We start from the raw sequence: 41951 nt of genomic DNA on the forward strand, positions 1-41951 counted from the left end.
GGGGGCTTTCGTCGTCCTGCAGTCGCGGGTCAGTCGCGACGGAAGAAGCTGAGCAGGCGCAGGATCTCGGTGTAGAGCCACACCATGGTGACCGTGATGCCGAATGCCGCGCGCCACGACTCGCTGGCCGGCGCACCGCCGGCGATACCGCGCTCGATGGAGTCGAAGTCGACCACGAGGTTGGACACGCCAAGGCCGACACCCAGCAGGGCGGCGACGAGGCCGAGGCCACCCATGCCACGCAGGCCGGTGTCGATGCCCATCAGGGCGAGCACGAAGTTCAACAGCATGACGCCCGCGAATGCGGCGGTGCCGATGAAGACCATCCGACGGAACCTCGGGGTGACGCGGATGTTGAAGTAACGGTAGGCGGCGAGCGTGGCACCGGCTGCGGCGAAGGTGCCGAGCACGGCCTGCTGGACGATGCCCTCGAACTGAACCTCGAACATCTTGCTGAAGGCGCCGATGAAGACGCCCTCGACGACCGCGTAGAACAGCACGGCGGCAGGGTTCACCACGCGGCGCATCGAGACGAGCAGGACGGTGATGAAGCCCACGATGGAACTGCCGATCAACGCCGTGCGGGCGGAGGTGTCAAAGGGGTTGACCACCGTGAAGGTGGCGGCAGCAGCGGCGACCAGCACGAGCATCGTGACGGCGGTCTTGCTGATCACGTCCTCGATGGTCATCCGGCCAACAGGCGTCTGGGCACGCGGGTCGGGCTGGAGGCCGGGCACCGGCTGCCACTGCGGCTGGGTGCGAGTGAACGCGTCCGGTCGGGACAGGATGGGATTGGCCATGAGTGGGTTGTTTCTCCTTGCGCCGTTCGCTGACGGCCTTGGCAGGTTGGGCTTGCTGCCCCCTCAACACGAGAAAGCACTGGCTTGTTCCGTGTGAGCTCAGGCCCAGTGTACGGGCGTGCCAGAATGTGAGCTCGGTCCCCGTGGCCCAACTGGCAGAGGCAGGCGGCTTAAACCCGCCCAAGTGTGGGTTCGAATCCCATCGGGGGCACCACCGGGCACCGCTCAGCTGGCGATCAGGCCCATCACGATGCCGTCCAGGATGTCGTTCTCGCTGACCACCATCGGACGTCCGACGCGCTGGGCGATCGCGTCGCAGACCAGCGCGCCACCGCAGATCACCTCGGCGCGCTTGGCGGGCAGGCAGGTGGTGGTGAGCACCTCCTGCACGGTCGATGCCAACAGCCGCTCGGCGAGGGCGTGCACCTGCTCCGGTGCCAGCATCGAGCCGTGCACCTTGCGCCGGTCGTAGGCCATCAGGTCCTGCTCGATGGCCGACAGCGAGGTCGTCGTCCCGGCGACCCCGATGAAGGTGTCGATGCCGTCCAGCGGCACCTTGGAGCCTTCCAGCAGGCCTTCGACGAAGGCACGCGCAGCACCCACCTCGGCGTCCGAGGGAGGGTCGGAGTGCAGGAAGCGCTCCCGCAACCGCACCGAACCCATGTCCAGGCTGACAGCTTTCTCGACCACTGCACCGGTGGGCTCCACGGAGCCGACGACCAGCTCGGTCGAGCCGCCCCCGATGTCGATCACGAGCACCCGCCCGCTGGCCTGCGTTACGCCCGAGAGCGCACCACGGAAGGACAGTTCGGCCTCTTCCGACCCGGAGATGATCTCTGCATCAACGCCCAGGCGCTCGCGCACGCCGCTGAAGAAGTCCTCGCGGTTGCGCGCATCGCGGGCGGCGGAGGTCGCAACGAAGCGCACCTTCTCCACGCCGAGCTCGCCCACCACGTCGGAGAACTGGTCGATGGCGGTCATGGTTCGCACCAGCGCATCCGGCGCGAAGGCTCCGGTGGCATCAACGCCCTGGCCGAGCCGGACCAGCTCGAGGCGGCGGTCCAGTTCGGTGACCTCGCCCCCGGGAACCTTCTCGACCACCAGCAGGCGGATGGAGTTGGTCCCACAGTCAATCGCTGCAACGCGCATCAGGTGGTCTCCTGTGTGATCTGGTCGGGGGTGGTCTGGTCTGGGGTGGTGCGCTCGGGGGTGGTCTGGTCGGGCGTGGTGCGCTCGGCAAGGCAAGGACGGGCCCAGAACTCGCCCAGGGTCGCCACCGCCTCGTCCCCGAGCGGGTTGACGCCCGGCCCGGCAGCCAGCGAATGCCCGACCAGCACGTGCAGGCACTTCACCCGGGTGGGCATGCCGCCAGCGCTGATGCCATCGATCTCGGGCACCTCGCCGAGGCGCCTCCGGTCAGCGAGGTAGGCCTCGTGGGCGCCCCGATAGGCGGCGGCCAGTTCCTCGTCGACGCCCAGACGTTCGGTCATCTCGGCCATCAGCCCACTGGCCTCCAGCGTCGAGACGGCTGAGGTCGCGCGCGGGCAGGTGAGGTAGAAGGTGGTCGGGAAGGGCGTCCCGTCCGGCAGGCGGGGCTCGGTGGCGACAACGCCGGGCTTGCCGCACGGGCAGCGCCAGGCCACGCCGGCGACGCCGCGCGGCATCCGTCCGAGCTGGTCGTGGATCGCCTGCTCGTCGACAGCCGTCATCGGCTCGAACGGGCTCATGGGTTCGAGGTCGGCCATGGGTCTCCTTCAGCGGGTGGGGCTGGACGTCGGGGTGGCGCTGGCAGAGCCCGCGCTGCTCGCGGCGGAGGGGCTGACGCTGGCCGAGGGGTCCGCCGAGGAGGGTGCAGTGATGGGGGTGGGATCCGCGGACTGGGCAGCGACCGGCTCATCAGCGGCCGAGAGGGACCCCTCCAACCGCTCCCACCAGGTGGTCGCGTGCTCGCCGCTGGGAAGGGTGCCGGCACCGGAGATGGTGGCTCCGCCGCCGAGTGGCTTGCCGTCGGCGCCGATCACGCGGAAACCGACCTCGCCGGGCATCACCCAGCCCAGTCGGTCGCGTGCCTGGGCCTTCACGTAGTCGTCGTCCTTCCAGCGCTCCACTTCGTCCTGCAGGGACGCGATCGCCGCGTCCCGCTCGGCGATCTGCTGGCGGGCGGTTGCGGCGTCCTGCTCCTGGCGCAGGTAGACCCGCAGGCTGGAGGCGTAGCTCAGCATCAGCATCGCCATGATCACGGCCAGCGCGATGGCGCGGCGGGTCAGGCCGAGGCCCCGGCGCAACAGCGGGGTCGCGGCCGTCGCTCCCCCGCCGGAGGTTGGGGCGGGGGCTTCGTTCGTGAGCCGGCTCGGACGAGCAGCTCGCTCGCCGGCGCGGCCCGGGGTCCTGGGGGTACGGGACGGCGGAACGGCCCGGGAACGCGAAGTGCCGCGTCCCGGGCCGTTCCCCGGAGATTTCCTGGACGGCATGTGCCCAGTCTGTCAGGTCAGCGAAGCCGTCCGTTCAGTGAAACACCCCTGCGCTGGCTCTCAGGCCTTGAAGCGCGGGAAGGCCGAGGCACCGGCGTACACCGCGGCGTCGTCCAGCTCCTCCTCGATGCGGAGCAGCTGGTTGTACTTCGCGACGCGCTCGGTGCGGGCGGGCGCACCGGTCTTGATCTGGCCGCAGGACAGCGCGACGGCCAGGTCGGCGATGGTGACGTCCTCGGTCTCACCGGAACGGTGCGACATCATCGAACGGAAGCCATTGCGGTGCGCGAGGTTCACGGCGTCGATGGTCTCGGTCAGCGAACCGATCTGGTTCACCTTCACGAGCAGGGCGTTCGCGGCGCCCTCATCGATGCCCTTCTGCAGGCGGGTGGTGTTGGTGACGAACAGGTCGTCGCCGACCAGCTGGACCTTCTCGCCCATCTGCTCGGTCATCTTCTTCCAGCCGTCCCAGTCCTCCTCGTTCAGCGGGTCCTCGATGGAGACCAGCGGGAAGTCCTCGACCAGCTGCGCGTAGTAGGCGACCAGCTCGTCGGACGACTTGGAGCCGCCCTCGAAGTTGTAGGTGCCGTCCTCGTTGTAGAACTCGCTGGCGGCGACGTCCAGGGCCAGGGCGACGTCCTTGCCGGGCTCGAAGCCAGCGATCTTGATGGCCTCGACGATGAGCTCGAGGGCCTCACGGTTGGAGCCCAGGTTGGGGGCGAAGCCGCCCTCGTCGCCCAGACCGGTCGACAGGCCCTTCTCCTTCAGGACCCCCTTGAGGGCGTGGTAGACCTGCGCACCCGTGCGGAGCGCCTCCTTGAAGCTCTCGGCGCCGATCGGGGCGATCATGAACTCCTGGATGTCGACATTGCTGTCGGCGTGCGAGCCACCGTTGAGGATGTTCATCATCGGGACGGGCAGCACATTGGCAACGGGGCCGCCGATGTAGCGGTACAGGGGCAGCTCGGCCGAGGCAGCGGCGGCCTGGGCCACGGCCAGCGAGACGCCCAGGATGGCGTTGGCGCCGAGCTTGGCCTTGTTGTCGGTGCCGTCGAGCTCGAGCATGGCCTGGTCCAGCAGGCGCTGCTCGGAGGCCTCGAAACCGAGGACCTCTTCGGCGATGGTCTCGTTGACGTTCTCGACGGCCTTCAGGACACCCTTGCCGCCGTAGCGGGCCTTGTCGTCGTCACGCAGCTCCACGGCCTCGAAGGCGCCGGTGGAGGCACCGGAAGGAACAGCAGCGCGGCCCTCGGTGCCGTCGTCCAGGACGACGTCCACCTCGATGGTGGGGTTGCCGCGGGAATCGAGGATCTCGCGAGCCTGGATGTATTCGATGGTTGCCATCGTTGTGCCTTTCCAAGACGTTTGGGTTGCAGGCTCAGCCTAGCCAAGCCCTCTGGGCCATGTGTCGTGGGCCCGGGTGAATTGTGGAAGACAGACCAGGGGACGTGCTTTTGGGCGCTGCCGGCCTCGGGAGGCCTCGACAGGCTCGCGGCCACGCACTGGGCGCTCGGGGAGCGCGATCAGCGACGGTGGGGCCAGTGCGGCAGGCGGTGGTGGCCGACCCTCGTGGCGGGGCCGGCCACCTCGGAGAGCACGGAAATGACTTCCACCGGGGTACGCGCGGAGCGCAACCGGTCCATCGTCCGCGCGTCGGAGATCAGGTGGGCCAGCTGGGAGATGGCCACCTGGTGCTGGGTGGAGTCATTGACGGCCATCGCCACCACCAGCTCGACGGGGTCGTTGTGCCGGTGCCCGAAGCGGACGGGCGTCGCCGGCCGCAGCCACGACAGGGCGGCGCGGTGCACGAACTCCGAGGGACGGGCATGCGCGAACGCGAAGCCGGGCTCGAGGACGATGTAGGGGCCATTGCGAAAGATGCTGTTGACCATCGCGTCCGTGTACTCGGAGTCGATGGCGCCGACAGCCTCCAACAGCCCGCCAGCCTGTCGCACGGCGTCCTCCCAACCACCGACCGCAACATCCAGTGCGATCGCCTCGGGGCGCAACCAGTCAACCAAGGATCCCACGTCGCGACCCTAACAACCGTCCTGCTCGGCAGACACGACCAGGGTCTCGAAGTGGCGCAGCGCGTCCCGGGTGGCCTGATCGGCGTCCACACCGCTGGCGTGCGCGCGCTGCACCAGGGCGAGCACCTGGCGCCCGACTTCGTCGGCGGTGATGGGCTGGTCGGCCAAGGGCACGTCGACGCCGTGGCTGCGCACCCGGGAGGTGACCTTCGTGGCGCGGGCCAGCGCGGACAGGTGGTCGGCGATGCCCTGCAGGGAAGACGTGCGGCCCTTCTCGGCGCGCTTGCGGGCCTCCCAAGAGGACATCAGGTCGTCCGGGACGCTGGAGTCGGCATAGACATAGGGATGGCGGCGGACGAGCTTGTCGGCAATCCCGCGGGCCACGTCGTCGAGGTCGAAGCGGCTCTCACGGGAGGCGATCTCGGAGTGGAAGAGCACCTGCAGCAGCAGGTCACCGAGCTCCTCGCGCAGGTCGGCGTCGTCGCCCGACTCGATCGCGTCCAGCACCTCGCCGGTCTCCTCGACCAGATAGGTCGACAGGCTGCGGTGGGTCTGTTCCGCGTCCCAGGGGCAGGCCTGGCGCAGGGTGGTCATCACCCCTGCCAGCCGTACCACCTGGTCGCAGCTGGGCTGCCCGTCCACGAGCTCGCCATCTGCGGGCCCGGTCACGTCAGCCGCCGAAGACCTGACCGTTGCCGAGCGCCTGGCTGGACAGCGAACCGGTGCTGGAGGTGAACGCCGCCTTCGATGCGTCCCACTGGCCGAAGCGCGGGTTGACCTTGACGTCCAGGGCGCTGATCTCCTTCTGCAGCTGCTCGGCGCCGAGGCGCTGCTGGGCCACGCTGAAGTCACCGAAGGAGCTGATCGCCGTCGCACAGTCGGCATTGGTCATCAAGTCGTCACCCTCGAGCTGGGTGATGGCGGCCGAGCGGGCGGCACCGTCGATCTCGAAGTCGTTCTCGGCGGCGACGGTGCGCGCCAGCTGGCCGACCAACAGCATTCGCGCGATCTGGCTCTTGATCGCGCTGGCCTGGATCTGGCCCTGGCCGACGGCCTCGCAACCCTTGGCCGCGCTGTCCACAGCGGACATGCCAATGCGCTCCCCGTTCACCTCGAACGCGGTCTGGCCCGAGGGCGTGCAACCGGCGAACAGGGCGATCGCGATGGCCGGGGCGGCCAGACGGACGATGGGCTTCATCGGAGGTCCTTCCGAGCGGGCCCGGCGTGGCCAGGCAGGTTCGAGCCCACGATAGCGGGTCGGGACGAGATCACTGGGCCGGGGTCGACGTGGTCGTCGGCGCTTCGGCCGGTGCGACATCGAACAGGTCGGTGACCACGCGGGTCGCCCATTCCAGCAGGTCGTTGCCGCCGACCGGCTGCCCCAGCACCGGCGCGGTCTTCGGCCGGGGGACGAGGATGAAGCCCGCCGTGTGCTTGACGACGCTGCCGGGGTAGAGGCGTTGCAGCCGCATCTGCTTGCTCTCGGGCAGGTTCGCCGGGGAGAACCGGATGTTGCTGCCCTGCGCGACCACCTCGGTGATCCCGGCACGACGGCACAGTAGCCGGAAGCCCGCCACACCCAACAGCAGCTCGGTCGGTGCCGGGAGCACGCCGTAGCGGTCGGTGAGCTCGGCGCGCACCTCGTCGATGTCGGCGACCGAGCGCACCTCGGCAAGGCGCTTGTACATCTCCAGACGCAGCCGCTCGGACTCCACATAGTCGGCGGGCAGGTTCGCGTCCACCGGCAGTTCGATGCGCATCTCCGGTTCGGGTTCGACGTCCTCTCCGCGGTAGTCGGCGACCGCCTCCCCCACCAGCCGGATGTACAGGTCGAAGCCGACGTCGGCGATGTGGCCGGACTGTTCACCACCCAGCAGGTTGCCGGCACCGCGGATCTCGAGGTCACGCATGGCGATCTGCATGCCCGCACCGAGGTCGGTGTGGGCGGCCATCGTCGCGAGCCGGTCGTGCGCGGTCTCGGTCAGCGGCTTCTCCGGTGGGTACAGGAAGTAGGCATAGCCGCGTTCACGGGAACGTCCGACGCGTCCACGCAACTGGTGCAGCTGGGACAGGCCCAGCAGGTCGGCGCGCTCGATCAACAGCGTGTTCGCCGACGGGATGTCCAGGCCCGCCTCGACGATCGTCGTGCACACCAGAACGTCCGCACGACGTTCCCAGAAGTCCTGCATGACCTGTTCCAGCTGATGTTCGTTCATCTGGCCGTGGGCGGTCGCGACACGCGCCTCGGGCACCAGCTCGCGGATCTTCTTGGCGGTCTTCTCGATCGAGTTCACCCGGTTGTGGATGTAGAAGACCTGGCCCTCACGGGCCAGTTCGCGGCGGATCGCTGCGGTGACCTGACCCTCGTCGTAGGGGCCGGCGAAGGTGAGCACCGGGTGGCGCTCCTCCGGCGGGGTGGCAATGACGCTCATCTCGCGGATGCCGGTGACAGCCATCTCGAGAGTGCGCGGGATCGGGGTCGCGCTCATCGCCAGCACGTCGACGTTCAGACGCAGCCGCTTGAGCGATTCCTTGTGCTCGACGCCGAAGCGCTGCTCCTCGTCGATGATCACCAAGCCCAGGTCCTTGAACTCCACCTCGCCGGAGAACAGGCGGTGGGTGCCGACGACGACGTCCACCTTGCCCGCCTTGACCGCCTCTCGGACGGCCTTCGCCTCCGAATCGGACTGGAAACGCGACAGCTGCGCGACGTTGACCGGGAAGCCTGCGTAGCGCTCGGCGAAAGTGTTGGCGTGCTGGGTAACCAGCAGGGTGGTGGGCACCAGGACCGCCACCTGCTTGCCGTCCTGGACGGCCTTGAAGGCGGCGCGGACGGCGATCTCGGTCTTGCCGTAACCGACGTCGCCACAGATCAGCCGGTCCATCGGGATGACCTGCTCCATGTCGTGCTTGACCTCGTTTATGCACGCCAGCTGGTCGGGGGTCTCGACGTAGGCGAAGGCGTCCTCGAGCTCCCGCTGCCAGGGGGTGTCGGGCCCGAAGGCGTGGCCGCGGGTGGCCTGGCGGGCGGCGTAGAGCTTGATCAACTCCGCGGCGATCTGCTTCACGGCCTTGCGAGCGCGGGACTTGCGCTGACGCCAGTCGGCGCCGCCCATCCGGTCCAGACTGGGTGCCTCCCCACCGACATAGCGGGTGACCTGGTCGAGCTGGTCCATCGGGACATAGAGCCGGTCGCCGGGCTGGCCCTTCTTGGAGGACGCGTACTCGATCACGAGGTACTCACGGGTGGAGTTCGCGACGGTGCGCTGGACCATCTCGACATACCGTCCGACGCCGTGCTGCTCGTGCACGACCGGATCGCCCGGGGTCAGCTCCAGCGGGCTGATCTGGTTCTTGCGTCGCGAGGGCATCCGGCGTTCGGACTTGTCGGCGCCCCGTGCGGCAGACAGGTCGTTGGAGGTGAAGAAGACCAGTTCCAGCCCCGGCCAGCGGAAACCGTGCCGCTGCGCGGTGGGGACGATCGTCACCACGCCCGGTTCGGGCGCGGCGGCCAGCCCGTCGACGACCGTTGCACTGACCTCACGGTCGCGCAGGAGTTCGGCCATGCGGGCGGCCATGCCCTTGCCCTCGACCCCCAGCACAACGCGTGCCCTGGCCCTGGCCGACTCGGTGATCTCGGTGATGGCGGCCTCGGTGTCGCCGCGCCAGGAGTCCACGGCCTCGACACCCAGGGAGTGCGACTCCACGCCCGTGACGCCGATGCCGGACAGGTCGACCAGTTCACCGTCCTCGGCATACAGCGGCCCACGGTTCTCGTCGTCCGGGGCGGCGGAAAAACTGGACAGGCTCCACCAGGACTGGCCCCGGGTGAGGGCATGCTGGCGGACGTCGGAGAGCTCCCAGTAGGCGGCGCGACCCAGGTCGATCGGCGCCTTGCCACCGGCCGCCGCAGCCGCCCAGCTGACGTTGAGGAATTCGTGCGAGGTGCGCACCAGGTCGGCGGCGCGCCCGCGGACCAGTTCGGGATCGGAAACGACAACCAGCGCATCGGCCGGGAGGACGTCCAGCAGCAGTTCGAGGTCGTCCACCAGGGCAGGCGTGAGGGCCTCCATGCCCTCGACGGCATGGCCCTGGGAGACCTTCTCCAGCAGCTCGGCCAGTTCCGGGTGGTGCGGCACCAGCGCGGCGGCGCGCTCGCGCACCTGGGCGTCCAGGAGCAGTTCGCGGCAGGGGCTGGCGGTGACCTCGGGCAAGGTGGTGGGCGTGGAGCGCTGGTCGGCGACGGTGAAGTAGCGGATCTCTTCGACCTGGTCGCCGAAGAAGTCGATGCGCACCGGGTGTTCCTCGGTGGGCGCGAAGACGTCCACGATGCCGCCGCGGACGGCGAACTCCCCGCGGCGTTCGACCAGGTCGACCCTGTTGTAGGCAGCGGCCACCAGGTCGGCGGCGAGCTGGGCGATGTCGTAGTCCTCGCCGGCGACGACGTGGACGGGTGCCAGCTCCGCCAATCCCTTCACCTGCGGCTGCAGCACCGATCGGACGGGCGCGACGACCACCTTCGGGATGCCGAGCGGGTCCCTGCCGGCCAGCCGCCGCAGCACCTGCAGGCGACGTCCGACGGTGTCGGAGCGTGGGCTGAGGCGCTCGTGCGGCAGCGTCTCCCAGGCCGGGTAGTAGGCCACTTCGTCCTCACCCAGCCACCCCTGCAACTCGGCGGTGACCTGCTCGGCCTCGCGGTAGGTGGAGGTGACCAGCAGGACGGGACGCCGGGTCTGTTGCGCCAGGGTGGCCACGAGAGCAGAACGGACGGCCGGCGGGGCGGTCAGGTCGAGGGCCGTGGTAGCACCAGCGCGGGCGAGGGCATCGGAGACCACCGGGTCGGTGGCAATCAGGTCGACGAGGGCGCTCAGGGTCACGTCCGCCCAATCTACCGTCGGCACCCCAACCGACATGCGCCCCAACCTCCGCCACGGGTGAAATCACGCCGCCAACGGGGTTGGCCGAGCCGCAGGAGCCTAGGCTCACACCGTGACCGAGAACAGCGCGAACACCCCTGATCGCACGCAGCAGGGCACCTCGTCCGATGCCCTGACCAGCAGCGTCGTGACGGATGCCACCACCCAGCCGGCTGAGGCGACCCCTCCGGACGCCGACCAGCCGACGACCCTGGTCATCCTGGGCGCCTCGGGCGACCTGACCCACCGGCTGCTGCTGCCCGGTCTGGGCACGCTGATGAAGCTGAAGGCTCGCCCGAACCTGACGCTGGTGGGAGCGGCCTTCGACGAGATGGGCCAGGACCAGTGGAAGCTGATCCTCCAGACGGCGATGGAGGAGGCCAAGGCGCCCACCTCGCGGATCGAACAGATGGTCTCGACCACCCGTTACCAGCAGATCGACGTCACCAATCCCGTGGAGCTGAAGGCGCTTCTGGACTCACTCCCCGGTGATCCGGTGCTCTACTTCGCCCTGCCGCCGGCCATCACGATCAAGGCGTGCGAGGCGCTCACGCAGGTCGACTTCCCCAAGCACCTGCGCCTGGCGCTGGAGAAGCCCTTCGGTTCGGACTGGCAGACCGCCCACGACCTGAACGAACTGCTCGCCCGTCTGGTGCCCGAGAGGCAGATCTTCCGGGTGGACCACTTCCTCGGCAAGGCGACGGTGCTGAACCTGCTCGGGCTGCGCTTTGCGAACCGGATCTTCGAGCCGGTGTGGAATGCCAACAACATCGAGCGGGTCGAGATCATCACCGACGAAACACTCGGCCTCGAGGGCCGCGCCGGCTACTACGACAAGGCGGGCGCGCTGAAGGACATGATCCAGAGCCACCTGATGCTGGTGATGGCCATGTTCGCGATGGAGGAGCCGGCCAAGCTGCACGAGCAGGAACTGCGTGACCTGATGGCACACGTACTGCGCGCGACCGAGCTGTACACGGGTGACGCGACGACCAGCTCGCGCCGAGCCCGCTACACGGCCGGGAAGATCGGCGACAAGGACCTTCCGAACTACGTGGACGAGGAGGGCGTCGACCCGGCAAACAACACCGAGACGCTCGCCGAGATCACGGTGCAGATCAACAACTCCCGCTGGGCCGGGGTCCCCTTCCGGCTGCGTTCGGGCAAGGCACTGGGCGACCAGCGCAATGGCATCACGGCGGTCTTCAAGCCGGTCGGGCACGTTCCGGAGGGCTTCACCAACACGCCCGTCCCAAACGTCATCAGCATCGGCATGAAGCCGGAGAACTTGGCCGTGGGCATCACGACGAATGCCGAGGGTGACTCACTCGACCTGGAGGATTCGGTGCTGTTCACCGAGTTCGGCAGCTCCGCGGTGCGGCCCTACGGCGAAATCCTGGAGGGCATCCTGGACGGGGACCCGCTGCTGAGTGTTCGTGGCGACATCGCCGAGCGCTGCTGGGAGATCCTGGGCCCGGTCGTCGAGGCGTGGAAGTCGGGCGCCGTCCCGCTGGACGAGTACCGCGCGGGGTCCACGGGTCCCTCCAACTGGCGCTAGTCGGACTGCCATGACCGGCCGGTCTTGGCAGTCCCGGTGGGGCTAGGAGTTGTAGCGGTTCTGGGCCGCTTCGAGGCCGGAGCTGACAAGAGCCTCGACGGCGTCGGCCGCGCGTCCGGTCTCCAGCTCGAAGTCGGAGCGCAGGGAGCTTGGAATCGTTGCGAGCACGTAGTCTGCTGGCTCCTGGCGGCCGGGCGGGCGCCCGATGCCATACCGGACGCGCAGGAAGTCGCCACTGCCCAGGTGTTTGCGCAGGGACTTCAACCCGTTGTGGCCGTTGTCGCCACCGCCGAGCTTCAGGCGCAGCTGACCAAGATCAAGGTCCAGTTCGTCGTGGACGGCGATGACCTGGCCGACCGGAACCTTGTGGAAGGCAGCGAGCTTGCCGACCGACTGGCCGGACTCGTTCATGAAGGTGCGGGGCTTGACCAGCACGATGCGGTCGGCCTCGACGCCGGGGGTGCCAATGCCTGCCGAACCCATCCGGGTCTCGGCGACGTCGGCGCGCATCCCCCTGGGTGCGGACCAGCTGACGCGCGCGCGGCGCGCCAGCTCGTCCACGACCATGAACCCGACATTGTGCCGGGTGGTGGAGTAGGTCGGGCCCGGATTCCCGAGCCCCACCACCAGCCACGTGCTCACGTGGTTGCTCCCTCAGACCTGTTCGGTCACTCGGCCTGGGTGGCCTCGTCGGCGCCCTCGGCCTCATCACCCTCGGTCTCCGCGTCCTCGGACTCGGTCGACAACTCGGCGGCGACGTTGATGCCGACGATCAGGGTCTCGGGCTCGCCGTGGAAGGTGGCACCGGCCGGCAGGGTGATGTCGGCCACGGCCACCTGCGCGCCAGCCTCCAGACCCTCGATCGAGACCTCGATCGACTGCGGGATGTGAGTGGCCTCGACCTCGAGCGCCAGAGTGGTGAGGTCCTGGTTGACGGTGACGTCACCGGCAGCCTCACCCACGAGCACGACGGGCACCTCGACGGTGACCTTCTCGCCGCGCTTCACGATGAGCAGGTCAACGTGCTCGATGAAGCCCTTGATCGGGTCGCGCTGAACCTGCTTGGGCAGGGCGAGCTGATTGGCGCCACCCTCGATGTCGATGCTGAGCAGGACATTGGCCTGGCGCAGCGCCAGCAGGGTCTGGTGGCCCGGCAGGGTGATGTGCACGGGATCGGTGCCGTGGCCATACAGGACGGCGGGCACCTGGTCGGCGCGACGGATGCGGCGGGCAGCGCCCTTGCCGAACTCGGTGCGCTGGGTGGCGGTCAACTTGATCTCAGCCATGTTCTTCCTCAACCTCTCGAAACGGACGTGGGCCGGGGAGGGAGGAGCAGCTGGGCTGCAACACCGTGTCGATCACGGACGAGCAGTGCGCTCGTCCCTCGCCAGGCAACCCGACCACGATACCCCACGACGCCCGCGCCCGAAAAGCCGGCGTGGCGCACCGGTCAGTCGGCTTCGGTATAGCTGACCCCGAGCTGGCTCAGCCCCTGCTCCATCGTCGCCATCACCGACAGCGTGTCGTCCAGCGGCAGCAGCGGGCTCTCGGTGAGGCCCTGCTGGATGCAGCGGGTGACCTCGGCGATCTCGTGGGCGTAGCCCAGGCCTTCGGGCTCGAGCTCGATGCGCTCGTCCTCGCGACCATTGCGGTGGACGATGATGGCGCGCGGGTGGTGGAAGCGGGGCTCCACTTCGATCCAGCCACCCGTGCCGATGACGACCTGACGCCCGGGGCCGGGCGCCTGGAGCGCGGCCATCAGACTGGCCTGGGCGCCGCTCGCGTGGTCGAGCAGGAGGGCAACCTGAGCATCCACACCGTTCTCGTAGAGCCTGCCGCGAGTCTGCACCTCGCTGGGGTTGCCCAAGAAGTCCTGCGCGAAGTGGGTGACGTAGACACCGAGGTCGAGCATCGAACCGCCACCCTTGGCGGGGTCGAAGAGCCGGTCGTCCGGGACGAACTCCCGGTGCGCGAAGAGGTCTCCCATCACGGCGGTCAGGGTACCGATCTCGCCGGCGTCGACGATCTCGTGCATCCGGCGGACGACCGGCTGGAAGCGCGTCCACATCCCTTCCATGCAGAAGACCTCTGCGGCACGGGCGGCCTCGACCACCTCCGTGGCGCCGGCGAGCGTGGCCGTGAAGGCCTTCTCGACCACGACGCCCTTGCCAGCAGCGATCGCGGCCAGCGCGATCGCCTTGTGCTGGGGGTGCGGGGTGGCGATGTAGACCACGTCCACCTCCGGATCCGCGCACAGGTCGGCGTAGGAGCCGTGGGCGCGCGCGATGCCGTGCTCGTCGGCGAAGACCTGGGCCCGCTCGAGGCTGCGCGAGCCGACGGCAACCAGCTCCGCGTCCGGGACATGGCCGAAGTCCTTCACGAAGACCTCGGCCATGCGGCCCGGACCGGCAATTCCCCAACGCACTGTGCTCATGAGCCCCAGTCTGGCATGGGGTGCAGCTCAGGCCTTGGCGACCTTCACCCGCAGCCCCAGGTCGACGTCGCCGGCCCAGGACTCGTCCGATGATCCATGCGTGATCGTGGTGGCCAGCACCTCGTCCGCGATCAGCTGGGAGTGCTCAGCGATGGCGGCGCGCAGCTTGTCGTCCGTGGTGTCCCACTCCAGACTGATCCGGTCGCTCACCTGGAGACCGGAGGCCTTGCGGGTCTCCTGAACGGTACGAACGACCTCGCGGGCCAGACCGGCGAGCTCCAGCTCGGGGGTGATCTGCAGGTCGAGCGCAACGGTCTCGCCCTGCTCGTTGACCACACTCCAGCCTTCACGCGGACGCTCGGACACGATCACCTCGTCAGTGGTCACGCTGACTTCGGGTTGATCAAGCTCCGGGACCATGATCAACGCGCTGCCGTGCGCCTCCAGGTCGGCGGCCAGCTTGGCGGCATCTGCCGCAGCGATGGCATTTGCCACCAGCGGCGTCTGCTTCCCGAAGCGCTTGCCGAGCGAGCGGAAGTTGCCCTTCGCGGAGTGGTCGACGACATCGCCAGCAGACCGGAAGGACTCGACCGAGACCACGTTGAGCTCCTGCGAGACCTCCGCCAGCAACTCCTCCGAGAGCTGCGCGTGCGCGACCGAAGGGACGAGCGCGCGCGACAGCGGCTGACGGGTCTTGACCTTGGCCTCGGCACGGGCCGAACGGCCCAGCTCGACCAGGCGACGGGTCAGGCCCATCGCGTGCTCCAGTTCGGCGTCCACCAGGCTCTGATCACCGACGGGCCAGCTGGCCAGGTGTACCGACTCAGGAGCGTCGGGGTTGGTGGCCACGAACAGGTCCTGCCAGACCCGCTCGGTGATGAAGGGCACCAGCGGCGCCATCAGGCGGGTCAGCACGTCCAGGGTGTCGTGCAGGGTCTGCAGGGCACCGGGCTCGCCGTCCCAGAACCGACGACGTGAGCGGCGGACGTACCAGTTGGACAGCTCGTCGACGAATTCCGCGATGCGGTTGCCGACGTGCTGGGTGTCGAAGCGCTCCATCGCCTCGGTGACGTCAAGGACGAGCGCGTTGGTCTTGCTGACCAGCCAGCGGTCCAGGACGTGGCGGTCAGCGACGGCAGGCGCTGACCCCTCGACCAGGTCGGGCAAGGTGGAGCGCTCGGGAGACGTGGCGGGCTTCCAACCGTTCGTACGTGCATAGAGCGCATGGAAGGCGACCGTGTTCCAGTAGGTCAACAGCACCTTGCGGACCGTCTCGGTGATGGTCGTGTCACCGACGCGACGGGCGCTCCACGGCGACCCGGAGGCGGCCATGAACCAGCGCACCGCGTCCGCACCGTGGGTGTCCATCAGCGGGATCGGCAGCAGGATGTTGCCCAGGTGCTTGCTCATCTTGCGGCCGTCCTCGGCCAGGATGTGGCCCAGACACAGCACATTCTCGTAGCTGGAGCGGTCGAAGACGAGCGTGTTGACCGCCATCAGCGTGTAGAACCAGCCGCGGGTCTGGTCGATGGCCTCGCAGATGAAGTCGGCCGGGTAGTTGGCCTCGAACTTATCCTTGGAGCCCTCGACCCAGGGGTAGCCCCACTGCGCGAAGGGCATCGACCCGGAATCGAACCACGCGTCGATGACCTCGGGGACGCGACGGTAGATGCCACCCTCCCCCGCCACGGTGAAGGTCACGTCGTCCACGAAAGGACGGTGCGGGTCCATCGTCGCGACCGAGGGATCGCCAGCCAGCTCGGCCAGTTCGGCCCGAGAACCGACGCAGATGATCTTGGTCGGGTCCTCCGAGTTGCGCCAGACGGGCAAGGGCGTGCCCCAATAACGGCTGCGCGACAGCGCCCAGTCGATGTTGTTCTCGAGCCAGTCGCCATAGCGTCCGTGCTTGATCGACTCGGGGTACCAGTTGGTCTTCTCGTTCTGTTCGATCAGCTGGTCCTTGCGCTGCGTGGTGCGGATGTACCAGCTGGGCATCGCGTAGTACATCAGCGGCGTGTGGCAGCGCCAGCAGTGCGGGTAGGGGTGCTCGTGGTCGAGCGTCTTGAGCAGCAGGCCCCTCGCGCGCAGCTTCTCGATGATCACCGGGTCGGCCTTCTTGAAGAAGAGTCCCGAGACGAAGCCTTGGCCCGGCTTGAAGCACCCGTCGACGCCGATCGGGTTCACGAACTCGACGCCATTGCGCTTGTTGGACTCGTAGTCGTCCTGACCGAAGGCCATCGCCTGATGCACCAGACCAGTACCCTCGCCGATCGCGACATAGGCCTCGTTGACCACGAAGAAGGCCCTGCCGGGCTGCTCCATCTCGTCGAAGGGACGCTGGTAGGTCCAGCCCAGCATGTCGGCACCGGTGAACACGTCTCCGGTGGTCCAGCCCTCGCCGAGCGCGGTGGGGACGTTCTCGAGCGCCAGCACGACGGGACGCTCGCCGGGAGCGCTTGCGACGGTGTACTCGAGCTCGGCGCCGGCGGCGACGGTGACATTGGCGATCAGGGTCCACGGCGTGGTGGTCCAGATCGCGAGGTCTGCCTGCCCGGCATAGGGACCGGAGGTCAGCGGGAAGCGCGCGAAGACGGTGGTGTCGACGGTGTCCTCGTAGCCCTGCGCGAGCTCGTGGTCGGACAGCGCGGTCTGGTCATGGGGGCAGTAGGGCGCGACGCGGAAGTCCTCGACCAGCAGGCCCTTGTCAAAGATGGTCTTGAGCGCCCACCACTCGGAGTCGACGTACTCAGGGGCCATCGTCCAGTAGGCCTCGTCCATGTTGACCCAGTAGCCCATCCGGCTGGTCAACTCGGCGAACTGGTCCACATTGCGGCTGACCGACTCACGGCAACGCTGGTTGAAGGCCTCGACCCCGTACTCCTCGATCTGGTCCTTGGAGTCGATGCCGAGTTCCTTCTCGACGGCGAGCTCGACCGGCAGTCCGTGGCAGTCCCAGCCAGCCTTGCGCTCGACGTGGCGGCCGCGCATCGTCTGGAAGCGCGGGAAGACGTCCTTGAAGACGCGGGCCTCGATGTGGTGGGTGCCCGGCTGGCCATTTGCGGTGGGCGGACCCTCGTAGAAGGTCCAGGGCTCGCCACCGGCGGTCGCTTCGAGTGTCTTGTCGAAGGTCTTGTTGGCGGCCCAGAAGTCGAGTACCTCGTGCTCCATGGCCGGCAGGTCGACCTGTGCGGGGATCGCCTGGTAGAGGCCGTCCGTGCTCACGCGGTCTGAGGTATTGCTGGAGGTGGTCATTGCGTCCTCGGGTGCATCACAGGGACGAAGGGACGAGTGCGCCTGGTCGGACGCCCCGCGGTACCACCCTTCTTGGGAATCTCGGACGCTTGGCCCGGGCTCCCCGCTCTTGCTCGCCGCGGCCGGTTCTAGTGGGCTGACCGGATGATCCGGCTGGCTGTTCTTCCGACGGCTCCGGGGTGATGGCCCCATCAGCGCCTTGCGACATCGTCATTCTAGGGGCTGGGCGCGCAGGCCCCCAACCGGGTTTCCACGCGAGCAGTTCCTCGCCCCGCTGGACATGTCGCCCACCTTCTCGCGTGACGGCCGCTGGGGCCTCTGGGAGAAGTTGGGCGACGATTCCAGCGTCTGGCGGAGGTCAGGAGGCGATCTTGCCCTGGCCTGCCGCCAGGTCGACGCGGACGAAGCCGGTGGCGGTGGTGCGATACAGGCGCGTCACGCCGGTGGACGTGCGGGCGACGATGTCGCAGCGGCCGTCGGCGTTGATGTCGCCGACCGTCGCGATGGAGGTGAAGCCGGACCATCCGCTGCCGATCTTCCTGGCGCTGGTGAGGCGGCCGACGCCGTCACCTGCCCAGACCCACAACTCGCCGGAGCTGGTGCGCACCACCAGGTCGGAGCGGCCGTCGTTGGTGAGGTCGCGCACCCCGAGCATCGCGGTCACCCTTGCGCCGGGCCAGCCCGTGGGCGAGACCACCGTTGGCTTCGATGAGACGAGGCCGCCCGAACCCGTGCCCGTCCAGCGCACGAGAGCCCCGTCGGAGGTGCGGCGGGCCAGGACGACGGGTTTGCCGGACGAGAACGCCGGAACCACGGTGAACCTGTCGTAGGCGCCCATCCCGGACGCCAACACGGTGGGGTCGGCGAAGTTGGTCCCCCGCGCGGCGTGCAAGCGCAATGACCCGGTGGCGTCGACGGACAGCAGGTCTGCATAACGGTCGGAATTGAACTGCCCGGCCATCACGGCGCGCAGCCCGCCCCACCCGGCACCACCCGTTCGCGGCGGGGCGACGCCAGCACCCGTCCAGGAGTTGACCTGGACGTTGCCCGTCGCAGTCACGGAGGCGAAGTCTCCGCGTCCGTCGCCATTCAGGTCATGGCTGATCGCCGTTGGGCCAGCGACCACGGTGAAGTAGTTGGACTTGAGCGTCTGGTCGGTCAAGGCGGCCAGCTGTGAGACGGTCACGGTCACCTTGCCGGTGGTGCCCTCGACGCGCAGACCGGTGACACGTCCGCCCCACTCCCCTCGCCCGTCGCGATTGGTGACGACCAACCGGGTGAAGGTGCCGACGGCCGGCCAGCGCTTCTGCACGTCCGCGACCTTGATCGACGCCTGCCAGGTGTTCTGGTGAGGCAACAGCCGCGGTTCGAAGGGATCGGGAGCGGTGGTGGTCCAGCTCACTCCCCCGTCGGCGGGCTGGCCGCCGTTGGACGCGCTGAACTCGCTGCGCAGGGCCTCCCCGTTGGCGGTGAGGACATGCCCCGCCGACAGGGCGATGCCATCGCGGGTCTGGGTGGTCTCGCCGGTGATCCCGCCCATCACCTGGCAGCTGGTGGTGTCACAGATGTCGTAGAGCGACGACCTGGGATGGTTGATGTGCCAGGCGCCGTAGCTGCGAGCGGCCACGGCCTGGGCGGCGTGCGCCTGCACGGGCCAGGAGGGGATGTTCTCGTAGGGGACGACCTGCCGGGTGTAGTTGTCCAGGCTCGTCACCAGGACAGGGACGATGATCGACCCGGAGCGGTTGCCGACCAGCCTGCCCAGGTAGGTTGCGACGGTGTCGCCACGGGAGTTCTGCGCCGACAAGGATCCGTCCGCCGCGGAGATGGTCCAGCGGCCCGATTCGGTGGAACGCAACGCCTTGCGTCCGGCGGCGGTGCGGAACCACAGCGTCGTCGTGGTGGCGGTGCCACCGGTGCTGGGACGGGCGACCTCCCAGCTGGTGATGGGCGTGGTGCCGTCCACGGACGGGAGCGCGATCGTCTGGCCAGCACCGTCGGTGGCAGTGAGTCCGGGCTCGATGGCGACGCGGGCGACGCTGCCCGTCCGTCCGGTGGTGGAGACGCGGATCGTCCGGCGGGCCTGGTTCTGCAGCGTGGCGCCCGGGTAGTAGAAGGCGACGATCTGGCGCCAGGTCTTGCCCTGGGTGGCGGCTGCGTAGGAGCCGTACTGGCTCATCCCGCGACCGTGCCCGTGACCGCGCCCGACCAGCGTGAGCTTCCCCCCGGCGGCGCGGTAGGACTGTTCGGCCGCTTGCGCGGCAGGGGTGTGATCGGGAAGTCCCGTGAGCACGAGGGCACCGGACAGGACGGCAACCAGCGGACGGTGCAGGTGGGTCATCTCGAACTCCAGTGGACGACGAAAGGCCCTCAGCCCGAGGGCTTGCCCACCATATGCATCGGTCGGCGCACTCGGCGGTGTCGTCGTCGTGAACCCTCGAGGCCCACCTCAGGGATTTCGCCGGAAGTACGGATGCCCTGATCTTGGGCAGCCCAGCAGTTCGTCCACCGTCACCAAGGTGAACCCCAGCTCCCGCAGGCCGGTGATGATGCCGGGAATCGCCTCGACGGTGGACGCGTGGATGTCGTGCATCAGGATGATCGAGCCACTGGTGGAGTCGTTGAGGGCGTGCTCGTGGTCTTGGCGGCGGAGTGGGTCTGCCAGTCGCGGGTGTCGACGTCCCACAGGACGAGCGGCATGCCCGCCACCTGCCGGGTCGCCTTGTTGAAGGCGCCATATGGCGGTCGCAGCGTCGTGGGACGCACCCCGCTGGCCTGCTCGATCGCGTCCGCGGCGCGGGTGACCTCGGACCTCTGCTCGGATGCGGACAGGTTGGTCAGCTGTTTGTGGTCGAAGGTGTGGTCGCCGACCTGGTTGCCCTCGGCGACAGCCCGGCGGACGAGTTCGGGATAGGCCAAGGCGTTCTGGCCCAGCATGAAGAAGGTGGCGTGCACCTCATTGGCCTTGAGGGTGTCCAGCAGTTGCGCCGTGTACTGACCCGGCCCGTCGTCGAAGGTCAACGCGACACACTTGATCTTGGCGCAGTTGATCTTGGTCGTCGGTGATGCGGCGGGTGTGGTGGCCGCGGGTGTTGCCACTGGCGGCGCGGAGGTTGCACCACCGTGCCCTGTGGCGGCGTCGCGAACGACCCGTCCGGCTTCGGAGAGCAGCGGCCCGGCAGTGGCACCGTCGATGACGACGTCGACCTGCCCCTCGCTGGCAGCCAGCAGGACGCCTTGACCGATGCGGACGATCAGTGACCCGTCGGCGGTGAAGGTCAGGTCGTCGAGGAGGTGGCCATCGGCACGAGCTTCGGCCAGGGCATCCGCGTCGACGTCCAGACCCTTGCCCTGCATAGCCTTGACGACTGCATCCACGGCCACGTTCTGATCGACGACGAGGCCGGCGGACGACCAAACGGCATGGCTGGCGCGGTCTTCGTAGATGGTGGCCGAGGAGGTCAGCCCGGACGCGCCGCCGAACTCGAGCAGGGTTTCACGAACACCGACCACGCCGCCGGTCTGGTCGAGGACGGCCTCCCCGGAGGCATTGAGCTCAGGCGGCGAGCCCTCGCTGGGCTCGTAGTCGCGCTCGAAGGCGGCGCGGTGCTGGGCGATCCAGTCGGACAGCGCCGCGGTGAGCGCGGAAGCGTCCGGGACCACCGGCCACTGCAGGAAGACCGGGAAGGTCTTGTCGTTCACCACCTGCTGTTCGACCCGCCAGTTGGTGGTGACCGAATTGCCGACCGACGCGGACGACGTGCTGCTGGCGGCCGGCCCGGGGTTCCCGGAACAGGCCGCCAGCAGCCCACAGGCAAGCACCAACACGACGGGCCGAACACAACGCATGAGCCTCATCACAACGGATCGCGGATCATCGAGGGGTTTCACACCCGTCCCCTTGGCGAATCTTTCCGGACCATTCAGTCAATTCTCACCGAACGGGCCTGCGGCGGACGGGCTGCGACGAAGGCGCTCGCCGCGGCGAGCAGGGGAACGGACACCAGCAGGCCGATCAACCAGGCCCACGGAATGCCGAGGCTGACACCGCCGCGCGTCGCTGCGACCACCGCCACCACCGGCGCGGCACCGACGACCAGACCCAGCGCCACACCCAGGCCGACGCTGACCAGCATCTGGATCGCCGACATGCCCCGCAGGGTCCAGGTGGAGGCGCCAATCGCTGCCAACCCGGCATGGGAATCGCGGGCATCACGCAAGGCCAGGGCTCCGGTCACGGCCGCGACGGCCAGCATCAGCGCGGCGCCGACCAGGCCGAGGTAGTCGACCAGTCTGGGGGTCGAGGAGTGCGGGCCCTGTTCGACGTAGACATTCTGGGGCAGGTCGCCCAGCCGCGCCTTCTGCAGGATGGCCTGCAGCTCGTCCGCCTGGTGTTGGCTGGGCGTGGTGTTGGTCGACCAGATCACCGTCGTCGTCATGGGCTTCGCGTAGGGCATGAGCTTGGACAGCACCGCGGCCGGCACCAAGGTGTAGAGCGACAGGTCGTCGTCCACCAACGCCGGGACAGCGTGGGAGCTGTTGTCGTTGCCGCTCTCCGACATGACGGTGAGCTCCGCGTTTCCGCCCTTGACGTAGGACGCCGGGGCGACGACTCCGCCTGAGTTGATCATGTTCGTGACCTGTTGGCTGGGAGCCTTGCCGGTCACCACCTGGTACAGCTCAGGGCTGTACGCCGCGATCGCGTTCTGGCTACCCATGCACGCACCATCGTCCGTGCACGTCGGCACCAGCTCCACGGCCTGCACGGCGCTGCTCCACCAGCCACCGAAGGGTTCGACGAACTCCTGCACCGTCGCCTCCTGATTGATGGGGCCGAGCGTCGCCTCGACGAGCTCGCGGGCCTTCGCCAGGTCAGAGGCAGACAGTTCACCTCCCGTCTCCGGGTTGAGGGTTGTCACCTGGACCGCACCCGTCGGGATCGACTGCTGGTAGCGCGTGACCTCCGTGGCGCCGAGAGAGGCGAAGGCCACCAGCAGCGAGCTGATCAAGGTCGTGATGGCCAAGGATGCCGCGACACCCGCCGTGGCCCGGGAGCGGTTCCGCGAGCCGTCCCGCACCGCCATCCGCAAGGCCAGGGGCCCAGCGGCACGACGTCCCAGCCGGTCGAGCAGGAAGGGGACGGCCGCCAGGCTGCCGAGGAAGAGGAAGAGGACGCACATCATCGCCGGCCCGATGGCGCGCTCCTCGGGCACTCCCCCATTCCAGGAGACCTTGGCCCCGGGCCAGAGCTGCGGTCCGACAAGTGCGGCCACAAGACCCAGCGCGACGAACACGAGCGCCAACCACGGAGTCTTCGCGCTGGTCTGCGCGGCCTCCGCGGAACGGACGGCGGTCAGCACATCCTGCTGGGCCACCTGACGAGCGGGCAGCCAGGCGGCGATGACGGCGGCGCTGGTGCCGACAAGCACCAAGGCCAACAGCACCAGCCACGGCACCGAGATCGGAACCGGGAGGTTGGTGCCCTTGGCATTCATCCAGGCCTGCAGACCGGCCCCCAGGGCCACTCCGGCCAACGCCCCGACGATCGTCCCGGCCAGACCGAGCAACAGTCCTTGCCGGGTGACGACCTGCTGCAGGGTCCGGGCCGGGGCGCCGGAAGCGCTGAGCAGGGCCAGCGAGCGACGTTGCTGACGGATGCCGATGGCGAAGGCCGCGCCAGCGATGGTGGCCGTGAGCAAGGTGACCACCATGCCGAAACCGACCAGGATCGCCTGCATCATGGCGCCGCCGGTGCCGTTGCCCAACTGCATCGCTTCATAGGCATCGCGGGTGGTGTACGCGATGCCCACCTTGTTGAGGGAGGCCACCTGGGCCTCCTCCAGTGCTGGTCCATCAAGGAAGACCACCGTGGTGGCGTCCGCCCCCTTGGCCACAGCTGCCGCGGGGTGGCTGGGCCCGACGACCACGGCGGTGCCGGAGCTGTTGCTGCGGAGGGTTCCGGAGACGCGGTAGTCCTTGCCGGCGACCTGAACGGTGTCACCAACTGCGACGCCGAAGCGTTCGGCGGTATAACGCGGCAGGACGACCTCGTCGTCCGCTGGCAGAGCGGCGTCGGTAGCTACCCACTGGCCAGGCGAGGCAAGCACGGAGAGGTCGCTGACGATGACGTCGCCCGCGTACTGGGCCCCGTCGAACCCCAGCGTGATCGGTGCCGTGGTCTCCATCGAGACGGACACCCCGGCCGGGAGGCTGAGGTTGGAGAAGTCGGCCGTCACCTGGTGCGCCGTGGCGTCCTGGGTGGAGCTCTCGTCCTGCGGGCAGCTCCAGTCGGTCAGGCTTGCCTGACGGCAGGTGCCGTTGGCGCCGTAGAGCTGCTGCAGCATCGCCGTCCCACCACGGAACATCGCGTCCGTGCTGTTGTCGCGATACTGCGGGACCAAGATCATCGCCAAGGCCATCACCGCAGCAACCGGCAGCCCGATCAAGGCCATGATCAACGCGGATCGCCCCTTGTGGCGGCCCAGTTCACGGCGTGCCATCCGAGTGGCCACACCGCCGGCACCGCCGGATGCGCGACTGGGAAGCCAGAGCATCACGATGCCCGCCGCGGAGAGTTGAGCAGCACACGCGGATCGGTGACGACCTGGGTCTGGTCGACCTGTCGTCCATCCCGGAGGAAGACGACGCGATCGGCCCAGCCCGCGTGACGGGCCTCGTGCGTGACGAGGACGACGGCGACGCCGTCGTCGGCCAGGTCGCGCAATAGGGCCATGATCTCGTCGCCGGTGTTGGAGTCGAGGGCACCGGTCGGTTCGTCGGCGAGGATCAGGCGCCGGTCGCCGACGATGGCGCGGGCGATGGCGACGCGCTGCCGCTGGCCGCCGGACATCTGCTCGATGAAGCGCTCTGCGAGCTCGGGCAACTGGACGCGGGTCAGGGCCGTATCGGCCAGGCCACGGGCGTCCACGGGCGAGACGCCGTCCAACTCCAGCGGCAGGGAGATGTTCTCGATCGCGGTCAGGGTCGGGACCAGGTTGAAGTCCTGGAAGACGAATCCCAGGCTGCGACGGCGCAGCCGGGCCAGTTCGTCGCGGGACTTTCCGCCCAGCGGCACGCCCGCGACCAGCACCTCGCCAGCGGTCGCGTGGTCGAGTCCGCCAGCGATGCCCAGCAGCGTGGACTTGCCGGAGCCGGAGGGCCCCATCACGGCGATGAACTCTCCGGGATGGACGACCAGGTCGAGGTCGGTGAGCGCATCGACGGCGGTGTCCCCGGAGCCAAAGCTTCGGCAGACCTGCCTCATCTCGAGGGCGGCGGTCATCGGTGGGTCCTTTCCGGGGAAGACGGGACGCTGGTGGTGTGCTGAGCGGTGCTGGTCTCGCGGGCGGCGCGTGTGTGCTGGGACGCGCGTGGGCTGCGCTGGCCGCGGGCCTTGCGGGCGGCGCGCACCGCTGCGGCCTCGCAGTGGTCGAGCCAGCGGACCTCGGCCTCGCACTGGTGGATCAGGCTCTCGATGACGAGTTGCCAGGCGAGGTCGTCCCGGTCGGCGTCGCGGCGGGCCCGGGTGTAGTCCTGCAGCGTCTCCATGGAGGCGCGGCGCTGCGCCTGGATGAGCGTGGGGACGTCGATGCCGTCGAGGGTGACTGCGATGGCGATCTTGATCGCGAGCTCGTTGCGAGGTGGGTTGTTCATGGCCACGGGGTTGGCGAACCAGTGCTCGACCTCGCCGCGGCCGGTCTCGGTGATCCGGTAGATCACGCGTCCGTCGGCGTCGGCATCCCCGCGCTCGACCAGACCATCGCGCTCCAGCCGGTCGAGCGTGGTGTAGACCTGCCCGATGTTCAGCGGCCAGGAGTTGCCGGTGCGACGGTCGAACTCGCTCTTGAGCTCGTAACCGTAACGCGGCTGCTCCCCCAGCAGGGCGAGCAATGACTGACGGACGGACATGTGGCCTCCTCGACTCACCAGGCATACCCGGTATGCGCCATAGCATGGCATACGGGGTATGTATACGCAACAGGCACTCGAGCGCACCCCATCCCCCACCCCCTGCAGATCGCCAACCGGGCGGATCCTCCTGAATGTTTGCCCGCGACGCTTCAGGCGGTTCAGGTTTCGATACTGGCGAGCGGCTCGCGATCGTCACCTTGGGTGGGGTTGACAATGGTTGGAGTTATTGCAAATGATTCTCACTATGAATAGATCCTTACGTCCCTTCACCCTGTTCGGCTTGCTGGCGCTGACCGCCTGCAGCCAAGCAGCCCTTCCCGCATCCACCTCGTCCACCGGTGCCTCCGCAGTGCCGTCCGCCCGTGAAACCTTCGAGGCCGCCGGGCCGACGCCACGCCTGGTGGTCACCCATGACGGGGGCGTCACGGTCGTCGACGCAACGAGCGGGAAAGTGGAGGGCGAGTTCGCGGCGGAGGGTTTCACCCGCCTGAACCAGGCCGGGGACGGGCGACATCTGTTGCTGACCGAGGGAGACCACTTCCGGGTGCTGGACTCGGGTGCCTGGTCTCGCGCGCACGGTGACCACAGCCACTCCTACAAGACCGCACCGCTGTTGACGGACGTCACGTTCGACGGGGAGCACCCGGGCCACGCGGTCTTCCACGGCGATCGCACGGCGCTGTTCTACGACGGCGAGGGACGCGTCGAATGGTTCGAACCAACCGCGCTGTCGCTGGAGAAGCCAAAGACCCAGCACATCCAACTGCCCGCAGCGCACCACGGCGTTGCGCTGTGGCGCGACGACGACACGTTCGTCCACACCGTCGGCACCGAGGACGCACGCAGCGGCGTCGCCATCCGCGACGCCGAGGGAAAGGAGCTCGCGAGCACCGAGGACTGCCCTGGCGTGCACGGCGAGGCATCCGTCAAGGCGGCAATCTCGGTGGGCTGCGAGGACGGGATCCTCATCATCAAGAAGAACGTGATCACCAAGGTGGAGTCGCCCGACGCCTATGGCCGGATTGGCAACCAGGCCGGTACCGAGGCATCGACGGTCGTGCTGGGTGACTACAAGGTCGACAAGGATGCCGAGCTGGAACGCCCCACCCGCATCTCGTTGACCGACACCGCGACCGGGAGGCTGCGCCTGGTGGACCTCGGCGCCTCCTACTCCTTCCGGTCCCTTGGCCGCGGACCGGCTGGGGAGGCGTTGGTTCTGGGGACGGACGGCAAGTTGCGCGTCATTGACCCCGCCAACGGCAAGGTCACCCGGCAGGTGACGGTGGTGAAGCCCTGGACCGAACCGCTGGAATGGCAACAACCGCGCCCGACCCTGTACGTCCAGGGTGACCAGGCGTGGGTGAGCGAACCGGCCTCGAAACAACTGCACCGCGTCGATCTGGCCACTGGCAAGGTCGACCAGACGATCACGCTGACCCAGAGGCCGAACGAGCTCAACGGCGTCGTCGGCTGAGACCATCCAATCCGGCCATAGGCGGCTCCACTCGGAGCGCGCGGGGACGGTCCCACCTCCTGGGGGCCGAGCCGCATGGGGGAAGGCCCGGTTCCTCGTTCACCCCGAGGAACCGGGTTCCGCCGCCTTCAGGCTGGGCGGAGACCCGTCACCAGGCGGATGGGTCACGCAGGAAGGCCATCACCTGTCGCGCCACACCGTCGTCCATGTTGGAGACGGCAATGCCCTTGGCCGCGTCCCGCACGGCGTCGCTCGAGCCATCCATCGCCCAGGAGTGACCGGCCCAGCGCAGCATCTCGATGTCATTGAGGCCGTCGCCGAACGCCGCCACCTCAGACTGCTGCACACCGAGGTGGCGGCACAGTTCGTCCAGACCGGTTGCCTTGGTGACTCCGGGCGCGACGACCTCGACGAAGTCCGCGCCCGACCAGGTGGCCTCCAAGCCGCCCGTGCCGACCTGCAGGACGATGCGCAACAAGTCGCGGGGGTGCACCCACGGGTGCCGCAGCACGAGCTTCAACGCCGGATCGGCGACCACCTCGATGAGCTTGGCGCGCCCCATCTGCTGGGGGTCGCGGCCATGGTCGCCCGGGGCGGTCATCGCGGCGTATCCGTCCTGCGCGATGAAGGTGTCACCCCGGTCGCGGACGGACGCGAAGCGGGTCTCGGGAAGTTCGGAGGCGACAGCGGCCGCAAGGTCGGCCATCGCGTCCGGCGGGAGCAGGTGCTCGAACAGAACCTCGCCGGTCTCGAGGTGGTACCCCAGGCCTCCGTTGCAGCCGATGGCCCAGTCAACCAATCCCGCCTGCTCGGCAATCTGGACCAGACCGAGCGGCTGGCGTGCGGTCACCGGGATGACGTGGATGCCGGATTCTCGGGCCGCGTCCAGCACGCTGCGCGTCCATGCACTCACGGTCTTGTCGTGGCGCAGCAGCGTGCCGTCGAGGTCGGTGGCCACCAACTTGATCATGGTCTGCTCTCTCGGTCAGCCCTGGACGTAGCGGCGGCCCTCGAAGGCACGCCCCAGGGTCACCTCGTCGGCGTACTCGAGGTCGCCTCCGACGGGCAGGCCGGACGCGAGCCGCGCGATGCGCAGGTCCATGTCCTTGAGCAGGCGGGACAGGTAGGTGGCTGTCGCCTCGCCCTCGGTGTTCGGGTCGGTCGCCAGGATGATTTCGGTCACCGTGCCGTCGGCCAGGCGAGTCAGGAGCTCCTTGATGTGCAGGTCGGCTGGCCCGCGCCCGTCGATCGGAGAGATGGAACCGCCGAGCACGTGGTAGAGCCCACGGAACTCCCGGGTGCGCTCGATGGCGGCCACGTCCTTGCTCTCCTCCACGACGCAGATGACCGCTTGGTCACGCCGTCCGTCGCGGCAGATGCGGCAGGTCTCCTCCTCGCTGACGTTGAAACAGATGGAGCAGAACTTCGCGCGCGCCTTGACGGTGCGCACGACGTCGGCGAAGCGGTTGACGTCCTCGGCTGGCTGGTCGAGCATCCAGAAGGCGATGCGCTGGGCACTCTTCGGCCCAACGCCGGGCAGGCGGCCCAACTCGTCGATCAGGTCCTGTACGGGGCCTTCATACATCTCAGAAACCCAGCGCGCCCATGTCGGGCACGTCGGGCATGATGTCGGCGGCGGCCGACTGCACCTGGCTGGCGGCGTCGCGCACGGCGGCCATCACCAGGTCGGCGAGACCATCGGCGTCTTCGGGGTCGATTGCGGCGGGCTGGATGACCAAGCCGGTCAGCTCGCCCTGGCCGCTCATGGTTGCCTCCACCAGGCCACCGCCGGAGGTGCCGGTGAAGCTGCTGTTGGCCAGCTCTTCCTGGGCTGACTGCAGCTGGGCCTGCATCTGCTGCGCCTGCGCCAGCAGGGCCGACATGTCCATACCCTCGGGGAACATCGCGTCCTTCTCTCGTCGGTCGGCCCCCTCAGCGGAACCGGTCAGCGGCAACTCTAGTTGGCGCCACCCACGGTTCCGGACGACTGCGGGCCCGCCTCCACGAACCAGCGCGCGATCTCCTGTCCACACCGGACGAGGTTGTCGTGCGCGCCCGCCAAGGCATCGGCCAGCGGCTGGCCGGGAGGGCTTGCCTGCCACAACCGGACGAAGGGCTCGGGGGCCAGTTCGTCGCTGCCGTCGCCCAGCAGGCCAGCGACGGCCACCACGGGGACCCCAGCAGCGTGCACCGCCTGCGCGACACCCCACGGCGTCTTGCCGTTGCGGGTCTGGGAGTCGATGCGTCCCTCACCGGTGATGACCAGGTCGGCGCCGACGACTCGCTCGGACAGACCTGCGTGGCGGGCCACCAGACCGACGCCGCTGGTCAGGGTCGCATCGGCGAAGGCAAGCAGGCCAGCACCGAGCCCACCGGCGGCACCAGCCCCCGGGACCTCCAAGACATCACGTCCGGTCTGCTCATGGACGACATTCGCGAAGCGGGCCAACGCGGCGTCCAGTGCGCAGACGGTGGCGGGGTCGGCGCCCTTCTGGGGTCCGAAGACCGCGGAGGCACCATTCGGGCCGCACAGTGGATTGGTCACGTCGCAGGCCACCTCCACCTGACACCAGGCCAGGCGCGGGTCGAGACCGGTGAGGTCGATGCTCGCGAGCTCGGCCAACGCGGCACCACCGGGCGGCAGGTCGTGGCTGTCCGAGTCGAGGAAGCGGACGCCCAGGGCGGAGGCGAAACCCGCCCCGGCGTCGTTGGTCGCCGAGCCGCCAATCCCCAGCAGCAGGTGGCGGGCACCGCGGTCGAGTGCGGCCCGGACGAGCTCGCCCGTTCCGTAGGTGGTGGTGATGCGGGCGTCGCGCAGTTCGGCCGGCACCAATGGCAACCCGCTGGCCGCGGCCATCTCGATCACGGCGGTCATGCGGTCGCCGAGCATCCCCCAGGTCGCCTCGACGGCTCCCCCCAGCGGACCGGTCACCGTGGTTGTGATGCGCTCGCCGCCGGTGGCGTCGACCAGCGCGTCCACCGTCCCCTCGCCGCCGTCGGCCATCGGCACGTCCACGAACTCGACGTCGTCGACCACGGTCCGGATTCCCTCGGCCAGCGCGTCACAGGCCTGTTGGGCGGTCAGCGACTCCTTGAAGGAGTCGGGTGCCAGCACGATGCGCATGTCATTCCTCCCCGATCACCTCTCCGCCGAGCTGGCGGGTGATGAGTTCCGCGGCGGACTGCCCCGATTCGTCGAGGTTGTCGTCGTCCCGGCTGACCAGCACCTCGACCTCGGGACGTTCCGACATCGGACCGGACGAGGTGGGACGGATCTCCTGCCGGGCCTGTTCCGTCCAGCGGTGAGTGTCCTCAGGGGACGGCTGGGAGACCGGCCCAGGCTCTGGGGCGGCCTGCGGAGCGACCGTGGGCGCCGCCTGCCGTCCACCGCCGGGCGTCTCACCGTGGCCGCTAAAGCCCTGATCATGGCCACCGGGTTGGCCGCCGGCCGAGGGGTCGACGACCGTCTCCACGCGCAGGTTCGCCCCCATCACCTCGACGAGGCAGTCACGCAACACGTCGTGGCTTCCCGAGCCCTGAAAGGAGTCCCGGGCACCGGGGTTGTTGAAGCCGAGGGTCAGCACTCCCCCATCGACACCGACGACCTGGGCGTTCTGGCTGAGCAGGATCCAGGCGAACCGGCGACGGGACTTCACCTCGTCCAGCACCTGCGGCCACAGCCGGCGGACGTCCGCCACCGTCGCGGTACCGGAGGGAGCGTGATGCTGGGGCGCGGGGCTGGCGGCGGCAGGTTGGGCCGACTGGGCCACCTGTGCGGGACGCTGGGACTGCGCCGGACGCTGCCCCTGCTGGGCTGCCGGACGCTGGGCTGCCGGACGCTGGGCTGCCGGCCGCCGCCCCGGCGGGACGGACGCCTGCTGTTGGGACGTGTGCTGCTGCGGCGTCTGCTGCTGGGCCGGACGCTGCTGCACCAGACGCTGCTGAGCGGTCTCAGCCTGGGGCGCGCTGGGGGCGGGGGCGGCGATGGTCGGCTGTTCTGCCTCGACAGCGGGCGCGCCAAGGTCCTCGGGACGCCACTGGCCAGCGCTCGGATCGACCGGAGCGGCAGCGCCACCGGGCATGTCGAGACGCCGCTCGATCCGGTCGAGGCGCGCGTGCACGCCGCGGTCGTCCACGTCGGCGCCGGGCAGCAACACCCGGGCGCACATCAGCTCCAGGTGCAACCGCGGGGCGGTGGTGCCGCGCATGTCGGTGAGACCCTGCGCGATCACCTCGGCCGCCCGGGTCAGCTCACCGGCCCCCATGCCGTTGGCCTGCGTCTCGAGGCGTTCGGCCTGGTCACCGGCGACGTCGATGAGTCCGGAGGTCACCGCGTCCGGTACCGCGGCGACGATCACCAGGTCACGCAGGCGGCGCAGCAGGTCTTCCGCGAAGCGCCGCGGGTCTTGGCCCACCTCCATCACCTTGTCGATGGTGGCGAAGACGCCAGCCGCGTCGCCGGCGGCGAAGGCGTCCATGATCTCGTCGAGCAGCGCGTCTGGGGTGTAGCCGAGCAGCGCGGAGGCCTGGCCGTAGGTGACGCCCTGCTCGGCCGCTCCACCCAGCAGCTGATCAAGCACCGACAGCGAGTCACGCACTGACCCGGCGCCAGCGCGGACCACCAGCGGCAGCACCGTGTGGTCGACGGCGACGCCTTCCCGGTCGCAGAGCTCGCCCAGGTAGTTCTGCAGCACCTTCGGCGGCACCAGCCGGAAGGGGTAGTGGTGGGTGCGGGAACGGATCGTCCCGATCACCTTCTCCGGCTCGGTGGTCGCGAAGATGAACTTCACGTGCGGCGGGGGCTCCTCGACGAGCTTCAGCAGCGCGTTGAAGCCCTGCGCCGTCACCATGTGCGCCTCGTCGATGATGTAGATCTTGTAGCGGCTGTGGACGGGGGCGAAGAAGGCCCGTTCCCGCAGGTCGCGGGCGTCGTCGACGCCGCCGTGGGAGGCCGCGTCGATCTCGATGACGTCGATCGAGCCGGACCCTCCGCGCGCCAGTTCCTGGCAACTCTGGCACTTGCCGCACGGCGTCGGGGTCGGACCCTCGACACAGTTCAGGCAGCGGGCGAGGATGCGCGCGCTGGTGGTCTTGCCGCAGCCACGCGGGCCGCTGAACAGATAGGCGTGGTTCACCTTGTTGTTCTGCAGGGCCCGCTGCAGGGGGTCGGTGACGTGCTCCTGCCCGATCACCTCGGCGAAGGTCTCGGGACGGTATCGCCGGTACAGCGCCAGCGGCGCACCTTCGGCGTCCCGCGAGGCCCCAGAAGCCCCAGAAGCCGGAGCAGCCGGAGCAGCCTCGGACGAGGCGGTTGCGGCGACAGCATCCGGGGCGGTTGCGACTGGCTCGTCCCCGATCTCGTCCGGATCATCGATGTCCACGTCGGGAACCTCGTCCCCCAGGGTTATTGCTTCGTCGTCCCCGGAACGGTCGGAGCCGTCGTCGCCATCACCGGCCTCGTCCGGGTCGTCCGATGGGTCGTCGAAGAGCGGGTCGTCGGGGTCGTCGTCCGAAAGTTCCGCCAGTTCGTCCTCGCTCAGACCAGCCTCATTGCGCGCCAGATCGGGGACGACGACGACCTCCTCGGGCTCCGGATCGGGCTCTGGCAGGTCAGCATCAGCGGCAAGTCCGCCAGCCGGCAGTGGAGACGGCGCGACGGGCTCCGGCTCATCCACCGCGAACAGACCGGGGCCGTCCTGCTGGAAGAAGTCGTCGCTCTTCCCCTCGTCGAGCAGGGGGTCGATGGTGTCGTCGCTCACCCGAGTGAGCCTAGACGAGCCCACCCACAGTTTCCGAGGCGCGGATGGCCGACAATCTGCACCATGGCCACCCCCGAGTTCGCCGACCAGCTGCATACCGAGAAGCCCGGCCTGCGCCCGGTACATGACGCGGTGGCGGCGCTGGAGGGAGCCGTCCGGGAGGTCTACGAGGAAAACGGCCGACGCAGCGGGAAGTCCCCAGGGGCACAGGCCCCGAAGACATGAAGGGGCCCCCGCGCACCCGACAGAGCTCACTTGCCCTTGCTGTCTCTCGACCCTGGGGGGATTGGGCGAGGTGCCGCCGCGCGGAGGCCTTGGGTGCACTCTACCGGGTCGTGCGGAAGCCCACGAATCGGGCGCTTCGCCGAGGTCGTCGCCAACAGCTGACCCGGACGGGTCCAGCGCGGCGCGGCCCTGCAGCGGAGCCTGTCGTGCCGGCAGATACAGATCATCGCCATCGGTGGCGCCGTCGGCACGCTACTCCACGTCCCGGATGCTCTACGGCCCGGATGCTCTACGGCCTGGCGCACCCAGAACGAAGCCCACGAAGGCTTCGGACGTCTGTCGAGCAAATCGGTGCCGGTGCACGGGCTGCTGGCGTCGGTGTCGCTGTGGTTCCAGGGGCTGGGTGTGGCGTGGAGGTTCGGCAAGGCTTGGATCGCGCACGACGCGGACGAGCGACCCCACGCGAACTCGGGATGTGAGCTTTCGTCCGATGGGTCTGGACCCGTCAGCGGGGTCTGACAGACTCGCGAGCATGGGATTCCTGGAGCACGTCGGCATCAGCACCGACGACGCGACGACCACCGCGCACACGGACCAGACCAGCGAGAACGCCTCCGGCGGAGTGCACGGCGGGTTGCTCGCGACGATGTTGGACTCGGCGATGGGTTCGGCCTGCCGCGCCGAACTCGACAATGAGGACGCGAAGGTCGTGACGGTGCAGTTGTCGGTCACCTACCTCAACGGCGCGGAGCCCGGGGACGACCTGCGGGCGGACGCGACGGTGAAGAAGGCGTCCAAGACCTTGTGTCTGGTCGACGGTGAGGTGCGACGGGTCTCGGACGAGTTGCTAGTCGCCCAGGGGCAGGCCACCTTCGCGGTGCTGCACGAGGACTGAACGATGGGTTTCAACGAGCACAACGGGATCACCGTCGGCGATGGTCCGACGGTGCACATGGTGGCGGACGAACGGGTGCGCAATGGGTCCGGTTCGATGCATGGCGGGATGTTCGTCGCGCTGCTGGACTCGGCGATGGGACGGGCGATCCGGCTGCGCGTGGGCGAGGGTCCGGTGATCCTGACGATGCAGCTGTCGAGCACCTTCCTGCACAAGGCTCATCTCGGGGACGAGCTGGTCGCGACCGGGGAGGTGGTCCGGCTGTCTCGGCGGACTGCGTTCGCGAATGGTGAGCTGGTCCGGGCCTCGGACGGTCAGGTGCTGGCCCAGGCGCAGGGGACGTTCGCCCTTCGGCACCTGGGAGGTGTCGGCGGGGGCGTGGACGGCTCTGCGTGAGCCGTGTTGGGAGCCGCCCGGACGCTTCGATTGGCGCCCTGAGAGGCGGTGACTATAAGCTGCCCCACGGAGGATTCGCCTAGAGGCCTATGGCGCTCGCTTGGAAAGCGGGTTGGGTTCACGCCCTCACGAGTTCGAATCTCGTATCCTCCGCGGCCCTGACCAAGGGAAACGCCCCTAGTTCGTATTGCGAACTCGGGGCGTTTTGCGTCCTAGTTTCACGTCTAGTCTCAGTTGTCGCGCTCCGAGCCTGCCCGACGGGGTGGTGCAGCCTCATTCGGGATGCCTGACGAGCGCCGTTTCGCGAGCCGGTCTTTGACAACCACGAAGAGCAAGGCACCACCTGCGAGCGTCATGCCCAGCGCAACGACGCCGGCCACACCCCCCAACATGACGTCGCGTGACAGCGCGTAGTCGACGGGGTAGATCATCCCGCTCGCCGGAAAGTACTGAGCTGCCACCTCGGTGCCCAGTGGTAGCTCCCGCTCCAAACCACCATGCACAGCAGGCACCCCGTCTGCAGTGAAGGATCCCACCGACGTGCAACCGAGTTTGTCGCAGGACAGCTGCTCGACTCGGAAGGTCCCGTGAATCCCTTCCGCCCTGCTGGCAGAAGACATCTCGGGGTAGTCCATGAGAGTCACCGCAGCCACGGCACAAACCACGACATAGATGCCGAGAGCAGTCGCTGCCCCGCGAATTCCCATGGGCTCCGCCACCGCCCGCCGTAGCCATTCCATGCACCGAGTATGGACCGACTGTCACCGGTCGATCCGATCCATCCCTCGTCGGGCTCTACAGCAGCCCGCCTACCTGATTGGCGACGGTCGCACCGAACCTCGTATGGGCGGTGGACTTCCAGTTCGACGCCGACGAGCGGGGCTGCCCGATCAAGATCTGCTCCATCGTCGACGAGCACACCCGCGAATGCATCGGCGGGCTCGTGGAGCGGTCGATCACCGCCGACCGGCTCACCGCCCACCTCGAAGAGCTCGTCGCCGTCCGCGGAGCACCGGGTGTGCCCCGCAGCGACAACGGGCCCGAGTTCATCAGCGACGCGATGGCCGACTGGGCGGGTACCCGCACCGGCCTCTTCTACATTCCGCCCGGCTCGCCCTGGCACAACGGATACGTCGAATCGTTCAACAGCCGCCTCCGCGACGAGTGCCTCAACATCAACAGCTTCTACTCACTGCTGCACGCTCAGGTCGTGATCGGCGACTGGAAGACCGAGTACAACCATCAACGTCGGCACTCATCGCTCGGCTACCTACCCCCGGCCGAGTACGCTCGGCAGTGCACCCATCAAATCGAAACCGACGACTCACAGAGCGACCGGACCGAATGAAGGGGGCGGCCCATTCGGATCCTGCCCATGCCCCATCAGCCGACGCAACTGCGCCTCACCCACCGAAGTACCAGCCTTGATCCCACCGGCGAGACCCGGGAGGCCGGTTCCGAGCCACACACCGGGAGGGGTTCCCGCTTCGAGGTAGTACCTTGTCAACGCTGCAACAGCGTCACGGTCGCCGTCGCCGATGACCACCGAGTTCAGCAGATACCGATACCCGTCACCGGCTGTCATCACTCTGATCGACACGGTCACATGCGTCAGGTACGCCTTCTTGCCAGCCTCGCCTTCCTACGAGCCGTGGCCCCGGCCCTGGCGGGACGAGCCATGCGTACAGAGTCAGAAGGGTAGGGGGGTCTGTCTCTCGCGATGGCAGGGCGGGCGATCCGTGTCGAGCGATGGGCGCTATGCGCGAGCTTGACGTGCGGGAGTATCACGCTTGGCGGTTTCGATCTTTTGGTTGAGCTGGTTGGCGTAGTGCTGCTGGGCAAGGAGCACGAGAGAGTCCAGGAGTGGACGCCGAAGCACGCTGCCCAGGACGACACCGCGGATCATCGTTTCGAGATTGTCGGCCTCAGCGACGGCCTGGACGTCTATGCGTCCAACCGTGTCGGCGGCGTCGGCATACTCGTCGAGGCGATCCAGAAGGAGGGTGAGGTCTTCTGCCTGCAGCTCAGCTATCGCATGAACTGCTGCGGCGTGCGCGGGCGACCCCTCCTGGCATCGCCAACCGCGTGCGGCGAGGAGCTCCGAGAGGAGCTGCGACGCAGCCTTCTCGCCTGGGGCGGCTCCAACGTCGCCAACGAGTGCGTCTTGCGTGATGCCCATCGCGTCAAGGACGGAGGACTCGACGCTGACCGCCCGCACGACTTCTCGAACCTTGTCTAGCGGCATCCCGGCGACCTTTACGAGCGCTCGGATCAGTCGGAGGCGTTCGAGATGGGCATCGTCGTATCTGGCCTGATTCACGCTCGTCCGTCGCCCCGGCTGCAACAGCCCCTCCCGCAAGTAGTACTTGATCATGGGCACGCTGAGCCCTGACCGCCGCGACAGCTCCGCCATCCGCATCTCCACGTCGCACCTCGTTCTCCTCCAGCTTGCGCGTTCAGATGGATAACACTACTATCCATAAATAGATAACCACACTATCCATGAGGGGATGAGGGTGGCACGCATAGCTGTCGTAGGAGCAACCGGCTACCTCGGTGGGTACGCCGTGACCCGCCTGCGGGCGGACGGCCACACGGTGCGCGCGGTCGTGCGGTCGCCGGATCGGGCATCGCTACCAGAGGGTGTTGAGACCGTGCGGGGTGACGTGACGGCTCCCGACACGTTGGTGGCCGCGTTCGCTGGCGCTGATGGCGTCGTGCTGACCCTCAACGGTGGGAGTGACCCTGAGCGGGTGCGACACGTCGAGGAAGACGGCGTTGCGAATGTTGCCGCCGCCGCTGAAACGGCTGGGGTGCGGCGCGTGGTGCTGATCTCTGGCATGTTCGCGCAGCCCGCCTATGCCGACTATCCCTGGGAACATTCCAAGGCCCGTGGCGAGCAGCTGTTGATGGCCAGCCCGGTGGCATCCACCGTGTTCCGTGTCGGGGTCATCAACGAAACGCTCGCGAAGTTCATCCGAGGCGGCCGCCCGGTCCTCATCGGCAAGCAACCGCACCCGATCCGCCCCGTGGCCGCTGACGACATCATGGCCGCTGCCTCCCGCGCGTTCGAGATGCCCGAAACAGCGAACAAGGTCTACGACGTGGCCGGAGAACAGACCATGACGCTGCGGGAGGCGACCGCCACATACGCGGGCGCGATCTCCGGCAAGCCAGTTGCACCGAGGGCGGTGCGGGTCATGCCACTCGGATTCATGCGCGCCATCAATCGCCTGTTCCTGAAGGGCGAAATGACCCGGCCCCTGGGCATCCTCGCCAGCATTGACCGCTACGGCGACGTGGCCGACACCACCGCGTGGTTCCAGGACTTCGGCATCCCTCCCACCCCGTTCACCAGGTGGATCGCTGGGCAGCATGACAACACCACCGAAAGGCCAACATCATGAACTGGCTGGAGACCGCCACCATCCTCGTCACCGGATTCGTCGGGCCAGCCGAGTTCGCCTCTGTCGCCCTCGTGCACCCCGTGATCCGCAAACTCGCCCCCGACGACCAACTCACCTTCGAGAAAGGGCTGCTCAAGACCTACGGACGCATCATGCCCATCGGCATGACAGCCGCCACCGTCCTCGCGATCATCCTCGCAATCGCCACCCCCTCGGCCTGGCTGATCGTCGCCGCCGTTGCCCTCGCGATCGCGCTTTTGGTCACCATCTTCGGCAACGTGCCCATTAACTTCCGCACCGGACGTATCAACCAGGACACCGCACCCAAAGGCTTCATCGCAATGCGCCGCCGCTGGGACGTCTTCCAAATCACCCGAGGATCCCTTCAGCTCCTCGGCTTCATCCTCGTCACCATCGGACTCGCCGCCGTCTAGCAACCCCGCTCGGAAACTGCTGAGGGTGCTCGACGGGCTGGGCAAGCACGGACAAGACAGTGTTCAAACGTGCGCCCACCGCCACCTCGTCCGCCCCGGATCGACCCGACAGTAGACCCTCATTTCGTGCTGGACCAGCAAGTACTGGGATGGCCCGGCACGGTGTGGGTTCAGGCGATGCAAGCCCCAAGGCGGTTGAGCGCAGATGGCACGACGCCAGCCGACCCCGCCATTGAATGAGCAGCCGCACTGCAAGAAGTGGACGCGCTCCTTCACAAGACGCGGGCCAACATCAGTGCTGTCGGTTCGTTCAGGAGACTCAGCGGACCTGACCCTCGAGGGCGGTCATCACGTCCACCTCCCGGAAGCCCAACTCCGCGTTCAGTGCCAGCATCGCTTCGTTCGCGAGCGAGGTGTAGGTCTGGACATACTTCGCGCCCGAGGCCTCCTCCACCTCGCTCAACAGTCGCAGATTGGCCAACTTCAATGTTCGGGCGATGCCCTTGCCGCGGTGGTCCCGGTCGACGAGCGTGTCGTCCTGGATCACCATCTCGGGCCAGTTCCGGTCCACGTGCAGCGTCGTGTAGCCCACCGGGGTGCCGTCGACGACCGCCAACGAGGTCAGCGTCAGGTAACCCTGGGCCATCAACCGCTGCTCGTTCTGGCGCAACCCGGCCAATTCCGTCACGGTGGTCGGGCGGCTCAAGTCGCCCAGGTCGACGTCCTCGTCCATCTGGATCACCAGCCTGGCCAGGTGCTGCACATACTCGGCGGGGCAGGCACCCGTCCAGCTCTTGATCGACACCCCGGGCGTCTCGCGCGTCAACTCGTCCAACTCGCCATCGGGCAGCGGCCAGTCCAGCAACTGGCGCACCTCACGGTTCCCGACGCCGAGACCGCACATCTTGGCGAAGGCCAGCCCGTCGTCCTCGTAGACCTCGGTCATCACCATCCCGATCGGGTGCGGCAGCGCACCCCGCACCGCCAGCGCCAGCGCACGTCCGACTCCCTTCCGACGGAACTCGGGCAGCACCGAGATCTCCACGTCCACGGACTCCCCCGGGTCGGCGATCGCCTCAGCGCCACCCACCGGCTTCCCGTCCACAACGGCCTGCAACAGCATCGAGATGCGTCCCGGCTTCGGCACCGAGAACTGCGCCACCGTCGCCGCCGGGCTGCGCCACCACGCCGCCTCACGCGTCGCGTTGTAGCCCTGCCGCATCAGCTCGTTCCACGCCACCAGCGCGTCCGCATCACTCTGGTCGACGTCCCGGATCTCGACGGCCTTGATCTGGGCTGGCTTGATCTGGGCCGGCTTGATCTGGGCCATCTTGCCGTCTACCTTGTCGCGCGCTGCCATGAAGTCGAGCCAACCATCCCGACGCCCGTCACTCCCAACGATTTCCCTCTCGGCCAACTCGGGCCGGTACGCCGCGAACACGAGGCACGATGGCTCCCAAGGACCAAACAGCGGACGACCAGACCACCGTGTGGACCATCGGCCACTCCACCCGGACCCTCGACGAGCTCGTCGCATTGCTCCGGGAGCACCAGATCACGCGCCTGGTCGACATCCGCAGCGTCCCCGGATCACGGCACAACCCCCAGTACGGGCAGGGCGCGCTCGCCGAATCCATGCCCCAGCACGACATCGAGTACGAACACGCGAAGGGCCTCGGCGGTCTGCGCCACACCACCAAGGACTCCCCCAACATGGGCTGGCGCAATGCCTCCTTCCGCGGCTACGCGGACTACATGCAGACCACCGACTTCGCGTCCGCCATCGACCAGCTCATCGCCGAAGCCGAGCAGCAACGCACCGTGATCATGTGCGCGGAGGCGGTGCCGTGGCGCTGCCACCGCTCGATGGTGGCCGACGCGCTGATCGTCCGCGGCGTGCACGTCGTCGACATCATGGGCCCGGGCAAGACCTCCGACGAGAAGCTGACCAGCTTCGCCCACGCCGAGGGCACCACCGTCACCTACCCACCTGAGGTTTGATGGGACGCATGGACGGACCAACCCTGCACCGCCGATCGGCCGACCGGGCTCTCGAACTACCCGGCACCGAACTCGAGCACCCCTTCGGGGACGACTGGGACGTATTCACGGTTCGAGGCAAGATCTTCTGCCTGCACACGAAACTCGACGGTGAACTGGTCGCCAACCTGAAGGCCGCGCCACTGGACGCCCAGGCCTTGCGCGAGAACTATCCCGACATCACGCCCGGCTACCACATGAACAAGCGGCACTGGATCACGCTGCACCCCAGCGGCTCCATCGACGAACAACTGCTCGACGACCTGGTGACCGAGAGCTACCTGCTCGTGGTGGAGAAGCTGCCGAAGAAGCTGCGACCAGTCGATCCAGCCACCTTCGGACGTCCCGACGAGACCGCCTGACCATCCCTTGACAAGGGCCTACTCAGGCCACACGTCGGCCGGGTCCACGTCCGGACGCCAACCCCGCCAGGACGGATGACGCAACCGACCGCTGTTGGTGCGGGACAGGAAGTTCACCTCACCGACCAGCTCCGGACGCACCCAGTGCACGCCCTTCGCCTCGGCGGTCGTCGCGTCCGGCACCGTGGGACCCTTCACCTCCAGCGGCACCAACATCTCCTTCGCCTCGGCGAGCATTGCCTGCGTGAAACCGGTGCCCACGCGTCCGACGCAGGTCAGTCCCTGCTTCGACTGCACCGCCATCACCAACGAACCGACCGTGCCGGCCCGCCGGTTCTCCCCCGGGGACCAGCCCACCACCACGACGCTCTGCGCATTGGCGTGCTTGAACTTCAGCCAGTCAGCCGACCGCGCCCCAGGCCGGTAGGTGCCATCGGGACGCTTGGCCAGCACGCCCTCCAGCCCCAATTGTCTGGATGCCTCCAGGGCGAAGTCACGCTCGTCGCCGAAGGTGGTCGGCACGTGGACGTGCGCGGAGCCATCACCGACCAGCCCGGTCAGGAAGTCGCGCCGCTCCAGATAGGGCAGGTCGACCAGCGAGGTGCCATCCAGCCACAGCAGGTCGAACAGCATCAGGTGCACGGGCACCTTCGTCCTTCCCCTTGTTTGCAGGCCCTCGAAGGACGAGCGCCCCTGCTCGTCCAGGACGACGACCTCACCATCCAGCACGGCCTCGCGTCCGCTGAGCAACTGTGCGAGTTCGCCGAGTTCTGGGTATTTGGGTGCCAGATCGATCCCGCCGCGGGACTCCAGCCGCAGGGACCCCTTGTCGACGCACGCGATGGCGCGGTACCCGTCCCACTTCACCTCGTAGTGCCAGCCGAGGGGCAGCGCGGACGCGGTGGCGACGGGCGTGGCAAGCATCGGACGCAGGGACGGGGTCATGGGACGAGTGTTGCGCATGCGGCGTCTCGGGGTGGGACGGAATCCGGGCGCGGGCAGCTGGTTTGGCCGCTGGCCTTTGGGGGAGAATCGACGGGTGGCAGCCAACCAGCGCGTACGCACCCGCACCCGTCCCGATCGCAGCGGACGCAAGCAACCGCGCCGCCCATCGACCGGCCAACTGGCCCGGCAGTACGCGCTCGTCGCGCTGCTGGTGGAGGCCAAGGGGAACCCTCGCCCGGTGGACGCACTGGCGCGCGATTTGATGGTCTCCGAACGGACCATCGAGAGGGACCTGGAACATTTGCGCGCTGCCCGGCTCCCGCTACGGGGGCGTGGTGGTGCGCGGGGTGGGGTCTGGCTCGATGTCACCCGGCACGCTGCTCCGCCAGAGCTCTCCCCCGCCCAGATCGCCGCGCTGTTGGTCAGCCTGGACCACCTGGGCGTCGAACTGCCGACACAGTTCCAGATGATCCGGGACGAGCTGTTGCGCCAGCTGACGGGCCCCAGGTTGTTCTAGGAGTTGGCCGGAGGGCCCCCTCGACAAGCTGGGGGAACGGTCCTTTCGCCAAAACGTGCGGCCCAGCCGGATCCGGTCCCGTGGCGGGACCGGATTGCTCTGACACGCACGTTGTGGCGGATTCT

General features: G+C 68.3%; 39 protein-coding genes, 2 tRNA genes, 1 other RNA gene and 1 pseudogene. 13 read left to right on the forward strand and 30 right to left on the reverse strand.

The annotated features are described in order from the left end of the window. Positions 1-29: 29 nt before the first annotated feature. Entirely contained in the window at positions 30-800 is a 771-nt protein-coding gene (locus tag ABD089_RS00140) for a Bax inhibitor-1/YccA family protein (protein WP_343884120.1), read from the reverse strand. 137 nt (positions 801-937) lie between these two features. Here ABD089_RS00140 and ABD089_RS00145 point away from each other — a divergent pair. Next, a tRNA-Leu gene (locus ABD089_RS00145) sits at positions 938-1014 on the forward strand. Positions 1015-1025: 11 nt separating this feature from the next. Here ABD089_RS00145 and ABD089_RS00150 read toward each other — a convergent pair. From ABD089_RS00150 to mfd, 8 genes are all read right to left on the reverse strand, one after another. Next, entirely contained in the window at positions 1026-1949 is a 924-nt protein-coding gene (locus ABD089_RS00150) for a Ppx/GppA phosphatase family protein (protein ID WP_343884121.1), read from the reverse strand. Continuing rightward, the gene (locus ABD089_RS00155; RefSeq protein ID WP_386769335.1) at positions 1949-2527 is read right to left on the reverse strand and encodes a DUF501 domain-containing protein; all 579 of its coding nucleotides are present in this window, start codon (positions 2525-2527) and stop codon (positions 1949-1951) included. Before ABD089_RS00155 ends, ABD089_RS00150 begins: the two co-directional genes overlap by 1 nt. A gap of 27 nt (positions 2528-2554) precedes the next feature. Beyond that, positions 2555-3271 carry an FtsB family cell division protein gene (locus tag ABD089_RS00160; protein ID WP_343884122.1) on the reverse strand — a complete coding sequence of 239 codons (717 nt, stop codon included), beginning with the start codon at positions 3269-3271 and terminating at the stop codon, positions 2555-2557. Between the two features lie 60 nt (positions 3272-3331). Beyond that, on the reverse strand, positions 3332-4615 hold the full coding sequence (gene eno / locus ABD089_RS00165; RefSeq protein WP_343884123.1) for a phosphopyruvate hydratase: 1284 nt from the start codon (positions 4613-4615) through the stop codon (positions 3332-3334). A 179-nt stretch (positions 4616-4794) separates the two neighbouring features. Next, positions 4795-5301 carry a PTS sugar transporter subunit IIA gene (locus tag ABD089_RS00170; RefSeq protein WP_343884124.1) on the reverse strand — a complete coding sequence of 169 codons (507 nt, stop codon included), beginning with the start codon at positions 5299-5301 and terminating at the stop codon, positions 4795-4797. A gap of 9 nt (positions 5302-5310) precedes the next feature. Then, entirely contained in the window at positions 5311-5895 is a 585-nt protein-coding gene (locus ABD089_RS00175) for a nucleoside triphosphate pyrophosphohydrolase (protein WP_343884381.1), read from the reverse strand. Between the two features lie 76 nt (positions 5896-5971). Further along, positions 5972-6499, reverse strand: a complete 528-nt coding sequence (locus ABD089_RS00180; protein ID WP_343884125.1) for a hypothetical protein — start codon at positions 6497-6499, stop codon at positions 5972-5974. A 70-nt stretch (positions 6500-6569) separates the two neighbouring features. Next, complete coding sequence (mfd, locus tag ABD089_RS00185; protein WP_386769313.1) at positions 6570-10214, reverse strand: transcription-repair coupling factor; 3645 nt, start codon at positions 10212-10214, stop codon at positions 6570-6572. A 76-nt stretch (positions 10215-10290) separates the two neighbouring features. On the opposite strand from mfd, the gene ABD089_RS00190 reads away from it, so the two are divergent. After that, positions 10291-11775, forward strand: coding sequence for a glucose-6-phosphate dehydrogenase (locus ABD089_RS00190; RefSeq protein WP_343884127.1), 1485 nt, complete (start codon positions 10291-10293; stop codon positions 11773-11775). A 42-nt stretch (positions 11776-11817) separates the two neighbouring features. Here the strand turns inward: ABD089_RS00190 and pth are convergent, their stop codons facing one another. The 10 genes from pth to ABD089_RS00240 all read right to left on the reverse strand — a co-directional run bounded on the left by pth (position 11818) and on the right by ABD089_RS00240 (position 25369). Next, positions 11818-12417: an aminoacyl-tRNA hydrolase gene (pth, locus tag ABD089_RS00195; RefSeq protein WP_343884128.1), complete on the reverse strand. Its 600-nt coding sequence runs from the start codon at positions 12415-12417 to the stop codon at positions 11818-11820. A gap of 26 nt (positions 12418-12443) precedes the next feature. Further along, positions 12444-13061 (reverse strand): 50S ribosomal protein L25/general stress protein Ctc, encoded by a 618-nt coding sequence (locus tag ABD089_RS00200; RefSeq protein ID WP_343884129.1) that lies wholly within the window; start codon positions 13059-13061, stop codon positions 12444-12446. Between the two features lie 164 nt (positions 13062-13225). Further along, a complete protein-coding gene (locus ABD089_RS00205; protein ID WP_343884382.1) occupies positions 13226-14218 on the reverse strand; it encodes a Gfo/Idh/MocA family protein in 993 nt (330 codons plus the stop codon). An 18-nt stretch (positions 14219-14236) separates the two neighbouring features. Continuing rightward, positions 14237-17461 (reverse strand): isoleucine--tRNA ligase, encoded by a 3225-nt coding sequence (gene ileS / locus ABD089_RS00210; RefSeq protein WP_386769309.1) that lies wholly within the window; start codon positions 17459-17461, stop codon positions 14237-14239. Positions 17462-17819: 358 nt separating this feature from the next. Continuing rightward, positions 17820-19802, reverse strand: coding sequence for an FG-GAP-like repeat-containing protein (locus ABD089_RS00215; protein WP_343884131.1), 1983 nt, complete (start codon positions 19800-19802; stop codon positions 17820-17822). A gap of 108 nt (positions 19803-19910) precedes the next feature. Further along, positions 19911-20054 (reverse strand): hypothetical protein, encoded by a 144-nt coding sequence (locus ABD089_RS00220; protein ID WP_343884132.1) that lies wholly within the window; start codon positions 20052-20054, stop codon positions 19911-19913. Further along, the gene (locus tag ABD089_RS00225) at positions 20054-21310 is read right to left on the reverse strand and encodes a polysaccharide deacetylase family protein (RefSeq protein ID WP_343884133.1); all 1257 of its coding nucleotides are present in this window, start codon (positions 21308-21310) and stop codon (positions 20054-20056) included. Before ABD089_RS00225 ends, ABD089_RS00220 begins: the two co-directional genes overlap by 1 nt. A gap of 74 nt (positions 21311-21384) precedes the next feature. After that, a complete protein-coding gene (locus ABD089_RS00230) occupies positions 21385-23961 on the reverse strand; it encodes an FtsX-like permease family protein (RefSeq protein ID WP_343884134.1) in 2577 nt (858 codons plus the stop codon). 53 nt (positions 23962-24014) lie between these two features. Then, on the reverse strand, positions 24015-24743 hold the full coding sequence (locus ABD089_RS00235) for an ABC transporter ATP-binding protein (RefSeq protein WP_343884135.1): 729 nt from the start codon (positions 24741-24743) through the stop codon (positions 24015-24017). Continuing rightward, positions 24740-25369 (reverse strand): PadR family transcriptional regulator, encoded by a 630-nt coding sequence (locus ABD089_RS00240; protein WP_343884136.1) that lies wholly within the window; start codon positions 25367-25369, stop codon positions 24740-24742. The genes ABD089_RS00235 and ABD089_RS00240 overlap by 4 nt, the downstream gene beginning before the upstream one ends. A 247-nt stretch (positions 25370-25616) precedes the next feature. Here ABD089_RS00240 and aztD point away from each other — a divergent pair, with 247 nt between their 5' ends. Next, positions 25617-26846: a zinc metallochaperone AztD gene (gene aztD / locus ABD089_RS00245; RefSeq protein ID WP_343884137.1), complete on the forward strand. Its 1230-nt coding sequence runs from the start codon at positions 25617-25619 to the stop codon at positions 26844-26846. 148 nt (positions 26847-26994) lie between these two features. On the opposite strand, the gene ABD089_RS00250 is transcribed toward aztD, so the two are convergent. The 5 genes from ABD089_RS00250 to ABD089_RS00270 are packed head-to-tail and all read right to left on the reverse strand — an operon-like array spanning position 26995 to position 32581. Continuing rightward, on the reverse strand, positions 26995-27816 hold the full coding sequence (locus ABD089_RS00250) for an HAD family hydrolase (protein WP_343884138.1): 822 nt from the start codon (positions 27814-27816) through the stop codon (positions 26995-26997). A 15-nt stretch (positions 27817-27831) separates the two neighbouring features. After that, entirely contained in the window at positions 27832-28431 is a 600-nt protein-coding gene (gene recR / locus ABD089_RS00255) for a recombination mediator RecR (RefSeq protein WP_343884140.1), read from the reverse strand. A 1-nt stretch (position 28432) separates the two neighbouring features. Beyond that, on the reverse strand, positions 28433-28750 hold the full coding sequence (locus ABD089_RS00260) for a YbaB/EbfC family nucleoid-associated protein (RefSeq protein ID WP_343884141.1): 318 nt from the start codon (positions 28748-28750) through the stop codon (positions 28433-28435). Between the two features lie 53 nt (positions 28751-28803). After that, complete coding sequence (locus ABD089_RS00265; RefSeq protein WP_343884142.1) at positions 28804-29970, reverse strand: glycerate kinase; 1167 nt, start codon at positions 29968-29970, stop codon at positions 28804-28806. A 1-nt stretch (position 29971) separates the two neighbouring features. After that, positions 29972-32581 carry a DNA polymerase III subunit gamma and tau gene (locus ABD089_RS00270; protein WP_386769332.1) on the reverse strand — a complete coding sequence of 870 codons (2610 nt, stop codon included), beginning with the start codon at positions 32579-32581 and terminating at the stop codon, positions 29972-29974. Between the two features lie 87 nt (positions 32582-32668). Here ABD089_RS00270 and ABD089_RS00275 point away from each other — a divergent pair, with 87 nt between their 5' ends. Then, a complete protein-coding gene (locus ABD089_RS00275) occupies positions 32669-32830 on the forward strand; it encodes a hypothetical protein (RefSeq protein WP_343884143.1) in 162 nt (53 codons plus the stop codon). Here ABD089_RS00275 and ffs read toward each other — a convergent pair. Beyond that, positions 32827-32923: signal recognition particle sRNA small type (gene ffs, locus ABD089_RS00280), an RNA gene on the reverse strand. The genes ABD089_RS00275 and ffs overlap by 4 nt on opposite strands. Before the next feature lie 439 nt (positions 32924-33362). Between ffs and ABD089_RS00285 the strand changes: the two genes are divergently transcribed. The 3 genes from ABD089_RS00285 to ABD089_RS00295 all read left to right on the forward strand — a co-directional run bounded on the left by ABD089_RS00285 (position 33363) and on the right by ABD089_RS00295 (position 34274). After that, complete coding sequence (locus ABD089_RS00285; protein ID WP_343884144.1) at positions 33363-33725, forward strand: PaaI family thioesterase; 363 nt, start codon at positions 33363-33365, stop codon at positions 33723-33725. 3 nt (positions 33726-33728) lie between these two features. Then, the gene (locus tag ABD089_RS00290) at positions 33729-34121 is read left to right on the forward strand and encodes a PaaI family thioesterase (protein WP_343884146.1); all 393 of its coding nucleotides are present in this window, start codon (positions 33729-33731) and stop codon (positions 34119-34121) included. Between the two features lie 68 nt (positions 34122-34189). Further along, positions 34190-34274 (forward strand) — tRNA-Ser (locus ABD089_RS00295). A 77-nt stretch (positions 34275-34351) separates the two neighbouring features. On the opposite strand, the gene ABD089_RS00300 is transcribed toward ABD089_RS00295, so the two are convergent. Continuing rightward, positions 34352-34756 carry a hypothetical protein gene (locus ABD089_RS00300; protein ID WP_343884147.1) on the reverse strand — a complete coding sequence of 135 codons (405 nt, stop codon included), beginning with the start codon at positions 34754-34756 and terminating at the stop codon, positions 34352-34354. Between the two features lie 185 nt (positions 34757-34941). On the opposite strand from ABD089_RS00300, the pseudogene ABD089_RS00305 reads away from it, so the two are divergent. After that, positions 34942-35469 (forward strand): annotated as a pseudogene (locus ABD089_RS00305) (IS3-like element ISPfr10 family transposase); the annotation flags it as partial. On the opposite strand, the gene ABD089_RS00310 reads toward ABD089_RS00305, so the two are convergent. After that, complete coding sequence (locus ABD089_RS00310) at positions 35446-35706, reverse strand: relaxase domain-containing protein (RefSeq protein ID WP_343884384.1); 261 nt, start codon at positions 35704-35706, stop codon at positions 35446-35448. The pseudogene ABD089_RS00305 and the gene ABD089_RS00310 sit on opposite strands and share 24 nt — an antisense overlap. Positions 35707-35877: 171 nt before the next feature. Next, positions 35878-36495, reverse strand: a complete 618-nt coding sequence (locus ABD089_RS00315) for a MerR family transcriptional regulator (RefSeq protein WP_425560011.1) — start codon at positions 36493-36495, stop codon at positions 35878-35880. 136 nt (positions 36496-36631) lie between these two features. On the opposite strand from ABD089_RS00315, the gene ABD089_RS00320 reads away from it, so the two are divergent. Further along, the gene (locus tag ABD089_RS00320) at positions 36632-37528 is read left to right on the forward strand and encodes an SDR family oxidoreductase (RefSeq protein ID WP_343884148.1); all 897 of its coding nucleotides are present in this window, start codon (positions 36632-36634) and stop codon (positions 37526-37528) included. Continuing rightward, positions 37525-37962 carry an anthrone oxygenase family protein gene (locus tag ABD089_RS00325; RefSeq protein ID WP_343884149.1) on the forward strand — a complete coding sequence of 146 codons (438 nt, stop codon included), beginning with the start codon at positions 37525-37527 and terminating at the stop codon, positions 37960-37962. The genes ABD089_RS00320 and ABD089_RS00325 overlap by 4 nt, the downstream gene beginning before the upstream one ends. 319 nt (positions 37963-38281) lie before the next feature. On the opposite strand, the gene ABD089_RS00330 is transcribed toward ABD089_RS00325, so the two are convergent. Continuing rightward, the gene (locus ABD089_RS00330) at positions 38282-39322 is read right to left on the reverse strand and encodes a GNAT family N-acetyltransferase (protein WP_343884150.1); all 1041 of its coding nucleotides are present in this window, start codon (positions 39320-39322) and stop codon (positions 38282-38284) included. An 89-nt stretch (positions 39323-39411) separates the two neighbouring features. Here ABD089_RS00330 and ABD089_RS00335 point away from each other — a divergent pair, with 89 nt between their 5' ends. Together ABD089_RS00335 and ABD089_RS00340 are read left to right on the forward strand one after the other, a co-directional pair. Continuing rightward, entirely contained in the window at positions 39412-39963 is a 552-nt protein-coding gene (locus ABD089_RS00335) for a DUF488 domain-containing protein (protein ID WP_343884151.1), read from the forward strand. A gap of 8 nt (positions 39964-39971) precedes the next feature. Continuing rightward, complete coding sequence (locus tag ABD089_RS00340; protein WP_343884152.1) at positions 39972-40364, forward strand: MmcQ/YjbR family DNA-binding protein; 393 nt, start codon at positions 39972-39974, stop codon at positions 40362-40364. 18 nt (positions 40365-40382) lie between these two features. On the opposite strand, the gene ligD is transcribed toward ABD089_RS00340, so the two are convergent. Next, entirely contained in the window at positions 40383-41309 is a 927-nt protein-coding gene (gene ligD / locus ABD089_RS00345) for a non-homologous end-joining DNA ligase (RefSeq protein WP_343884153.1), read from the reverse strand. A 94-nt stretch (positions 41310-41403) separates the two neighbouring features. Between ligD and ABD089_RS00350 the strand changes: the two genes are divergently transcribed. Then, entirely contained in the window at positions 41404-41826 is a 423-nt protein-coding gene (locus ABD089_RS00350) for an HTH domain-containing protein (RefSeq protein WP_343884154.1), read from the forward strand. The last annotated feature ends 125 nt before the right edge of the window (positions 41827-41951 follow it).

The organism is Luteococcus sanguinis (assembly GCF_039527675.1).
GTDB lineage: Bacteria > Actinomycetota > Actinomycetes > Propionibacteriales > Propionibacteriaceae > Luteococcus > Luteococcus sanguinis.

Excerpts from the sequence above, each read along its gene's own strand:
- ligD (WP_343884153.1), bottom strand. The coding sequence starts at position 41,309 with ATGACCCCGTCCCTGCGTCCGATGCTTGCCACGCCCGTCGCCACCGCG.
- mfd (WP_386769313.1), bottom strand. The coding sequence starts at position 10,214 with ATGTCGGTTGGGGTGCCGACGGTAGATTGGGCGGACGTGACCCTGAGC.
- ABD089_RS00315 (WP_425560011.1), bottom strand. The coding sequence starts at position 36,495 with ATGATCAAGTACTACTTGCGGGAGGGGCTGTTGCAGCCGGGGCGACGG.
- ABD089_RS00285 (WP_343884144.1), top strand. The coding sequence starts at position 33,363 with ATGGGATTCCTGGAGCACGTCGGCATCAGCACCGACGACGCGACGACC.
- ABD089_RS00225 (WP_343884133.1), bottom strand. The coding sequence starts at position 21,310 with ATGCGTTGTGTTCGGCCCGTCGTGTTGGTGCTTGCCTGTGGGCTGCTG.
- eno (WP_343884123.1), bottom strand. The coding sequence starts at position 4,615 with ATGGCAACCATCGAATACATCCAGGCTCGCGAGATCCTCGATTCCCGC.
- ABD089_RS00275 (WP_343884143.1), top strand. The coding sequence starts at position 32,669 with ATGGCCACCCCCGAGTTCGCCGACCAGCTGCATACCGAGAAGCCCGGC.
- ABD089_RS00140 (WP_343884120.1), bottom strand. The coding sequence starts at position 800 with ATGGCCAATCCCATCCTGTCCCGACCGGACGCGTTCACTCGCACCCAG.
- recR (WP_343884140.1), bottom strand. The coding sequence starts at position 28,431 with ATGTATGAAGGCCCCGTACAGGACCTGATCGACGAGTTGGGCCGCCTG.
- ABD089_RS00250 (WP_343884138.1), bottom strand. The coding sequence starts at position 27,816 with ATGATCAAGTTGGTGGCCACCGACCTCGACGGCACGCTGCTGCGCCAC.
- ABD089_RS00150 (WP_343884121.1), bottom strand. The coding sequence starts at position 1,949 with ATGCGCGTTGCAGCGATTGACTGTGGGACCAACTCCATCCGCCTGCTG.
- ABD089_RS00175 (WP_343884381.1), bottom strand. The coding sequence starts at position 5,895 with ATGACCACCCTGCGCCAGGCCTGCCCCTGGGACGCGGAACAGACCCAC.
- ABD089_RS00265 (WP_343884142.1), bottom strand. The coding sequence starts at position 29,970 with ATGCGCATCGTGCTGGCACCCGACTCCTTCAAGGAGTCGCTGACCGCC.
- ABD089_RS00215 (WP_343884131.1), bottom strand. The coding sequence starts at position 19,802 with ATGACCCACCTGCACCGTCCGCTGGTTGCCGTCCTGTCCGGTGCCCTC.
- ABD089_RS00325 (WP_343884149.1), top strand. The coding sequence starts at position 37,525 with ATGAACTGGCTGGAGACCGCCACCATCCTCGTCACCGGATTCGTCGGG.
- ABD089_RS00180 (WP_343884125.1), bottom strand. The coding sequence starts at position 6,499 with ATGAAGCCCATCGTCCGTCTGGCCGCCCCGGCCATCGCGATCGCCCTG.
- ABD089_RS00230 (WP_343884134.1), bottom strand. The coding sequence starts at position 23,961 with ATGGCACGCCGTGAACTGGGCCGCCACAAGGGGCGATCCGCGTTGATC.
- ABD089_RS00220 (WP_343884132.1), bottom strand. The coding sequence starts at position 20,054 with ATGCACGACATCCACGCGTCCACCGTCGAGGCGATTCCCGGCATCATC.
- ABD089_RS00160 (WP_343884122.1), bottom strand. The coding sequence starts at position 3,271 with ATGCCGTCCAGGAAATCTCCGGGGAACGGCCCGGGACGCGGCACTTCG.
- ABD089_RS00155 (WP_386769335.1), bottom strand. The coding sequence starts at position 2,527 with ATGAGCCCGTTCGAGCCGATGACGGCTGTCGACGAGCAGGCGATCCAC.
- ABD089_RS00290 (WP_343884146.1), top strand. The coding sequence starts at position 33,729 with ATGGGTTTCAACGAGCACAACGGGATCACCGTCGGCGATGGTCCGACG.
- ABD089_RS00300 (WP_343884147.1), bottom strand. The coding sequence starts at position 34,756 with ATGGACTACCCCGAGATGTCTTCTGCCAGCAGGGCGGAAGGGATTCAC.
- ABD089_RS00335 (WP_343884151.1), top strand. The coding sequence starts at position 39,412 with ATGGCTCCCAAGGACCAAACAGCGGACGACCAGACCACCGTGTGGACC.
- ABD089_RS00310 (WP_343884384.1), bottom strand. The coding sequence starts at position 35,706 with ATGACAGCCGGTGACGGGTATCGGTATCTGCTGAACTCGGTGGTCATC.
- ABD089_RS00235 (WP_343884135.1), bottom strand. The coding sequence starts at position 24,743 with ATGACCGCCGCCCTCGAGATGAGGCAGGTCTGCCGAAGCTTTGGCTCC.
- ileS (WP_386769309.1), bottom strand. The coding sequence starts at position 17,461 with ATGACCACCTCCAGCAATACCTCAGACCGCGTGAGCACGGACGGCCTC.
- ABD089_RS00260 (WP_343884141.1), bottom strand. The coding sequence starts at position 28,750 with ATGTTCCCCGAGGGTATGGACATGTCGGCCCTGCTGGCGCAGGCGCAG.
- ABD089_RS00320 (WP_343884148.1), top strand. The coding sequence starts at position 36,632 with ATGAGGGTGGCACGCATAGCTGTCGTAGGAGCAACCGGCTACCTCGGT.
- ABD089_RS00240 (WP_343884136.1), bottom strand. The coding sequence starts at position 25,369 with ATGTCCGTCCGTCAGTCATTGCTCGCCCTGCTGGGGGAGCAGCCGCGT.
- ABD089_RS00340 (WP_343884152.1), top strand. The coding sequence starts at position 39,972 with ATGGACGGACCAACCCTGCACCGCCGATCGGCCGACCGGGCTCTCGAA.
- ABD089_RS00330 (WP_343884150.1), bottom strand. The coding sequence starts at position 39,322 with ATGGCAGCGCGCGACAAGGTAGACGGCAAGATGGCCCAGATCAAGCCG.
- ABD089_RS00200 (WP_343884129.1), bottom strand. The coding sequence starts at position 13,061 with ATGGCTGAGATCAAGTTGACCGCCACCCAGCGCACCGAGTTCGGCAAG.
- aztD (WP_343884137.1), top strand. The coding sequence starts at position 25,617 with ATGAATAGATCCTTACGTCCCTTCACCCTGTTCGGCTTGCTGGCGCTG.